50 protein-coding genes, 1 pseudogene and 1 riboswitch (1 of these 52 running past the window's edge) are annotated in these 57,671 nt (G+C 36.3%); of the genes and pseudogenes, 33 read left to right on the top strand and 18 right to left on the bottom strand.

Annotation, left to right across the window (positions count from 1 at the left end; genetic code table 11):
- From MKY81_RS00255 to MKY81_RS00245, 3 genes are all read left to right on the top strand, one after another.
- Window positions 1-499: the 3' portion of an ATP-binding protein gene (locus MKY81_RS00255; RefSeq protein ID WP_341118723.1), read on the top strand. Its footprint begins 296 nt before the window's first position; 499 of the gene's 795 nt are visible here — the last part of the coding sequence; its start codon lies off the left edge, out of view; its stop codon occupies window positions 497-499.
- A 3-nt stretch (window positions 500-502) separates the two neighbouring features.
- Complete coding sequence (gene dprA, locus MKY81_RS00250; protein ID WP_341116128.1) at window positions 503-1,564, top strand: DNA-processing protein DprA; 1,062 nt, start codon at window positions 503-505, stop codon at window positions 1,562-1,564.
- 90 nt (window positions 1,565-1,654) lie between these two features.
- On the top strand, window positions 1,655-2,293 hold the full coding sequence (locus MKY81_RS00245) for a transposase (RefSeq protein ID WP_341116126.1): 639 nt from the start codon (window positions 1,655-1,657) through the stop codon (window positions 2,291-2,293).
- Between the two features lie 7 nt (window positions 2,294-2,300).
- Here the strand turns inward: MKY81_RS00245 and MKY81_RS00240 are convergent, their stop codons facing one another.
- Window positions 2,301-2,711, bottom strand: coding sequence for a helix-turn-helix domain-containing protein (locus MKY81_RS00240; protein WP_341116125.1), 411 nt, complete (start codon window positions 2,709-2,711; stop codon window positions 2,301-2,303).
- Window positions 2,712-2,897: 186 nt separating this feature from the next.
- Between MKY81_RS00240 and MKY81_RS00235 the strand changes: the two genes are divergently transcribed.
- From MKY81_RS00235 to MKY81_RS00215, 5 genes are all read left to right on the top strand, one after another.
- Complete coding sequence (locus MKY81_RS00235) at window positions 2,898-3,341, top strand: hypothetical protein (protein ID WP_107920849.1); 444 nt, start codon at window positions 2,898-2,900, stop codon at window positions 3,339-3,341.
- A gap of 546 nt (window positions 3,342-3,887) precedes the next feature.
- Complete coding sequence (locus MKY81_RS00230) at window positions 3,888-5,111, top strand: MFS transporter (RefSeq protein ID WP_107920848.1); 1,224 nt, start codon at window positions 3,888-3,890, stop codon at window positions 5,109-5,111.
- 723 nt (window positions 5,112-5,834) lie between these two features.
- Complete coding sequence (locus MKY81_RS00225) at window positions 5,835-5,990, top strand: aspartyl-phosphate phosphatase Spo0E family protein (protein ID WP_084347497.1); 156 nt, start codon at window positions 5,835-5,837, stop codon at window positions 5,988-5,990.
- A gap of 406 nt (window positions 5,991-6,396) precedes the next feature.
- Window positions 6,397-7,674 carry an FG-GAP repeat domain-containing protein gene (locus MKY81_RS00220; RefSeq protein ID WP_108070210.1) on the top strand — a complete coding sequence of 426 codons (1,278 nt, stop codon included), beginning with the start codon at window positions 6,397-6,399 and terminating at the stop codon, window positions 7,672-7,674.
- A gap of 45 nt (window positions 7,675-7,719) precedes the next feature.
- On the top strand, window positions 7,720-9,093 hold the full coding sequence (locus tag MKY81_RS00215; RefSeq protein ID WP_341116118.1) for a sensor histidine kinase: 1,374 nt from the start codon (window positions 7,720-7,722) through the stop codon (window positions 9,091-9,093).
- A 63-nt stretch (window positions 9,094-9,156) separates the two neighbouring features.
- On the opposite strand, the gene MKY81_RS00210 is transcribed toward MKY81_RS00215, so the two are convergent.
- Window positions 9,157-10,767 carry an FMN-binding glutamate synthase family protein gene (locus tag MKY81_RS00210; protein WP_108070206.1) on the bottom strand — a complete coding sequence of 537 codons (1,611 nt, stop codon included), beginning with the start codon at window positions 10,765-10,767 and terminating at the stop codon, window positions 9,157-9,159.
- Between the two features lie 282 nt (window positions 10,768-11,049).
- Here MKY81_RS00210 and MKY81_RS00205 point away from each other — a divergent pair, with 282 nt between their 5' ends.
- Window positions 11,050-12,717: a hypothetical protein gene (locus MKY81_RS00205; RefSeq protein WP_108070204.1), complete on the top strand. Its 1,668-nt coding sequence runs from the start codon at window positions 11,050-11,052 to the stop codon at window positions 12,715-12,717.
- Between the two features lie 338 nt (window positions 12,718-13,055).
- Here MKY81_RS00205 and MKY81_RS00200 read toward each other — a convergent pair whose 3' ends face one another.
- Together MKY81_RS00200 and sigX are read right to left on the bottom strand one after the other, a co-directional pair.
- Window positions 13,056-14,213, bottom strand: a complete 1,158-nt coding sequence (locus tag MKY81_RS00200; RefSeq protein ID WP_108070202.1) for a GerMN domain-containing protein — start codon at window positions 14,211-14,213, stop codon at window positions 13,056-13,058.
- The gene (gene sigX, locus MKY81_RS00195) at window positions 14,188-14,739 is read right to left on the bottom strand and encodes an RNA polymerase sigma factor SigX (RefSeq protein WP_066228974.1); all 552 of its coding nucleotides are present in this window, start codon (window positions 14,737-14,739) and stop codon (window positions 14,188-14,190) included. The genes MKY81_RS00200 and sigX overlap by 26 nt, the downstream gene beginning before the upstream one ends.
- A 164-nt stretch (window positions 14,740-14,903) precedes the next feature.
- Between sigX and MKY81_RS00190 the strand changes: the two genes are divergently transcribed.
- Window positions 14,904-15,107: a hypothetical protein gene (locus MKY81_RS00190; protein ID WP_341116116.1), complete on the top strand. Its 204-nt coding sequence runs from the start codon at window positions 14,904-14,906 to the stop codon at window positions 15,105-15,107.
- A gap of 135 nt (window positions 15,108-15,242) precedes the next feature.
- On the opposite strand, the gene MKY81_RS00185 is transcribed toward MKY81_RS00190, so the two are convergent.
- Together MKY81_RS00185 and MKY81_RS00180 are read right to left on the bottom strand one after the other, a co-directional pair.
- Window positions 15,243-15,689 (bottom strand): hypothetical protein, encoded by a 447-nt coding sequence (locus MKY81_RS00185; protein WP_341116115.1) that lies wholly within the window; start codon window positions 15,687-15,689, stop codon window positions 15,243-15,245.
- A gap of 133 nt (window positions 15,690-15,822) precedes the next feature.
- Window positions 15,823-17,082 carry a glycosyl hydrolase family 18 protein gene (locus tag MKY81_RS00180; protein WP_341116113.1) on the bottom strand — a complete coding sequence of 420 codons (1,260 nt, stop codon included), beginning with the start codon at window positions 17,080-17,082 and terminating at the stop codon, window positions 15,823-15,825.
- 308 nt (window positions 17,083-17,390) lie between these two features.
- Between MKY81_RS00180 and MKY81_RS00175 the strand changes: the two genes are divergently transcribed.
- The 5 genes from MKY81_RS00175 to MKY81_RS00155 all read left to right on the top strand — a co-directional run bounded on the left by MKY81_RS00175 (window position 17,391) and on the right by MKY81_RS00155 (window position 23,544).
- Window positions 17,391-19,373, top strand: a complete 1,983-nt coding sequence (locus MKY81_RS00175; RefSeq protein ID WP_341116112.1) for a methyl-accepting chemotaxis protein — start codon at window positions 17,391-17,393, stop codon at window positions 19,371-19,373.
- A gap of 192 nt (window positions 19,374-19,565) precedes the next feature.
- Entirely contained in the window at window positions 19,566-21,401 is a 1,836-nt protein-coding gene (gene glmS / locus MKY81_RS00170; protein WP_107920014.1) for a glutamine--fructose-6-phosphate transaminase (isomerizing), read from the top strand.
- Window positions 21,402-21,562: 161 nt separating this feature from the next.
- Entirely contained in the window at window positions 21,563-22,015 is a 453-nt protein-coding gene (locus MKY81_RS00165; protein WP_066228985.1) for a GNAT family N-acetyltransferase, read from the top strand.
- Window positions 22,016-22,035: 20 nt separating this feature from the next.
- Window positions 22,036-22,938 carry a phosphotransferase family protein gene (locus MKY81_RS00160; protein ID WP_107920016.1) on the top strand — a complete coding sequence of 301 codons (903 nt, stop codon included), beginning with the start codon at window positions 22,036-22,038 and terminating at the stop codon, window positions 22,936-22,938.
- 27 nt (window positions 22,939-22,965) lie between these two features.
- Window positions 22,966-23,544 (top strand): histidine phosphatase family protein, encoded by a 579-nt coding sequence (locus tag MKY81_RS00155; RefSeq protein WP_066228991.1) that lies wholly within the window; start codon window positions 22,966-22,968, stop codon window positions 23,542-23,544.
- Between the two features lie 60 nt (window positions 23,545-23,604).
- On the opposite strand, the gene MKY81_RS00150 is transcribed toward MKY81_RS00155, so the two are convergent.
- Both MKY81_RS00150 and MKY81_RS00145 read right to left on the bottom strand, forming a co-directional pair.
- Complete coding sequence (locus MKY81_RS00150) at window positions 23,605-24,108, bottom strand: DinB family protein (protein ID WP_107920033.1); 504 nt, start codon at window positions 24,106-24,108, stop codon at window positions 23,605-23,607.
- Between the two features lie 70 nt (window positions 24,109-24,178).
- Complete coding sequence (locus tag MKY81_RS00145) at window positions 24,179-24,718, bottom strand: DUF421 domain-containing protein (RefSeq protein WP_341116104.1); 540 nt, start codon at window positions 24,716-24,718, stop codon at window positions 24,179-24,181.
- A 327-nt stretch (window positions 24,719-25,045) separates the two neighbouring features.
- On the opposite strand from MKY81_RS00145, the gene MKY81_RS00140 reads away from it, so the two are divergent.
- From MKY81_RS00140 to MKY81_RS00130, 3 genes are all read left to right on the top strand, one after another.
- The gene (locus tag MKY81_RS00140; protein ID WP_108070192.1) at window positions 25,046-25,552 is read left to right on the top strand and encodes a DinB family protein; all 507 of its coding nucleotides are present in this window, start codon (window positions 25,046-25,048) and stop codon (window positions 25,550-25,552) included.
- 69 nt (window positions 25,553-25,621) lie between these two features.
- A riboswitch (ZMP/ZTP riboswitch) is annotated at window positions 25,622-25,706 on the top strand.
- Between the two features lie 94 nt (window positions 25,707-25,800).
- Entirely contained in the window at window positions 25,801-26,646 is an 846-nt protein-coding gene (locus MKY81_RS00135; RefSeq protein WP_341116102.1) for a bifunctional 5,10-methylenetetrahydrofolate dehydrogenase/5,10-methenyltetrahydrofolate cyclohydrolase, read from the top strand.
- Between the two features lie 171 nt (window positions 26,647-26,817).
- Window positions 26,818-27,606, top strand: a complete 789-nt coding sequence (locus MKY81_RS00130; RefSeq protein ID WP_108070188.1) for a lipid II flippase Amj family protein — start codon at window positions 26,818-26,820, stop codon at window positions 27,604-27,606.
- 374 nt (window positions 27,607-27,980) lie between these two features.
- Here MKY81_RS00130 and MKY81_RS00125 read toward each other — a convergent pair whose 3' ends face one another.
- The 7 genes from MKY81_RS00125 to MKY81_RS00095 form a co-directional block, all read right to left on the bottom strand.
- Window positions 27,981-29,126: an ABC transporter permease gene (locus tag MKY81_RS00125; RefSeq protein ID WP_066229010.1), complete on the bottom strand. Its 1,146-nt coding sequence runs from the start codon at window positions 29,124-29,126 to the stop codon at window positions 27,981-27,983.
- On the bottom strand, window positions 29,126-30,247 hold the full coding sequence (locus tag MKY81_RS00120; RefSeq protein WP_328018681.1) for an ABC transporter permease: 1,122 nt from the start codon (window positions 30,245-30,247) through the stop codon (window positions 29,126-29,128). The genes MKY81_RS00125 and MKY81_RS00120 overlap by 1 nt, the downstream gene beginning before the upstream one ends.
- A 16-nt stretch (window positions 30,248-30,263) precedes the next feature.
- A complete protein-coding gene (locus MKY81_RS00115; RefSeq protein ID WP_341116099.1) occupies window positions 30,264-31,199 on the bottom strand; it encodes an ABC transporter ATP-binding protein in 936 nt (311 codons plus the stop codon).
- Window positions 31,200-31,316: 117 nt separating this feature from the next.
- Entirely contained in the window at window positions 31,317-32,420 is a 1,104-nt protein-coding gene (locus MKY81_RS00110; protein ID WP_341116098.1) for a sensor histidine kinase, read from the bottom strand.
- A gap of 1 nt (window position 32,421) precedes the next feature.
- Window positions 32,422-33,129 (bottom strand): response regulator transcription factor, encoded by a 708-nt coding sequence (locus MKY81_RS00105; protein WP_108070180.1) that lies wholly within the window; start codon window positions 33,127-33,129, stop codon window positions 32,422-32,424.
- 84 nt (window positions 33,130-33,213) lie between these two features.
- Window positions 33,214-33,333 carry a YjcZ family sporulation protein gene (locus MKY81_RS00100; RefSeq protein WP_066229026.1) on the bottom strand — a complete coding sequence of 40 codons (120 nt, stop codon included), beginning with the start codon at window positions 33,331-33,333 and terminating at the stop codon, window positions 33,214-33,216.
- 123 nt (window positions 33,334-33,456) lie between these two features.
- Window positions 33,457-33,630, bottom strand: a complete 174-nt coding sequence (locus MKY81_RS00095; RefSeq protein WP_160331423.1) for a hypothetical protein — start codon at window positions 33,628-33,630, stop codon at window positions 33,457-33,459.
- Window positions 33,631-33,850: 220 nt separating this feature from the next.
- Between MKY81_RS00095 and MKY81_RS00090 the strand changes: the two genes are divergently transcribed.
- From MKY81_RS00090 to MKY81_RS00075, 4 genes are all read left to right on the top strand, one after another.
- Window positions 33,851-35,563 carry a transglycosylase SLT domain-containing protein gene (locus tag MKY81_RS00090; protein ID WP_107920025.1) on the top strand — a complete coding sequence of 571 codons (1,713 nt, stop codon included), beginning with the start codon at window positions 33,851-33,853 and terminating at the stop codon, window positions 35,561-35,563.
- Between the two features lie 116 nt (window positions 35,564-35,679).
- Window positions 35,680-36,825, top strand: coding sequence for a metallophosphoesterase (locus MKY81_RS00085; RefSeq protein ID WP_341116095.1), 1,146 nt, complete (start codon window positions 35,680-35,682; stop codon window positions 36,823-36,825).
- 185 nt (window positions 36,826-37,010) lie between these two features.
- A complete protein-coding gene (locus tag MKY81_RS00080; RefSeq protein ID WP_341116094.1) occupies window positions 37,011-39,125 on the top strand; it encodes a S8 family serine peptidase in 2,115 nt (704 codons plus the stop codon).
- A 154-nt stretch (window positions 39,126-39,279) separates the two neighbouring features.
- The gene (locus MKY81_RS00075; RefSeq protein ID WP_341116093.1) at window positions 39,280-41,175 is read left to right on the top strand and encodes a S8 family serine peptidase; all 1,896 of its coding nucleotides are present in this window, start codon (window positions 39,280-39,282) and stop codon (window positions 41,173-41,175) included.
- A 1-nt stretch (window position 41,176) separates the two neighbouring features.
- Here the strand turns inward: MKY81_RS00075 and MKY81_RS00070 are convergent, their stop codons facing one another.
- Both MKY81_RS00070 and secA2 read right to left on the bottom strand, forming a co-directional pair.
- Entirely contained in the window at window positions 41,177-41,665 is a 489-nt protein-coding gene (locus MKY81_RS00070; RefSeq protein ID WP_066229043.1) for an SLAP domain-containing protein, read from the bottom strand.
- A 25-nt stretch (window positions 41,666-41,690) separates the two neighbouring features.
- Complete coding sequence (gene secA2 / locus MKY81_RS00065; protein ID WP_341116090.1) at window positions 41,691-44,042, bottom strand: accessory Sec system translocase SecA2; 2,352 nt, start codon at window positions 44,040-44,042, stop codon at window positions 41,691-41,693.
- Between the two features lie 266 nt (window positions 44,043-44,308).
- Between secA2 and MKY81_RS00060 the strand changes: the two genes are divergently transcribed.
- Window positions 44,309-45,037, top strand: a complete 729-nt coding sequence (locus tag MKY81_RS00060) for a WecB/TagA/CpsF family glycosyltransferase (RefSeq protein WP_108070168.1) — start codon at window positions 44,309-44,311, stop codon at window positions 45,035-45,037.
- A 303-nt stretch (window positions 45,038-45,340) separates the two neighbouring features.
- Window positions 45,341-46,411: an MraY family glycosyltransferase gene (locus MKY81_RS00055; protein ID WP_066229050.1), complete on the top strand. Its 1,071-nt coding sequence runs from the start codon at window positions 45,341-45,343 to the stop codon at window positions 46,409-46,411.
- 63 nt (window positions 46,412-46,474) lie between these two features.
- On the opposite strand, the gene MKY81_RS00050 is transcribed toward MKY81_RS00055, so the two are convergent.
- Window positions 46,475-47,107: a YigZ family protein gene (locus MKY81_RS00050; RefSeq protein ID WP_341116086.1), complete on the bottom strand. Its 633-nt coding sequence runs from the start codon at window positions 47,105-47,107 to the stop codon at window positions 46,475-46,477.
- Between the two features lie 398 nt (window positions 47,108-47,505).
- Between MKY81_RS00050 and MKY81_RS00045 the strand changes: the two genes are divergently transcribed.
- The 9 genes and pseudogenes from MKY81_RS00045 to MKY81_RS00005 all read left to right on the top strand — a co-directional run.
- A complete protein-coding gene (locus MKY81_RS00045) occupies window positions 47,506-48,648 on the top strand; it encodes a sensor histidine kinase (RefSeq protein ID WP_066229055.1) in 1,143 nt (380 codons plus the stop codon).
- A gap of 294 nt (window positions 48,649-48,942) precedes the next feature.
- Window positions 48,943-49,623, top strand: coding sequence for a response regulator (locus MKY81_RS00040; RefSeq protein ID WP_066229057.1), 681 nt, complete (start codon window positions 48,943-48,945; stop codon window positions 49,621-49,623).
- A 746-nt stretch (window positions 49,624-50,369) separates the two neighbouring features.
- A complete protein-coding gene (treP, locus tag MKY81_RS00035; protein WP_341116083.1) occupies window positions 50,370-51,770 on the top strand; it encodes a PTS system trehalose-specific EIIBC component in 1,401 nt (466 codons plus the stop codon).
- 76 nt (window positions 51,771-51,846) lie between these two features.
- Window positions 51,847-53,520, top strand: coding sequence for an alpha,alpha-phosphotrehalase (gene treC, locus MKY81_RS00030; protein WP_341116081.1), 1,674 nt, complete (start codon window positions 51,847-51,849; stop codon window positions 53,518-53,520).
- A gap of 68 nt (window positions 53,521-53,588) precedes the next feature.
- On the top strand, window positions 53,589-54,305 hold the full coding sequence (gene treR / locus MKY81_RS00025) for a trehalose operon repressor (RefSeq protein ID WP_066229065.1): 717 nt from the start codon (window positions 53,589-53,591) through the stop codon (window positions 54,303-54,305).
- A gap of 228 nt (window positions 54,306-54,533) precedes the next feature.
- Window positions 54,534-55,106, top strand: coding sequence for a hypothetical protein (locus MKY81_RS00020; protein WP_066229069.1), 573 nt, complete (start codon window positions 54,534-54,536; stop codon window positions 55,104-55,106).
- Window positions 55,107-55,291: 185 nt separating this feature from the next.
- On the top strand, window positions 55,292-56,188 hold the full coding sequence (gene gnd, locus MKY81_RS00015) for a phosphogluconate dehydrogenase (NAD(+)-dependent, decarboxylating) (RefSeq protein ID WP_341116077.1): 897 nt from the start codon (window positions 55,292-55,294) through the stop codon (window positions 56,186-56,188).
- 169 nt (window positions 56,189-56,357) lie between these two features.
- Window positions 56,358-57,200, top strand: coding sequence for a DegV family protein (locus MKY81_RS00010; RefSeq protein ID WP_108070158.1), 843 nt, complete (start codon window positions 56,358-56,360; stop codon window positions 57,198-57,200).
- Window positions 57,201-57,251: 51 nt separating this feature from the next.
- Window positions 57,252-57,671, top strand: a pseudogene (locus tag MKY81_RS00005) (DNA/RNA helicase); the annotation flags it as partial.

The following is a 57,671-nucleotide window of genomic DNA, read 5'->3' as shown; positions in this document are numbered from 1 at the left end:
GATGAACCCTTGTCCATGTGGGTATTTTGGTCAAAATCGATGCAAATGTACAGATTATGAAATATTTAAATACCGGCAAAAATTATCCGGTCCAATTTTGGATAGGATGGATATTCAAAAATACGTAGGCATGGTTGATTTTTTTGAAAACAAAACGATAGGGAAAAGTTCTAGTGAACTCCGAAAAATAGTTGAGCAGGCAAGAAAAATCCAACAGGAACGGTATAAAAACATCCCGCTGATTAATTGTAATGCCCAGCTGACCCCTTCTTTAATCCAAACATTTTGTCAGCTTGATAAAGATTCAAAAAACCTACTTCGTCAAGCAGCCAAACGTTATTATTATAGTGGACGTGCCATTCATAAATTTATCAAAATTGCAAGAACCATTGCTGATATAGAGGGGGAAGAGAATATTCGTATTTCACATATAAGAAAAAGCTTACAAAGCCGTGATATGGAAAAAGAGGACCAAACATTTATTGGGGGTAAAATATAGAAAATGGAAATATTTTGGATTTGGTTAAGCTTGTTGAAAAATGTCGGACCTATTACTCAAAAAAAGTTAATCAACCATTTTCAAACACCTAAAAGAATTTATGATGCAACAGAAGAAGAATTAAGAAATATAAAAGGGATAAGAAAAACAGCCATTTCTGCGATTATTAATAGTAAAAGTTTGAACGAATCAGAATTAATAATCAATCGGATGCAACAAAATGATATTAAACTGTTAACCATTCATGATCGTTTTTACCCTATTCTAGCAAAGGAGTGTAAAGAATCTCCTGTCATTTTATACTATAAAGGAAATTTCAAGAAGTATGAAACAGCAATCGCAGTCATTGGTTCTAGACGGTGTACAACATATGGAAGAAATGTGGCTGAGGAGATTGGAGAAAAGCTTGCGTGTTTAAATATCCCAATCGTTAGTGGATTTGCAAAGGGAATAGATAGCTATGTACATGCGGCATGTGTAAAAGAGGGAGGATATCCGATTATCTTTCTAGGGGGTGGAGTGGATGTTTGTTATCCAAAAGAACAACGTAGACTCTATGATAAAATTTTAGAATCCGGAATAATCCTCTCACAATACCCTCCGGGAACATTACCAAAGCCCAAACATTTCCTACAAAGAAATGCATTAATTAGTGCATGGTCAACCGAAGTGATTATAGTAGAAGCAGGTAAAAACAGCGGGGCTCTATGGACAGCGCAGTTTGCAAGAAATCATGGAAGAAGGATTTTGGCTGTTCCTAATCAACTTTATGTGAAAGAAGGAGTTGGAACAAACCAACTACTTGAACAAGGAGCAATCCCCTTTTTAGGAATCGAAAGTCTGGATGCAGTAAAAAATTTGCCAATACTTTATGAGCAAAATCTTATTCAGAAACTACGATCACATCCAATTCTCTCCATTCTCACAACAGCAACCTCGATACCAAAACTTGCATTGCAATTGAATATGAATAACGAAGACCTCATGAATGAACTCTTCGACCTAGAGCTCCAAGGAAAAATTACAATCCGTGGAAACATAGTTAAAAAGACAAATGGCAAATGAATAAATAAGAATAATTATTCAGTAAAATGAATAAATGGTACCTGACACCAGGTGTCAGGTACCATTTTACCAAAAAAAGGAGGGAACTTTATGCCTCGGAAACCGCGAATTTGGTTTGAGGGAGCAAAATATCATATTACTAGTCGCGGAATTAGGAGAAGTAATTTATTTTTTGATGATCAAGATCGTAGTATGTATTTATATCTTTTGCGCGAGGCGATGGGGAAATTTCCGTTTAAACTTTATACTTATTGCTTAATGACCAATCATATCCATCTTCAGATTGAAACGATCAAGCACCCGCCTGGCGAAATAATGAAACAAGTTCATACAAAATACGCTAAATATTTTAATAAACGGTATGATTTTACCGGTCATGTATTTGAAAGTCGTTACGGAGCGGAACAAATTGACAGGCCCGATTATGAACTAGAAGTGAATAAATATATTCACTTAAACCCGATTAGAGCTAATATTGTTCAACGTTTGGAAGATTATCCATGGAGTAGCTACCGAACATATATATTTGGGGAAGAAAACTCTCTAGTTTTTACCACCCAAATCTTTTCCTACTTTAAAGATCCCCTGGTTGTAAATTATGAGAAATACTTACACGAGCCATTTAGTGCTATCTTTATATTACCAACTGGAAAAATAGTGCATCTACCAAGGGAGAAGCCGATTCAACAGAGAATAAAAAAGGGGAGCGTAAAGAAAAATTATAATTGAAATTTTTTCACTCTCTTTCGTTTTTCAAAATGGAAATCATATTATTAATGAGTCTGCGCCGTTGTTTATTTGGATAGTTAGAAATAAGACTGAATTCTTTTCTGAGCTCGGTTTCATTTTTAAATATCTCAATTACACGTTGCATTTCCGCGTCTTCAAACTGTTCCCTTATGATCATTGGTTCAAGGTCCTCTCCGAATTCAGATTCAGATTCTGGTCCTCGCATTAAATAAATCAGATGGTTATTTGATAGATTGGTTACTTTAATAAAATCATCAAGTATCTCTGCACTCAGTGCTTGTTTTCCAGTTTCCCATTTTGATATTTCTGATTGTTTACGTCCCATTCTAGCACCGAGTTCTTCTTGTGTTAGGTTTAATTCTTCGCGAATCAATTTAAATCGTTCATGAATGGACATACAAACACCTGCTATCTCTTTTTAATTTTAAGATAGCGGTTTTACTACTAGAAAAAATACAATATTCCTATTACGAATATTTATTTGTAGTCTTTTTTGGAATAAAATATTAACAATATTCAATTTTATTTTACAATTGTACTAAATGTTGCTATATTCCTAGTATAAAAGTAATAGAAAGGAGACGTGGGGGATATTCTTTTTCACTTTAGAGAAATTTTATCCAATGGACAAGGCATACATGGAGATTATCAATTAATTTGTCATGGCAAAGCGGTTGGTGAGAAACTAGTGAAAGTGTATTCTGAGTTTCAGTTTCATCACGCCCTTCAAAGTATTGCTTTATCATCGAATTCATCATCTTTTGTTCCAATTACACCACTTAAAGAATGGAATTCACTTAAAATTGAAATTCACCACGAAAATTTAGAAAATCATTTGAATATTAAACTAATCGTTGATTTAGTCGAGAAGAGTGTTTCTTTTGAGACAAGAGAAAGTATATCGCCACACTTGCTTTCAGGCCTACTGTCATGTTTCGGGATAAAGAAAGGAAAACAAATTCTTTATTTTACTTCACAAGTCCCGATTAAAAAACGAAGAAAACTAAAAAAACGACATAACCGATAAGAAAGGACAGGTGCGCTTCATACAAATTATGAAGCGCACCTGTCCTTTTCATAGCACTTTGCTCGATAAGTTTAAGTGTCTATCATATGAGCACAAATGTCCATTAACGGTACCTGACACTATGCTCAGTTTTGATCATAGTAAAGGCTAAAAAAAGTGATTGAAATAAATTTATATTTAGGGTAAACTGTTAACACCATTAAACGAAGGAGTGAACCAAAGGGCGATGAAAAACTAATCCTAATTTTTATGAAAACATTCGTTATAGTCACGAAGCATTTTTCAAAAATAGGATTAGTCTATACATTTATAAAGTTGATGATTGTACAGAGGTGGAACATCCGACTGTACAGTGTCCTTTTATGGTTCTAGATGACCCCCTATTTGAGAAATGCATGAATAGGGGGTTTTAATTTTGGAAAAAATAGTTTAGTTAGCTACAACTAGAATGAAATAGGTTATTTCTATATTGGAAATGAGCATCTTTTCTTAGTATTTTGCTCATCATCCAACAACAGAACATTTTAATATGAAGAGGAGAATCCTATGGGACAATTATTTAAAAACAGATTTGTTCAAGCCATTTTTATTTCTGCGTTATTTTTACAGGTGGGTATTTGGGTTAGAAATTTTGCCGTATTATTATACGTCATGGAAAAAACAAATGGGAATCCATTTGCCGTTTCGATGATATCTGTTGCCGAATTTGCTCCAATCTTTATTTTTTCCTTTATCGGTGGAACGTTTGCTGACCGATGGAAACCCAAAAAAACGATGATCTGGTGTGATGTTTTAAGTGCCGTTTCAATCTTTGCAGTTATTTTAGCTCTAGTTTACGGTACTTGGAAAGCAGTTTTCTTTGCTACATTAATTTCATCAATTCTTTCCCAATTTTCACAGCCTTCCGGAATGAAGTTATTCAAAATGCATTTGAAGGAAGAGTTAATTCAATCAGCGATGTCCATTTATCAAACCATTTTTGCAATTTTTATGATTTTAGGTCCAATTCTTGGAACATTTGTATTCCAACAATTTGGCATTGACGTTTCGATTGCTATTACTGGGGTTGCTTTCCTTTTATCAGCCGCTGCTTTAACGTTAATTCCTGCAGACCACTCGATGGAAAGAGAAACAAAAGCAACATCGCTTTGGCAAGAAATGAAAAGTGGTATTCAATATGTATTAGCCAAAAAGGAATTAAAACTACTCGGTATTTGTTTTATGGCAGCGGGTCTTGCGATCGGCTTAATTCAGCCGCTTAATATCTTTTTAGTAACTGAACGATTAGGTTTGCATAAAGAAAATTTACAATGGCTTCTTATGGTAAATGGGGCTGGTATGATTATTGGTGGAGCTTTTTCAATGGTCTTTTCGAAAAGTACACCTCCGCAAAAACTACTTGTTTTAGGAATGCTAGCCAATGCAATCGGGATGAGTATAATTGGTGCTTCCACCGTTTTATGGATCACATTAATAGCAGAGTTTGTATGCGGCTTTTTTATGCCGAGTATCCAAATTGGTATTAATACGATGATTCTTCAAAACACGAAAGCTGATTTCATTGGGAGGGTAAATGGAACATTAAGCCCACTTTTCACAGGATCAATGGTAGTAACTATGAGTGTTGCTGGGGCATTAAAAGCACAGTGGTCCATCGTCCCTATGTACGAAATCGCAGCTGCTCTCTTCATTATCGGATTACTATTTATAGTTCCGCTATACAATAAGAACGTACCAAAAAATATGGAAGTTTCAAAAGATGGAGCATAATCTGTTATAAAAGTGTCAAAACCGTGCACAACTGCACGGTTTTTCCTTGATGAAAAATCGGGTTGTATACTCATAAGACATAATAGATTTCGGGCAAAGGATTATTACGTTCTTGATTTCATTTTTGAGTTTAGACTAATAGCTCTTAAAATAAATAGTTTGTCTTGAATTGTTAGCGACCTCCAACTACGAACTTTGATTTTCACTTTTAAATTCTCCTTTCGTCCTTTTATTAAGGATTGTACATGCAGAGATTTTTTTAAGATGCCATCTAAACCTTCCAATTGATTTGATTCTATTAATATAGTACCGCCATTTTTTTAAAGTGAAACCTTGCAAATATCGACATTCTTTCAAGACTGCATATAACAATTATAGAACGCCTCATCCTTTTTAACGATTTCTTTTTGCCTAAATTGCTTGACCGTTAAATACATAACACGTATATGATAAATGTGAAAAATCATTTGAACTTTGTACTGTGGAAAGGAGTTCATGTATTTTTCATTGAAAATAAAAGGAATTTTCGAAAGCGTAAAAGTAGATGACCTTTTTAAGATTATTTAAATGGTATGAGGAGATTTCTTTGTTTGTATTTTGTCGTGTAAAGGAATTTTTTGTCATTTTGTTAAAACTATTGTCGAATCTATTCCAATTTTACTAAAATTTTTACATAATATTTATAAAAATAGTAAATTTGCTCGAAAGCGGGAGAAAAGGCCCATGCCATATGATGAGTTTAGATTAAAAGAAAAGATTGAAAAACTAAGACAAAAAATGATAGAAGAGGGATTGAATAAAGGATTGAAAAATATGGACACTGTAGCATATAGTCAAAAATTGGATCAGTTGATATACGAATACCAATTAAAAATGTAGCCAACTTGATCCTAATACTATAGCCACCTCTCGTTGGTGGCGATATCTCAATTGAAATGTACACTCAAAATCATAAGAAAAATTCCCTATAAAGTAAAAACAACAATCCATTGAACACCCCTCCCATAGGTGCCTGGCACCATTTATTCATATTTGTGTATAAATAATCTCAAAAATGCATAAACGGTGTCAGGTACCGTTTATGCATTTTTGAGAATAATTATTAAAGTATTTGCATAAATGGTGCCTGACACCATATGTTACTTCTTTGTTACCATTTTTGGTGGTGGGGGCTGTATACTGGTATTATTCTAGTGGGATAGATGTTAAGGGGATTTTGTAGGATACTATTTACGATTCAAAGAATAATGATTTGACTAATTGTTTGTAGAAAGGTAAAGCTGGGATGAAACGTTTAATTATATATCTGATGGTATTTATAAGCATCATCTTGATAACAGGTTGTGATTTGGGTAAATCTCCGACATCGCTGATTCAAATTCCGCAGTTATCAAAGAATAAGCAATTTTTAACGAAAGCAATTAAGAAGGCAATGCCTGCGGGTGCCGTTCTTGTTACTCCTATTAAGAGTTCAACGAAAGAAACAATTCACATGGTCGATATTGACGGAGATCATGTTGATGAAGCGATTGTTTTTTACAGAAATGAAGAATTCGATCGCGAAATATATGTATTAATTTTTAAAAAGAAAAATAATAGCTGGGTAAAAACAATCCATGAACAGGTTGGTGGTTACCAGCTTCATACGCTTTATTTTGCTGATATAAATCAAGATGGCAAGAAGGATATCGCACTTGGAATAGATTCCACATATCCCGGGACTGAAGTTTTGCCAGAAAATATGACGAGGGAATTGCATATTTACACAATGAAAGGCCATACATTAAACAGGTTTTTTACAAAACAATACACTGATGTTGTCGTAGATGATTTTAATAACGATAAAGTTCCAGATATATCGCTTGTTACTTTTAACAGATCTAAAAATGCAAATGTACAATTATTACAATGGAGGCATAAAAAAATAGAGACAATCTCAAAATTGAAATTGCGTGAATATGTAAATGGAATCGAGAATGTCTTCATTGGTCAATTAAGTGATCACCGAAAGGCACTATTTCTAGACTCCGGAACAGGTGCACACTCAGGGTGGACCGATATTATAAAATTATCAAATCAACAATTAGAAAGAATAAAAATAGACGAACGACAATTATTAAAAGCTTACTACCTTGATTCAAGAGATGTAAATGATGACGAGATTACTGAAGTTGGAAATATGTATCAACCTCAAGGATGGGAAGATGCCCCATATTCCGACACGCCATGGATAGTAACATATACACAGTATGATTCAAAAGGGAAAGGCACGAAAGTTGAGGAAAGATATGTAGACGTCACACACGGATTTTACGTTGTCATTCCTAAAAAATGGTGGATGAATGTGACGGTGGAAAGAGGAAAGAATTCATTAAAAATTATTGATTTACCTAAAAAAAATATCGTATTTGATATACAGTGGTATCCAAATCATGAGTCACTAACTTCAACAAATTCCCGTGTAATTACTAAATCCGAAAAGTATACGTTTGTCACTCAGTCACAAGCAAAGATGAGTGAATACCAAGTTTATTTTCATTTATTAGGTGAAGATTTTGAATAAGTTATTTCCCATACAATTATTTTATAGATGGAAGGGCCATGACGTATGAAGAGGAAAGTAATTTTATATTTTATGACAATCATTGTGTTAATGCTCTTTCTTTTCATTGGGCTATTTAGTATTTTTCTTAAGCAATATTATTATGGAGGAATCGCCAACACACTGGAAAACCATGCAGAAACCTCCTCGTCATTTTTTAACAAATATAATACGTTGTCCAATAATAATATCAGGGAAATGAGCGGGGATATTATGGATAATTTCAATTATGAATATGCCGAATTACAGCTACTTAGCCGAAAAGGAGAAATTATTCAATCCTCGTCCGGATTTAAAGTAAAAAATGAAATTATTCCAGTTGACCCGGCTGTGCTTGAAGGTCATTCTAACTATTCGGTTGAAACTACGGAGGATAATAAGGAAAAAGTACTATCTGTGTATACACCTTTAATGTATCAAGGACAAGTTGTTGGTGTATTGAAATATATTTCTTCATTGTCTCAGGTAAATAAAATGATGAATACACTGATGTTCGAAATGCTTGTAATTGGGAGTATTGTGGCAATTATTGTTTTTCTTATTAGTTTAAAATTAGCAAACTCCTTCGTAAATCCTATAAAAAAAATTATTGAGTTTTCAACATCGATGGCAAAGGGACATTTCAAAGCAAGAGTTGATGAAAAATATCAAAATGAACTTGGTGAGCTTGCGCAATCGCTAAATTTTATGGCTGATGAAATTGCACGAACAGATAAAATGAAAAATGAATTTATTTCCTCGATTTCTCATGAGTTAAGGACGCCATTAACGGGTATAAAAGGCTGGTCGGAAACGCTACGTTCCTATGATGATTTGACGAAAGAAGAAGTTGAGCAAGGGATGACAATCATTTCAAATGAGACGAATCGTTTAATTGGATTAGTTGAGGATTTGTTGGATTTTTCGCGTTTAGAAGCGAATCACTTAAAGGTTTACAAAGAGGGAATACAGGTTGACCGAATTATTGAACAAGCAGTATTGCAGCTTGAGAAAAAAGCTGAGGCAAAAAAGATTACCATTATATGTGAGCTACTGCCGGTTATTATCGACGCAGACCCAAATCGCTTAAAACAAGTATTCTTAAACATTATTGATAATGCTATCAAATTTTCACACATAGATGGGGAGATTATCATTCGAATGAAGAAGATGGGAAAAGGCGTCTGTATTTCGATTGAAGATGAGGGGATTGGGATCGAATCAAGTCAAATTTCTAAGCTAATGGATAAATTTTACCAAGTCAACGCAAAAGCAGTCGGAGCGGGATTGGGACTATCCATCTCAAAAGAAATCATTGATTTACACGAAGGAACCATCAAAATTAACAGCAAACCGAACGAAGGTACAACCGTTTCTATCTACTTGCCATTCGGTACCTGACACCATTTATTCATTTTTCTGCATAATTATTGCAGAATTTGCATAAATGGTGCCTGACACCGTTTAGAGGGTGATTTGGTCGATTGATGGTTTGATTAGGCCTTGCATGTATTCCGTTCCGGAGTATAGTTGGCCGTTTGATGTGCGAAACATGAGATGTGTTTCATTGAATTCTGTTGGGGAGGCCAGGCCGGCTGCTCCTGCAAGATTAAATAATCCTTCTCTTGTTGAAATGACATAATTGCAGACACGATACATTTTTTCTTCGATTACTAAAGCTTTTTCGCGATTTGGATCAGTTGTCGCTACTCCGACTGGGCATGTGTTCGAATGACAGGTTTGCGCCATAATGCAACCGACTGAGATCATAAAGGCACGTGCTGTATTTATTAAATCGGCCCCTAAGCAAAGAGCGTAGGCCATCTTTTCGGGAGTAACTAATTTTCCTGAAGCAATAAGTTTCACATGATTACGCAAATCGTATTTCTTTAACATTTCATGTGTAATTGGAAGTGCTGTATATAGAGGCAATCCCGGACCATCCGCTAATTCCTGATAGGTGGCTCCCGTTCCGCCTTCTCCACCATCAACTGTTATAAAATCGGGAACTTTCTCCTCCTGTGCCATTGTTTTGACCAATTCTTCTACTTCATCTCGATTACCGACAACAATTTTTATACCAACAGGTTTGCCGCCAACCTCTCTTAACTGTTGAACAAAGTCTAATAATCCTTTTGTATCGTGGAACTGTCGAAAACGATTGGGACTATCAATCATTGTCCATGGCGGAACACTTCGAATCTCTGCAATTTCAGGTGTTACTTTTTCCGCTTCCACATGTCCGCCACGAATTTTTGCTCCTTGGGCCAACTTTATTTCAAACGCCTTTATTTGTTCGATTTCACTTTTTACCTTAAAACGTTCCCACGAAAATTCTCCATCATCTGTACGGTAACCGAAAAGGGCCGGTCCAATCTGAGCAATGATATCTACATTCCCCTTCAAATGATGCGAGGACAACCCACCTTCACCGGTATTCATCCATGTTCCCCCCGCTAACCCAAGCCCGTTCGAAAGAGCGGTAATTGCGTTTTTGCCAAGAGAACCGTAGCTCATCGCAGATTGTCCAATTAACCCTTTTACATGAAATGGCTTCATACACCGACCTTTTCCAATGATGATTTGATCGTGTTCGGATAAATAATAGGGATCGACATCCGCTTTTTCAGAATGCTCTTTTCTGCTCAACAGTTTTTCATTATCAATTTTATAAAGATATGTAGATATTTTTGGTTGTTGCACAATCCTTAAATCTTCCCGCTGAGTTGGAAACATTGCATTTTTAAGAAAAAATCCTGATCCCTCAAAATTACGTTCAGAACCGAAGGAGGTAATTCTTTCTTTGTACTTGCCCGATTTTACAATACTTTCATACTGATTTCTTGAAAAAGGCTTTCCTTCCTCATTATTTAAAAATAAATATTGCCGTAACTCAGGTCCAATCTTTTCGACAATATACCGAATACGACCTAAAACTGGATAATTTCGTAATACAGCATGCTCTTTCTGACGTGCATCACGGTAAGATATCCAAAAATAAAAGCCAATTGGAACTACAAAAACAGCTACCATTAAAATAAAAATAATAACTAATAAAATTTGTGTCCAATTCATCATTTCTCACCCTTTCGCAAAAGTCTTCTACCTAAACTTACTTCAACATAATATAAAAGATTCCTGAAAGGGGTATTTTTTGAAAGGTAAGAGGGAGTATAATTTTTTTTATGTTTAATGTTTCTAATAAATATCTACTTTGTCTAGCTTCAGCGCCTAGCCCCGTGCATTTGTTCTTGTCTAATAATGAAACTTTTTTCAGGTAAACACGTATTAGTAAGTTAAGTAGTCGAATAGATCGATATTCTTTCTATTCAAGAGACATACAAATGGAGGAATAATATGTACTATCTTATTTCATTATTTGCATTAACATTAAACCCATTTATATGGAAAAACTATTATAAAGTGAAGGCATTTTTGTATTTTCAAGGATTACGTTTAATTGCGGGAATTGTCATTACTTTTGTTCTTACCTATTTCGGTCTTATTGATCATACATGGGAAGCATTTATAAGCTATGGCTTGTATATTATCGGCATCTTTTTCATTCTCGATATCCCATTTATCAAAGTGAAATACGGGGTACTGACACCTTTACTAGGTTTCGCGTTTATCATTGGAGGGCTATATTTTACCTTTATTTATCCGATAACGATCACAAATGACAAATACGAGTTTGTTAAACAAAAGGTAACGGTTGCGAAGAAAGATGTCTCCGCTATTGATGAAAAACATATCCCTGTTGTACCGGAAAAATATGCAAGATACCGTAGCGAAAAGCTTATAGGTGAACTTAAGCATTCCTCTTATTATGATCTAGGGGAATCAACCATTCAAAAAATCGACAATCATCTTTACTGGGTGACCCCGATTGAATATACAGGTTTCTTTAAATGGCTCAAAGGAGATAAAGTCCCTGGATATATTAAAATGAGTGCTGAAGATGAGCGTGCCGAAGCAGAGCTTGTCAAAGTTGAAATGGCCTATGTACCTTCAGCATTTTTTAATAAAGATGTGAAAAGGCATGTACGCTTGATTCATAAAGATATGATTCTATTAGACGTTAGTTTTGAACCGGATGATAATGATCATCCATACTATGTTATCCCCTATGGAAAATATGAAAAGTTTCGTAATATTATTGATGTCAAAGGAATTTATTTAGTTGATCCGGTAACCGGAAGCACAAAAGATTATCCGATCGACAAATTACCAGACTTTATTGATCATGCAATCCCGACAACCGTAGCCGAAGATTGGAATGAATGGTACGGAAAATATGTTCATGGATTCTGGAATTCCCTCTTTTCTCAGGAGGATGTAATGGTTCCGACGGAATGGGAAGATATAGATGAAGTGAATGGAGTGTTTAACGAAGATTTGCAATTGCATTGGTTCACTGATTTCACTCGTCCAAAATCAGGGAGCGGCTCGATGGTGAGTTACTCTATATTAAATGCGAGAACAGGGAAATTTACATTTTATACAGAAGGAAATGGACTATTAAATGGGAAATCAGCAATGAATGTCGCTGAAAAAACATTTAGAGCCAATAAATATGAAGCCGGGACACCAATTCTTTATACAATTTATGGTCAATTTACATGGGTGGTTCCACTAATGGATTCAAATCATGTGTTCCGCCAAATGATGCTCATCAATGCAAAGGATGAAAAGGTTTATAGTACAGGGGACACAAAACGCTCCTTATTTGATGATTATAAATACGCAATCGCCACGAAGCTCGGGAAGGATGAAACAACTCCTACCGATAAAGCTTTGCTAAAATCACAAAAAGGAATTATTTCACATGTATATAAGGCAGAAACCGATCGTGGAACAGCTGTGAAATTTATGCTTAAAGGCAATGACAAAATCTTTGTCGTACAATCAACCGATTTTCCGTACTCAATTTTTATTGAAAAAGGAATATCCGTTGAGTTTAATTATATAGACACGGAGGAAACGATTGCTTCGGTAAATGGTGAGTTCAAAATAAATGAATAAATGATGAAAGGACAGCAATCTGCTGTCCTTTTTACGTAATATTAAAAATGGAAAACAGCATAAAGAATGGATGAACAGATTAGTTTGTATTAATTCTTTTTAACAGATACCTGGTTAGAAAATGTGCAGAAAAGGATGAAAGATAAAGAGCCGAGGACTTCCATTATAAATAGGGTATTTAATATATTTTCCATGAAAAGCACCTCCGATAAATTAGGTCTTTCATATTTTATTATAACTAGTAATTGCTAAGAAATAATGTACGGAATATTAATATTTCTTAAAGGTATGCTTTTTATTAGTAGAAAAATGCAGACGGATCCAACCGCCTGCAATATTTATTTTATAACAACTGGATTTGGCGCAACGGGAACGGGAATTTTGGTATTGAATTGGATTTTTCCTATTTGACTGATGTTTGCCTCTTCAGCACCAGTAAAGGTGACTGTTTTATAACCAAAATCTCGAGCTGTAAGGAGTAAACTGTCAATCATCCTAGTAAATGTACGATTATTCATAAGCTCAGAGTCTTTCGAAAATTGAACGGTCACATGCTTTGTGTCCTCTTCGGTCTTCACTTTCTGGATGTCGACACCCCTTGGAATCGGAGCATGTAATGGTGGATTTGAACTGAAATGCTCACTTTCCATATTAGTTATTGCTTCAGGCAATGTCTTATACTTTTTCGAAGACGGAGCTAAAAATACCGGATAATCTTGATCATACATATATTCGAAATACGCCTTCTGCCCAGTTGATTCAATAGGAAGAATGGTCTGTTTATTGTTCTCTATTATTGCCCCAGGTTTTCCTTCTGTTTGAAACTCAACCTCGTCAACGTTTTGATAACGGAGGGATTCCTTTACTGTTTCAATAAAAGCTCCGCCCCTTGAAGAAGAACTTAAGGAACGATTATCTTGCAAATCGATAATGACCTTCTTTCCGTTTTTTTCACTTTTTGCAGTGGAAAGTTTATTTATATTTTCAAAGTCTGCGGGTTGAAGCCCCCATGATTCACTAGGAATATTATCAAGATTTTCTTTAAATTCTTGAATAGATGTTTTTTCTTTTTTATCAATTATGATACTGATTGGCACGACAATATTTTCGCCCTTTGAAGCAGGAAGCCCAAGTGTAATGAAATTTTGATCTTTCTGCACCACGTAGCGTTGATCCGTTTCGGAAAATACATTCGGTACCTCAGGTGCACTTAATGCCTTCATGGCAACATCTCTTTTAACATTTTCAACACTGCTTTTTTCTTCTATAGAACCTGATGAAAAATGAAATAAGGATGCTACGATAAGGAAGGCGACGGAAACCGTACCAAGGGATGCAACGGTTGGAAAAAACCATGAGTGATTCTTTTTCGTTTTTACTTTAGGTGCTATTGCTTGATAGATCTCTTCCGGCGTCCTGTGGTCTTTTACGACCGGAAGTTGCTTGAATAGTTTTTCAATATCGTAGGATTTATCGTTCCAACCGTATTTTTCCACAATTCTCCTCTCCTTTCTCTATTTCATTTTGCATCAGCGTTCTTATCGTTTTTAAGGCCCGATGCTGTGTTGTTTTGACTTTTCCTTCAGACCAACCTAATACAGAAGCCGTTTCCTGAATGGATAGGGATTGTATATATCTTAAAATGAGGACCAACCGTTGGTCCAGCTTGCATTTATCTAAACAGCGATACATCATTTGGATGGATTCATTTTGTAGTGCAATCTCTTCAGGGAGTGGAGCAGGGTCACTAATAAGATTTGTTTCACCATCAAAACTATCGGATATTCGGTGTTTCCATCTTTTTTGCTTCCGAAAAAAATCAAACGCAACATGTTTGGCAATGGAGAAAATCCATGTTTTTTCACTGCTTCTATTTTCAAATTGATGATACGATTTTAGGATACGAATATATACTTCTTGAATTAAATCTTCAGCATGTTCACGGCTTTTAACCATATAAAACAGAAATTGAAATAAATTTTGATGATACTTTTCATAAATGTCATAAAATTGTTTTTCCATCACTACTCCCCCCTAAATACATTAGTCGAATGGAACAAAAAAAGGTTACAAAAAATTTAAAAATTTAATTTAAATGTAATAGAGGGAGAACAAATTGTACACAGTTAATGTGTAATGAGTGATGAAAAGGGTAAATGGATAAAAACTAACGAGGAGTGTTTATCGTGGATAAAAAATCAAGTACTAAAACATTCGATCACCCAGAACAATATAAAACAGAAAAGGAAAGTCTATTTGATAAATATGAAAGCGAGCAAAATGTGGACCCAATTCCGATGGAGGATTTAAACGAAAACATGCAAGATGAAAAAGATAAGCATAAAAGTAAAGATACCTCATCTAGTGAAAAAAAATATAAAAATGAATAGATAAGCAGAAAAGAACTGCGGAAGAATGTACATCAAATTCATCCTTCTGCAGTTCTTTTTAAAAAAGGTAAGAAAACTTTCATTTCTGTCTAGCCCAGTGCCTAGCCCCTCGAGGTCAAATAACCTAATATGTAATTAATACGAAACTCGGATATTTTCTAATTCCCTCTGTTCTAAATTTTTCAATGTAAACCCGAGGTCCTTACAAAATTTGGCGATAGACTTAATTTGTTGAAGGGTTGTTATGATAAATGTTCGATCCCTTTGTATCGTATCTTTAATAGATGACAGCATATCCAACAAAGCAGCAGACTTTAATTCAGGGATTGCTTGTTGATACGCTAACGTTTTTTCAGTAACTGGAAGAATCCAAAGATTACATTCAAATGGAACCTTCAATAATTGAGAAAACGCATCTGCCTTCTCTAAAGGAGTTCGTAATGTATAATCAAACATTTCAAAAACAATCTTATTTGAAAAATCTAAAGATCGAAAAGGATAACTTCCTTGTTCATCAAAAACTTGAATCATTAATTTAGATTGAATTTCTTCCTTATTTGTTTTTGTAGCTAGATTGTCCATCATCGATACTCCTTTCAAATTAGTTTTATAACTTAATACCCTAAAATAAAAAAAGGAAAACCTACGAACCTCTTTAACACAATTTCCGGAAAATAAAAGGAGGGAACTAATGATTTTGTTCCCTCCAATAGATTCAAGTTTTTTTTATATGGAAAAACTTTGTTAGAAGCCACGGACCTTCAGGGAAGCCTAGTGATAACTGCCACGCCCCGACACCGCCAATTTGGAACTCACGGATAAGCTGCATTTTTTTGCTTATACTTCTCGCATCTTCAAATCCAACTACATGACGATTTCCTTGACCGTCAACATAATAGAAATAGGGAGATTCATATTCCTTTGAATAGTGGATCTCCGCTTGGTGCTGCATGGCAAGCCGTACAGCATTTTGATTAGAAATTCCCGGAGCAATCGTTTTTGGATTATAAGGCAGTGTCCAATCATAACCATATAGAGGAAGACCTAATAGTATTTTCTTCCGCGGAACTCGATCAATTGCAAATTGAATCGTCCGTCTTACTTCATTAATAGGAGCCACTGGTCCAGGCTCACTAGCACTATGATGCCAGTCGTATGCCATAATAAACATCAAGTCGACGACGGAGCCTATTCCGCCATAATCGTAGCCCTTCAGCCAAGGGATATTGTCACTTGTTTTCGGTGGGACAGCAATCGTTAATAAATGACCGGCAGGCTTTAACCGATCACGAAGTTCTCGCAAAAATCCAGTGAAAAGATCTCTATCCTTCTCAAGAATCATCTCGAAATCAATGTTTACGCCATCGTATCCTTTCGTCGATACTTCTTGTAAGATTCGGTTAATGAGTGTATTTCTTGCTGTAGAATTATTCAGCATTTGACTAGTCAATTGTGAACTAAATCCCGATTTAGTTAAGTTAGTGATTGTCATCAATGGTTTTACCCTATGTGACCATGCACTTTTAATTCCTGTAAGATCATTAAGTGCACTTAAACCACCTTCACTTGAAAAATGATATTCAAAAAGTGCGATATAAGTAATATAAGGAGAGAAATCAGTGATTAAGCGTTGATCAGCTTCTGGCGTTCGAACAGAATAATACCCCAAGCTTGTCACGTTGTAATTTGAAATATTAGGGATTCTAACTATCATTCCTACTTGTAATCGAGCAGGGTTAATGGAAGGATTTGCTCTTCTAAGACTTTCAACGGATACAGAAGCCATTTGTGCAATTGTATAAAAACTATCCCCGGGCTGGACAATGTATGTGTACGAAGGAATAAGTAATGCCTGCCCGGGAACGATATTCACTTGATTTAAGCCATTCGCAAGTCGAATCTGTTCAACAGGAACCGAATACTTCGAACCAATTCGATATAAAGAATCGCCTTGTTGAACGGTATAAATAAACATGATGATCGACTCCTTTCCATACAACATTGTATGAAATACATACCTGTCTATATGCTTATCGAATGAATAAGGACAAGTCGAAAATAAATATAAAATGGGAAATTTTAACGAGAAAATAAATCTAAAAATGTTAAAAAAATTGTCGATAAAAAAAGAGATTAATAATAATCTAAATCAATTGTTGATTTTTTAACTACAATGATCAGAGCAGACCAACAGCGAAAAATCAACAGTGATGGATAATAAAGCTTTTAAGTGAGAAGATACATAAATTTTCTTTCTTATAACGAACCAAGGAGACTAGCAACGTGAAAATCAAATTAAATAAATTCTTCAAGATGACGATTCGAAAAAAATTATCTGTATCTTTTGTGATTATGTTAATTGTACCAACAGTAATTATCGGTGCATCGTCTTATTTCAGCTCGAAAAATAGCCTTGAAAAGGAAATGATGAGAGCAGCAAGTGAAAATGTAGATACTTTAAATAATATTATTGATGATACAATATCCCCTTATTTATCGGATGCTGATTTTTTTGCAGAAACAATAACATCAAAAGATTACAAAGGGTTAGAAAGTCCAAAGATACGTACGAAACTCGATCAGTATATAAAGCTTCATAAATATGTGCAATTAGCTTATATTGGTACAGAAACAGGATTAATGATTAAATCTCCGAAAAGTAATGTTCCAAAAGGATATGTACCTAGTCAAAGACCATGGTATCAAGAAGCGATGAAACAGCCGGGTAAGACAATTATTACTGAGCCATATATATCCTCAACTTCAGGTGATATGGTTATTACCATTGCAAAAACATTGAATGACCATTCCGGAGTAATAGGAATAGATATTTCTTTGGAAAATATTAATAGTATCGCTAAGAAAATTAATATTGGTGCTAAAGGGTATACCATGATATTGGACAAGAGCGAAAAGTTTATCGCCCATCCGCACGAAAAAGGTGGAAAAGCAGCAACACAATCTTTTTACAATAAGCTTTACAAAAAAGACGCCGGACAATTTACTTATCATTTAGATGGTGCCGCGAAACAAATGGTGTTTAACACGAATAAGCTAACCGGTTGGAAGATAGCGGGAACGATGTATTTGTCAGAAACAACTGATGCAGCAAGACCGATTATGTTGAACACGGGACTCATTAACCTAATAGCGTTCATTATTGGTGGAATCGCAATATTCCTTATCATTCGTTCTATAATTACACCACTGCATAAATTAAAAAATGCAGCTAATCAGGTGAGTGAAGGGGATTTATCCTTAAATATAGACGTACAAACTTCCGACGAAATCAATGATTTAGCCCAATCCTTTAATTCGATGACAAGAAATTTAAGGGAGTTAATTCAGCAAATAGATGAAAGTGCCTTTCAGCTTTCCGCATCTTCGGAACAATTGAATGCAAGTGCGGAAGAAACGACAAGTGCTACAGAACATGTCGCGGCAGCGATTGAACAAATTTCGAAAGGAGCAGAAAATCAAACGGTTGGTATTGAAAATAACGCAAATGCAATGGATGAAATTGCCCTCGGCATTGGAAGGGTAGCAGATAACACGACACAGGTAACAGAATTGACAAGAAGTACAACCAAATTGGCAGATGAAGGTGGAGCGTTTGTTAATCGTACAGTCGAGCAGATGAAGGAAATCTATCAATCGGTGGAACAGTCCAATGTAAAAATTACTGCTCTATCTGATCGTTCCAAGGAAATTAGTACGATCATTGAATTGATTACGGGAATCGCCGATCAAACGAATTTGCTGGCATTAAATGCAGCGATTGAAGCTGAAAGAGCTGGAGAGTCCGGAAAAGGCTTTGCAGTAGTAGCTGACGAAATTAGAAAACTCGCCGAACAATCAAGACAATCAGCACAGCAAATATCAACACTCATTACGGAAATACAAAAGGAAACCGACAGTTCTGTACAGACAATGCATGACGCGACTCAGAAAGTGGAGTTGGGGCTTTCAATTTCAAAAGAAACAATTGCAAAATTCAATCAAATTTTACATGGAATGAAAGAAATTGCTCCACAAATGGAGGACGTTGCAGCGATTTCACAACAAATTACTGCCGGTGTTGAAGAGGTTACATCTATAGCGAACGAACTTGCGTCGATTGCAAAAGAAAACTCATCGGCAGCAGATGAAATTGCCTCAACAACAGAAGAAACAGTTGCATCAATGCAAGAAATTACTTCTTCATCGAAAGCATTGTCGAAACTTGCGGAAGATCTTCAATTACTTTTGAAAAAATTTAAACTGTAACAACTCCCCCTCTTCCAAATTGGAACGAGGGGTTTTCTATTTGGTGGCATGTATTTTCTAAAATACATCACCTAGTTCAGCCAATTGAACAATGAACCAATGGATATCTATACCAGTTCCGCAACTTTATCGTATATAATACTTATAATGAAATTTACATAAGTTTAAGTATCAAATCGAGGTGAAAAGATCGTGAGTGGAATTGTTGGATATATAGGGAAATCTTCGGCTCATACTGTCATATTAAATTGTTTAACCCATTTGGATTACCGTGGCTACGATTCAGCTGGAATTGCCATTTCGAATATGAAAACGATTGAAGTACGTAAAGAAAAAGGACGTGTCGAGGATTTAGAAGCATTATTGGAAATTGAGCCGATGACGAATGGAAAGCTTGGTATCGGCCATACAAGATGGGCCTCACACGGTGCACCTACAGTATTGAATGCACATCCATTAAGCGATGAGAATGAACAATTTTTTGTCGTTCATAATGGGATTATCGAAAACAATCGCCAGCTTAAAAATATGTTAATAGAAAATGGTCACCATTTTACTACCGAGACCGATACAGAAGTGATTCCACATCTACTTGCACATTTTGATACAGGCAATTTTGCGGATACGGTAAAAAAAGTTTTGCCATATTTAAAAGGTTCATTTGCGTTAGCAATTATGTCAAAATCTGATCCCGATACCATCATCGCCATATCACAAGAGAATCCTTTAATTATCGGTTTTGGTCAGGATGAGGCATTTTTATCATCGGATATCTCTGCGATTCTTTCCTATACGAAAGAAATATATCCTATTAAAAACGGTGAAATTGCAGTCCTTTCTCCTAAAGGAATAAAAGTAGAGACGGTTGAAGGAATGTCCATTCAACCAGAGAAAAAAATTGTCGAGTGGGATCAGGCTGATTTTAGCAGGCAAGAACATGAGCATTATATGTTAAAAGAGATTATTGAACAACCGAAAGAAATTAAGAAAACATTAGAAGGCAGACTAATCGATGATCGTGTTCATATTCCGGAACTTGAGTCTTTTTTAGCAGAAAAAACAATCGATCAATATCAAAAAATTGATATCGTCGCAACAGGTACAGCTTACCATGCTGGAATGGTAGGAAAAAAAGTTATGGAATCGATGCTCAATCTACCTGTCGAAGTGTCGATTTCTTCCGAATTTCGCTATGAGCATGGACCGCTTAATGAGAAAAATCTCGTCATCTTCATTAGTCAATCGGGAGAAACAGCTGATACATTATCCGCTTTAAAAGAAGCGAAATTACATGGCAGTTCAACAATAGCAATTACAAATAGACAGCGCAGTAATCTTGCACGGAAAGCGGATTGTACGATATGTACAAATGCTGGACCGGAATTATCCGTTCCTGCAACAAAGGCTTATACTACCCAAATTACAGTCTTACTGCTGCTCGCAATCGTGTTAACAGAAAAAACAAATGGTCCGGGTATGGATCGGATTCCGGAAATGATAAAAGAATTATATAATCTTCCTGAAGAAGTTGAGAAAACGTTAATTATGACACAAGATGCAATTGATCAGTTCGCACAAGTGACAGAAGATCAAGATAACCTGTTTCTTATTGGGAGGGGGCTCGATTATGTGCTTGCATTGGAAGGAGCACTTAAGCTGCAAGAAGTCGCCTATTTACATGCAGATGCCTATGCAGCGGGTGAAATGAAACACGGAACAATGGCCTTAATCACTCCGGGAGTTCCGGTCATTGCCCTCTCTACGCAGATACATTTACGTGATAAAACAATCAATAACATTAAAGAAATTAAGGCGAGAGATGCGTTTGTTGTAGGAGTAACAACAATTGGGGACGATGACATTAGTGAAATTGTCGACGAAGTTATGTATATTCCAGAAGTCCATCCTTTTTTAATGCCGATCATTGCCGCCATCCCGCTGCAATTATTAGCCTATTATGCGGGAACGGTGAGAGGCTATGATGTTGATCGACCAAGAAATTTAGCGAAGAGCTTAACTGTTGAATAAGAATGGGTATCAAGAGGGGATGTCGATTCTACAGACACTAGTTCCTTTATTTGTGAAAAAGTGGAGTAATTTCTTATGTTTGCGGGCATAGGTTCCATAATTTTGATAAAAAGCAATAGTTTTACCATATTTTTTCGTAAAAAAATAAAAGGGAGAATAAGATGGAGATTAGGAAATTATATTTGAATGAAGATCCACCTATGGATCTATTATTACTAGCTGATCCCTCTAAAAAACTAGTTGAAGAATATTTAAAAAGGGGACAATGCTTTATCGCTGAACAAAGTGGCAAGATGGTTGGCGAATATGTGTTGCTTCCAACAAGGCCTGAGACAGTTGAATTAGTGAATATAGCCGTTGATGAAGCACAACAAGGGAAAGGCATTGGAAAACAATTAGTCTTCCATGCCATTCAACAGGCAAAAACACAAGGTTTCAAAACGATTGAAGTAGGGACAGGGAATTCAAGTATTTCACAAATTGCCCTATACCAAAAATGTGGATTTCGCATGATTGGTATTGATCGCGATTTTTTCCTCCGGCACTATGACGAGGAAATCTATGAAAATGGAATACAAACGATTGATATGGTACGCCTATCTCAAGATCTTTAAATAGTTTTGGAGGAACAAAAATGAAATCAGCATTATCTGATCAAGTGCTGGATTGGGTGCGAAAGTCTGTCGGTTCCGAAACAGAGATTCGTTCAATTAAAAGACTGCATGGTGGAATCTCGTCGGCTGTTCATCACATTTCACTTACAACGGGGGATGTCGTCCTACGTCAATTTGATAACGATGAATGGCTGAAGGAAGAACCGGACTTAGCCAGACACGAAGCGGAAAGCTTGCGTTTGGCGAGAAAAGCCCCTATCCCAACACCTGAAATCATTGCATTTGATGAAACGGGGGACCGATGTGGGATGCCCGCCGTTCTTATGACAAAACTGGAAGGCACAGTTCTATTAAAACCGCAACACATGGAAAGGTGGTTAGATGGGCTGGCTGAATCACTTGTTCGGATTCATTCGGTTCAAGCGGATAATTTTCCGTGGACCTATTTTACATATAAAGATGTAAAAGAGTTAGAGATTCCCGATTGGTCGAGTTATCCGGAACTATGGGGGGCTGTTTTCGATTTTGTGAGAGAACCGCGTCCACAGGTGAAACCATGCTTTATTCATAGAGATTACCATCCAACGAACATATTATGGGTAGATGATAAAGTCAGTGGTGTCGTCGATTGGGTGAATGCTTGTCGTGGTCCTGCAGGGATAGATATTGGACATTGCCGATTAAATTTAGCGATGCTATTTGGTGTATCCACCGCTGATGAGTTTCTTTCAGCATATGAAAAACTAGCTGGTTATTCATTCAGTTATCATCCGTATTGGGATTTGTTGTCTCTGATTGATATTCTTTTTGGCTCTCCAGAGGTATATCCGGGATGGATCGCATTCGGAGTTACCAATCTCACGGACCAAATGATGGTTGACCGCTTGGACCAATATATGAAAAGTTTGTTAAAAAAAATATAGATATTTTTATAGGGAGATGAGGAGAATATGACACGGATCGGTTTTATTCGCCATGGGAGTACGGCGTGGAATAAAGAAAGAAGAGCACAAGGAAATTCTAATATACCACTTGATGAAGAAGGACTCTTACAGGCTAGGAAACTAGCTGAACGAATCAGTCAAGAAAAATGGGATGTGATTTATTCTAGTGATTTATCAAGGGCAAGGCAAACCGCTGAAATCATTGGAGAAAAATTGCAGCATATACCTCTTCATTTAGACGAAAGGCTACGTGAAGTAAGTGGTGGTCAAATCGAAGGGACTACTGAATCGGAGAGAATTTCAAAATGGGGTTCTAGTTGGAGAGAACTGGATTTAGGAATCGAAAAGGTGGATAGTGTGATAAAAAGGGGGCGCCCATTAATAGAAGAGATTATTACTAAGCATCACTCAAAAAATATTTTAATTGTTAGCCACGGTGGGTTTATTCAATGTCTATTATCTGATCTTGTTCCCCATTTAAAACAAGAACAATCGTTGAGAAACACGTCATTAACTAAGATTCTTCATAAAGAAAATGGATGGGAATGTGAATTATTTAATTGTTCGATTCATTTAAATGAGTAATAAAAATGCTATCTTGTAGATAATTCATATCTAAAAGATAGCATTTTTGGCTTTGAACTTTTACATTTTCGGTGCTTCCATTCCCATTTTCGCCCATTCTTCTTTAGATGGTCCATAAATTCCCGGCACAGACAATCCAGCTTGACGCATTAAGATAGTCATTTGGCCGCGATGGTGAATTTGATGATGAATGACAAACATCAATAATGCGCCATTAGACATGTCCCTTCCGAAAATATTGTGAACTTCTTGCAATTTTTCATCAGTCCATTGCGTTTTAACAGTTTCTTGATAGGCTTCAGTCATTTTTTTATACTGCTCGGCAATATATTGTGCAGAATCAGGAACAGGAAAATCTTTATCCGGTCCATCGAATGTGAGACCGGATTGTGAGCCAATTACTTTAATAGCAGTCGTCACATGCCATGCGGTGCGCCCAAGTGTCCAATGGCCCGGCGCCGTTTCCTGTTGCAGTGATTCGTCAGTTAGTTGGTCTAATACCTTTTGAGTTTGCATTGCTTCATACTTCCACATTTGTAAAAATCCATCAATTGTTTGAAACATAAAAACTCCTCCTCTACATTTTATAATAGTACTATTCTTCATTAACATTCATTTACCTTTTTCAAAATCATTATAGCTTAATTTTTGCATCCACGTAAATTGTTCCGTCTGTTTGCAGTTCTGCATAAAAAATATCCTCTACTTGTTGAAACCCTTTTAAATGTAATTCATTAGTTAACCAGTTTTCGTTAATATTTAATTCTGTTAAATTTTTGCTTACAATTTTACCGTCGACTATCAGTTCGGTTGGAATATAGGGTCTTCGTTTGACTAGAATGTTGGAATCTTTTTTTGTGACAGGTTCGAATTCTTCTTTTTTTAGAACGCTAAGCTGTCCATTTGGTTCTAAAATGGCATACTCTACTTCAGATACAGCAAACACGTTTTTTATACGTAAAAGCATAGTTAAATCATCCATATTTAATTTATTGGAGGAAAGTGCTTTCTCAATAATTTTTCCATGCTTGATAAGAATGGTAGGCTCTCCGTCTAAAAGGCCTCTTGCTTTTGATGATTTAAAGACGATAAACTCAATCGCAGCGGTTAGGAAAACCCATAAGGCAATCCCTGTAATCCCATCAATAATTTTAATATCTTTATGGATCACCATTTCCCCTGCTATATTCCCAAGGGCAAGCCCGGTTATGTAAGAAAAAAAGACATTTGGCTAATTTGCTTTTTTCCGAGAAGGCGAATCAAAATAAATAAAACGAAAAAGCCTATAAAAGTCCGAATAATAGTACTAGAAATCGAATCCATCTCTTCCCCCACTCAATCATATAGCAAATATAAACAACCTTATTCAATAATATGGCACAAACACTGACAACATATGTAAAAAGGGTGCCTGACACCTAAGTTTTTAAAAAATAAAAAAGGAAAATTGCCTTCTTTTAATGAATTAGTATAAAAGAAAACGGTTGAAGGAGGATTTTCATTGGATCATTCACTACAGCTTTATCAATATCATCTCTGGGCAAACAAAGCAATTTTTACCCACCTGAAAGAAATACCGAAATCATACTCAAAGGAAGTAAACAGTGTTTTTTCATCGGTAAAAGAGGTGCTCTATCATTTGTATCAAGTCGATTATATCTGGTTGCGAACCATTTCAGGAGACCCATTCGAAGACATCGCTGCCTCCATTCCACAATTGAAGGAAGAAAACGCTGATAATACGATCGAAGAAATGGAAGATGCGTTTGTTAATTTAGGTGAGAAGTATAAAGCGTTCATCAATAATCAAGAAGATATGAATCGTCGTATCTCTATTCACCATCCTAAATACGGGACACTACATACAACTTATGCCGAGTTAATCCAGCATGTCGTCAACCATGGAACCTATCATCGTGGAAATATTACTGCAATCTTAAGACAGCTAGGGCATACAGGAGTTCCAACAGATTATGTATCCTATTTATTCATTTTGAATCAATCTTAATTCACGATATTTCACTAGTTATACATTTACGATAAAAAATCAATATGCTACTATTAGCATATAATAAATAAACAGCATGGTAACTGACGACATTTGTGGAATTAACCACAAGGGAGCTATGCTTTTATAGAGTCGGGTCGTCTGGGCAGAGATAAGGAAGGGAATATGACCATCTTTATCTTTTTTTATTTTTTAAATTACTTTTCCATAATAGTAGTGGAAAAGCCATTTTCTAAGGAGGATCTTCAATGGAAAACCTTATTTTAGATGGAAGAAAAGTTGCTCAGAGTATTAAAAATCAATTAGTGGAACGAGTACAAGTCCTAAAGGAGAAGGGAGTTACGCCTTGCTTAGCAACGATTTTAGTCGGTGATGACCCATCTTCAGCAACCTATGTAAAAATGAAAGGAAATGAATGCGAAAAAATCGGCATAAAATCATTGCGTATCCATCTCCCGAAAGAAACAGAAACAATAGAATTACTTGAAACCATTCAAAAGTTAAATGAAGATGCATTCGTACATGGTATTTTGCTGCAGCATCCCGTCCCATCCCATATTGATGAGCGAAAAGCATTTGAAACCATTTCGATTGAAAAAGACGTCGATGGTGTAACAAGCTTTGGATATGGGCAAACCGCACTTGGTTTTGGAAAATATCCTTCCTGCACTCCAGCAGCAATTATGAGTATTCTACATTTCTATCAAATTCCGATTGAAGGAAAACATGCAGTCGTTATTGGAAGAAGCCCGATATTAGGAAAACCAGTTTCCGCTTTGCTACTAAACGAAAATGCTACAGTAACAACCTGTCATTCGAGAACGACCAATTTATCGGAAGTGGTTCAATTAGGAGATATTGTCGTAGCCGCTGTAGGCAAACCGAAATTTATTCAAGGCGATTGGATTAAACAAGGCGCCGTTGTCCTTGATGCAGGGTACAACAAAGGAAATATCGGCGATGTTGATTATGAAGCCTGCAGTGAAAAGGCAAGCGCCATTACTCCCGTTCCCGGCGGTGTCGGTCCTGTAACCATCTCGATGCTGCTAAAACATACCGTAGATGCAGCTGAAGAAACAATAAGCAAACATTGACCTATTCATCATTGAATAGGTTTTCTTATGGTTGCATGCGATATTCTTCCTTTTCCAAAATTGCACCCATAGTCGTTTTATTTTTAATTCTAAAAGAAGGATAATAATTGATAAACAAAGAATGTTTGATGGTAGAATTAAAAAGGTGATTTTATAAATAGGGGGACCACCATGGATCTTCGTTTAATCGAATTGATTGGATTAACTATCATCATTCATTTAATTGATACACTTGCGTATTCTGTCAGACTAAACTCCGTAAAGAGCGGAAAATATGCATTATCTCTATCATTATTCAATATATTTGTACTTATTTCCAGGACGGCAAATATGTTCCAAGCACCATTGCTTGGATTAATCATTGGTTTAAGTATTGAAAAGGGACTAAACCCTAAATGGGATTTACATCTCGTTATTTTTGCGGCAACGACCGGAACAATATTGGGCATCGTGCTCATTCCAACATTTTTAAAGATTTTTTCAAAAGCGGTCGATAAACTTGATATAAAAGGTTCGGTACCATCAATCGTTGTAGAGGCTCTTCATATTAACAATATTAAACGAATGGTAAAAAGTACGACGAAACCGCGTAAATCGATGTGGGCAAAGTTACGTTATAAAGAAATTCCGAAAAGGCTATTAATCTTAAATACAATTATTACAGCAGTCTATACAATCGGGGTGCTATCGGCTTTTTATGCATCTACCTTCGTTGATGAAAAGTATCGACTCGCTACTTCGGCCTCATCAGGGATGATTAATGGGGTTGCATCGATCTTATTAACATTGCTTGTCGACCCAAAGTCCGCCATTATTACTGATCAAGCATTGAGAGGAAAGCGGCCGTATGGCGATGTAAAAGCACTCGTCATTTTGTTAATCGGGTCCAAGTTATTAGGAACACTACTTGGACAAGTATTACTGGAACCAGCAGCAAGGATTATTGCATTTTTTAATTGAGCAAATGGGAAAAGCGTGGAGCGCCTTGTTCAGCCCTGACAATAAGCGGAGATTTTCCGGTTAGTCTGCTGGATAGAGCTTAGTTCGGGGGATATAAGCGGAAATTTTCCGATTAAGCAAAGCAAAATTACCCATTTTTACGTTTTTTGAGTCAATAGCCGGAATTTTTACGTCTATTTAAGCCATTTTTAATGCGATTTCTAAATTAAGCGGAATTTCTCCGCTTATCAAACTCACTTTAGCATCTAATGAACTGGTTGGTTTCTAAAAAAAGTCCGATCATTTCCTTTTACTCCGAAGATTATTTGACCTCCCCGAGGGGCTAGACAGAAAACCCTGTTCCGAACTATGCGGAACAGGGTTTGTCAATGAAATTAAACAAAATTTCTTGTATCTTGATTGCGACTAAACTTATAAATGGCTATTAAGAAAAAGGCAGCTGCAAAAGCAAGGAGAATCATAATGTTTAAATAAAGGCTCCCTAATGTATTTCCGTCTTGCAATTTCGTTAATGTATCTAATGTCCATCTCTGTGGCAGGAAATTCGCTACCTTTTGAATGGAAGCCGGCATCACCTCAACCGGCCAAAAACAACCAGATAACATAACAGTTGGTAAGACGATTAAATTTTGCAGTGCACCTGCAGCACTTCGATTGTTAGCAAAGGAAGTTGTTAGTAACGATATTCCTACAGATATTAAAGCAAAGAGGAACATCACAGCCATTGCTTCCCAATAAGGAATATTAAGATCAATATGAAATATCGTTGTCATAACGGTTAAAGTGATAAGAACCTGGACAATCATCACAATCATATTCACAATAACATTGGAAAGTATATATGTTCTCGCATTGATCGGCGTTGAGAGCAATCGGAAATACGTACGATTTTCTTTTTCCGAAAGAATAATCTCCGACATATTCCCAGCTGACATTAGCATAATCATGATTAAAAATCCGACTGTTTGATAGGTCATATCATTATTTTTTGATGTATCCGCTAATGATTTTGTTGTTAGTGTATAATCCGTTTTTTGATAGTTTTTATACATGGAATCAAAATTTTGTTGATTTCCATTTGCGACCTTACCAAGCGTTGAAATATTATCGATATATTGATATAAATAGGACTTAATAAACCCAGTAACTTCTGCCCCTTTAATAGATGTAATCTGAATATCATTTGGTTCACCACGTAACACACTTTCTGAATAGCCGCGATCAAAAGTAATCACGCTATCGAGTGACCCCGATGTTATTTTTTCTTGTACATTTGATTCCTCAATCTTTGTAACTTCCACATTTTCTAAGTCTTCTAGAAACTTGATGGTATCGGCTGTAATCCTGCTTTCGTCATGATTAACAACGCCAACATGAAGGATCATCTTTTGATCACCGCCATAAGCAATTAAAGAAATGAAGATTCCGATGAGTGGCATGAAAAGGTACATAATGATATTTTTCTTTTGTTTAAATGTTACACTTAATGTGTTTTGGACTAACCAAAGGATATCCTTCATTATAATCCCTCCCGTCTACGCATTGAAATCACCGCTATGAGTAGGAATAAAACGGCAATTCCAATATTTAAGCTGATGGCTGGGATCGCAGCCGATAGATCATTTGTATAAATAATTTTCGTTACCGCTCGATTAATCCATGTGAGCGGAGAAAGTTCTGTAATAAATTTAAAAATTCCTTCAGGATTTTCAATTTTAAAATAGGCCCCTCCGAAAAATGATGCTAATTGGATTACTAACATAAGAATCACACTTGTTGATGCGTTTGATTTTGTCAAATAACTAATTCCGAGACCAAGACTGACTGCGAAGATCACCTCGGTAAATAAAACAAGAAATACGGTTCCAAAATGGTCACCCCAATTAGCATGAAAGAGAATTTTGCTAAAAAGAACAACAAGGAGAACACAAAGCGTATTTAAAACGATATTTCCTGCTACTTTCCCGATAAAAATTTCACTTTTCCGAACGGGAGCGACAATTAGTCGATCACCGGTTTTTCGTGCCCTTTCACCCGCAATAAGGGAGCTTGCAGACATTGCTCCATATAACGCAATCATCGTTGTCATGACAATCGCGTAATAATCCATTGAGCTTGGTGATTTTTTTGGTAAAAGAGAGGTATTTGTAATGTAATCATGATGCTTTTCTGTTGAAAAAACGGTTCCAATTTGATCAGGAGCAATCTTTACGACTTCCTGGGCAACATTATATTTATCGACGAAAGAAGTGAGCATTCCTTGTAAAATGCTTCCTTCAATACTATTCCGTTCATTGAGATACAGCCGGATTCCCTTTTGATTCACTTCAAGATAACCATCATATTTGTTTTGCTTCACAGCCTCTTTTCCGGAAAACTCTTCCGAAGCTTTCTTAAAGTGAATTCCTGATTGTTTTGCCTCAACGACAAACCGAGAGAAATACTGAGAAAATTCTCCGTTTGTTTGATCTTTATATAAAACGTTCATATCGTCTATTTGGATACTTGTTGTAAATGTGTTCGACAATGCGGTGCCGAGTACAAGCATTAGTACAATCGGTAAAGCGAGCATAAATACTGCCGTGCGAATGTCGCGGAAATCACTCTTAATTTCCTTCCATGCAATATTGATGATATTCAACGAAATCACCTCCTTATTAGTCCCTTAAATTTCTACCTGTTAATGTTAAAAATACCGTTTCTAAATTTGGTGCTTTTTCTTGTAAGGAGCGAATTTCGATATGGTTAGTAATAAAGTGCTCAATAATTTTGTTTAAGTTATTCACGCCTGTATCGGAATTGATTTTAATAAGATTTTCATCAAGTTGAACAGCCTCGACACCATTAATTTCTTTAATGCGATCAATCATTATATTTTCGGTAGACTTCACTTCAATCCATATATCTTTCGTATTCGTAATAATTGATTTCAATTGTTCCTTCGTTCCTTCGGCAATAATTTTACCGTGATCAATAATGGCGATGCGTGAGCAAATTTCCTCTACTTCCTCCATATAGTGACTTGTGTAAATAATCGTACAACCCATTTCATTTAACTTCCGAACCGATGTCAAAATATAATTACGGGAGTGCGGATCAATCCCAACAGTAGGTTCATCCATAATGATCAATTTAGGACGATGGGCAATCGCACAGGCGATATTTAAGCGCCGTTTCATACCGCCGGAAAAATTTTTCGGATAGCTTTTATGCTTATCATGTAACCCAACAAATTCAAGTGCTTCCTCCACTCGATCCTTTAGTTCATCACCACGTAAGCCATATAAGCCGGCAAAAAATTTCACGTTTTCATATGCTGTCAAATCTTCATAAATCGCTAAATCTTGAGGAACCATACCGATATTCATTTTGGCAAATCGACTGTTTTTTGTGATGTTTTTCCCGAGAATATTAATTGTTCCTTCATTACTCCGAAGTAAACCTGCAATCATATTTATTGTCGTGCTTTTGCCTGCACCATTTGCACCAAGAAATCCAAATATTTCTCCTTCTGCAATCGAAAGGGACATATTATCAACTGCGATAAAATCGCTAAATTTTTTCGTTAAGTTTTTAATTTCTAATACGTTCATCTTTTCACCCCTAATGTTTTGTATATCGTAAGTATAAAAAAAAGAATGAAGCGATATAAGTGGAATCGTTCATTCTTTTTACATGAAGATATTCATATTTTTCATATGAGAATTTCATTATTGGATAGGCAGCAATGTAGTTACGGAAAAACCGTGGGTGCTGTCAACGATAATTTTTCCATTGATTGCGGCTGTCCGTTCTTCCATGCCAATAATACCAAGCCCTTTTTTAATTTTCTCTGCCCCTTTTCCGTTATCCTTCACTTCAACTCTGATTAGCTTGTTGAGCACTTTAATATCAACGGATACATGGGAGGCATCCGAGTACTTCATCGTATTTGTTAAAGCCTCCGTCACATTCTCATGAATAATTTTCCATTGGATAGGGGATATCGTATCCAAATTCCCATTATGGGTTAGTGTCGTGTTTAAATCATGTTTTGCTGAAAATTCATCGATGAAAAGCTTCATTCGATGTATTCCAACTTGTTCAGTAGGAGGCTTCATATTTTTTAATGTCATTCGGATATTTTCAATGCCTTCTTTTGAAATATTGATTGCATTCTGCAGCAATTCCTCAGCTTTCTCTTTATCAAGTTCCATTAACCGTTTGGCTGCTTCCATTTGGATTAATGCACCTGTCATCGAATGGCCGATTTTATCATGAATTTCTTGAGAAATTCGATTTCTTTCTTCTAATTTAACGGTGTACTCCGATTGTCTTATATATTCTTTATTTTCATTCAAATGCTTGGTCAGCTTTTGAATATTCTTTCTCATTTGGTCCATTTGGACTTCGTTTTTGTTCATTAGAAAAAGATGTCTAGTAGCGATAATGTAGATCATGAAGCTTGATACTCCGACTAATCCATAAATTGGCTGCGTATCAAACTGTATGTATATGATTGGAATAAATGTGAGCAGTAAAATAATAAATTTGCTATTAGTAAAACGAGAAATTAGTTCAATGACTGACAATGGTAAAAGAATAATAAATAACGAATAGACGAAAATATAGGACCAAATCGTTAAAATAATGGATAATAAAAGTAGCGATTTTTTGATGCCATCATGTTTAAAAATATATAATGTAATATTGATGCAAAAATAAATAAGGGAGGCCAAAACAACCCACGAAATGTTCTCGGAATCGGCTCGAATGCAATTGACGGCTATAAAGACAATCAATGCAACCTTATTGAGGATGATCCAAATCTCCATATTAATCTACTTTTCCTGTAATATAATAAATGGCGATTTGTGTCCGATGCTCAAGGCCGGTTTTCCCTAGTATCGAGGTGATATAGTTGGCAACCGTTCCTTCCGAAATAAATAATTGCTTTGAGATTTCTTTATTCGAATAGCCTTTTGCAATTAAAGACATAATGTCTCGTTCTCTTTCTGTAAATAACTTTGCATCAATTTTTGTCCCTGATTCCTTCTTTTCTAATAAGTTGGATTTAATTTTTTCCAAAACGACATCTTGCATAATGCTATTTCCGTTAAATACTGTTTTGATCGCATCACGAATTCGTTCCGGGTCATTATTTTTCAATAAATAACCTTTTGCTCCATTTTTTACCGCATCTAATATGTATTCGTCATCGTCGAATGTCGTCAAAATGATCGGTCTCGTCCTCGTTTGTTCAGTAAGAATTTTTGTTGCTTCAACACCGTTCATATTTGGCATTCGCACATCTAATAATGCGATGTCCACTTTATGTTTTTTACAATAATCGACCGCTTCTTGTCCATCATTGACGGTGTCAACAACTTCAAATTCGTCATACGTATTTAAAATTATTTTTAAACCTTCACGGATAAATGAATTATCGTCTGCAATAATTACTTTAATTTTTGTCAAATAAGGGTCACTTCCTTCAATGCACGGCAAATATTTTTGCGTTTTATATAGCCTTATTATATGCATAATTTGTAATGAAAAAATACTAAAAAAATGTAAGACACTAAAAAAAAGAAGCGTTGTAAAAAACGCTTCCTTTCGTCGATCTTATTAGTAATAAGAAGCACCGACAATGATTAAAAGGATGAACAAGACAACAATTAAAACAAATGTTGAACCGCCGCCGTAGCCGCCACCGGCATAGCCGTATCCACCATAGCCGTAACCCATTATAACACCCCCCTATGCAAGGATAATTTACTTTATGTAAGGGGGGTGGTTTTTGAAATGGACAACAGTTTAGTGGTTGAAATTTAGAGGAATTTGGCGAATACACTAGTTCTTATTAATCTTTTACTGTTTTTGCAGATAAACGGTTAACTGAGTTAAATCCAGCGTTAATTTTTGATATTCATATAAGTTAGGAAAGATGGCCGCGCTACCTGTATTCAATAGATCGGTAATGGTTTCTTTATAGTTTGGTACCTGCAATGTTTCTTCATTATCCATAAAAACAACCTGAACCATAGAATCCTCCTAGCATAATTGTTTTTACTCTAATTTTACTAAAATATTGAATAGTTTTCCAGAAGAAAACTAGCGAAAAAGATGTTGGATGAATGTATTTCCTTGGAAATAAAATAGGGTTTTTGTCGAATTTCCTATAAAAAGAGTAGATTATCAATCTTCGTTTTTCGGAAAGAATAATAGTATAATAGATTGTAATACAAATTAGGGGTGTGGATAATTGAAATTTTATCGATTATTTATAGCGGCAATAGTAATCTTAGCTATTTCTGGATTTGGTCATACAAATACATTCGCTGCAGATAAAGCGGATGCACTTGTTAACTCTGCGGTGAAAGCTGGAAAAACCCTAGATAATATGACAACGGTTGGGAAAAAGGCAACAGGGAAAAATATCCCGACCAAGGAGTACAATGCAGCGGTAAAAAAATATAAAAGTGCTAAATCAGCGGTAAATAAACAGTCAGGAAAAAAGAAGAAAGCCAATCTTTCCAAATTAAAAACAGTAAATACGCAAATATCTCGAGGGAAAAAGTACATCAATGCTGTTTCAAACGGGAAGAAAATTGCTTCAAAAAAAGCAAAGTTAGATAAAGATATAAAAATGGGTGTCATCAATTCTAAAACGCTAGTGGCTTATTCGAATCTATCAAAGGATCTTAACAAATACGCATCAACATTTGATGCCGTATATGATAAAAAAACGCGTGATACGGTAAAAAAACTGTATAAAACACCGGCAGAAAAGATTAAAAAGGATCTTAATTACGCAATTATCGTAAAGAAAGCAATTGATGAAACAAGTAAACTTATGAAATCCAACACTTCATCTAATAAACTTGCTGTACCATACTATAAAATTCTATTGAATATTGACTCTATTCCTCAGCAAAAAATGAAACAGCAACTGATGAAGGAAGTAAAAAAAATAAATTCAACCATTCCGAGTAAATTGAAAACAGGAAAATTTGCCGAATATGTAAATTTGGAAATGAACTTTGAACGACTGGATTCGTATATTTCTAAAGGAAAATCAAATGCGAAAGTTCCCGGTTTATACAACCAATTAAAGAAAAATATAACATCGATCAGTTCTAAAACAGATAAGGCACGCTTACAAAAAAGATTCGCAGGCATCATGAATCGACAAAAGGTGAGCATAAAAGAATTAAAAGGAATGCTAACGAAGTCGGCGATTGCTAAAGGGATTCCACCGGAAGTAGTTAAATCAATTGCGGTCACGGAAAACGGCAATCTTACACAGTTTTTACCAAATGGAGAAGTGTTCAAAAGTCATGATAATGGGTATGGAATCATGCAAGTGACACCTATGTCAGATTCGGATAAAAGCTATGATTGGAATCGAGTAAAATATGATCTATCTTACAATATTCAAGCGGGGGTAGAAATTTTAGCAAAAAAGTGGACCTACGCCTTCTTATCATCTCCAGTTATGCCTAAAATCAATAATGGGGAAAAGAACCTTTTAGAAAATTGGTATTTTGCGATAATGGCCTATAATGGATTATCAACGAAAAATGATCCAAATAAAGTAACCAAACCGTATCAGTTAAAGGTATATGAAAATATGAAAAACCGTACACTAATGAACCCGGAAATTGTAAAAAAACAAGATGTTATTTTTACTGGTAATCCAGTCAAATTGAAAACAACACCAATCAAGACAAAACTAAAAACAAAAAGCACGCAATTTTATAAAAAGAATGATCGTGTAACAATCTCGGCCAGTGCAAACTTTCGGACAAAACCAACAACAAAGAGTACGCGCAAATCATTTCCGAAAGGCACGAAAGTAACAATTCTCGGCGGAGCGATTGAAGATGATAGCCCAGCGAATCTCTTTACTTGGTACAAAGTATCTGTTTCCGGAGCAAAAGGGACTTGGTATGTGGCGTCATCGAATTTAAAATGAAGAAAGTTTTCAGTCGGGTAGTTATTGCCTGGCTTTTTATTATGAAGGAATGATTTTACGAAAAATGCACAACATATAAATCCACGAAATTCCTTTTGAAGGGATGAATATGCCCGATGTGTAAGAAATTCATATCATTCTTTTCCATATTTATAATCTTATTCTTTTCATTTCCGGTTTATGGATACGAAAGTGAACCATTATCTGGAATCGTTGATTTGCGATTAATGGAAACAACAGATTTACATGGAAACATTGTTGATTACGATTATATAAAAAATAAGAAAATAGTTGAATTTGGTTTAGCTCGAACAGCAACGTTAATTAAACAAGCGAGAAAGGAAGTTCCGAATTCACTTCTCTTCGATGATGGAGATCTGCTTCAGGGAAATCTTTTAGCAGATTATATCGCATATATTGATCGATTCAAGACCGAACCGATTCATCCGATGATAAACGTCATGAATTATCTTAAATATGACGCGGCTACATTTGGTAATCACGATTTTCATTATGGTTTAGACTTTTTACATCGGACGATTACAGGTGCAAAATTCCCTTTTATTAATGCAAATATGTATGTGAATGATCACAAACCGTATAATTTTAATGAAATCAATATGTTTAAACCATATGTCATTTTAAATAAAAAGGTAAAGGATCGAAGTGGAAAGAAGCACACGATAAAGGTAGGAGTCATTGGCTTTGTCACACCATCTGTCATGATATGGGAGAAAAAAGCGTTAGCGGGTAAAGTAAAGGTAATGGATATTGTAAAATCTGCGGAAGCCTTTGTTCCACGAATGAAAGAGGAAGGAGCAGACATCGTTGTTGCACTTGCCCATTCGGGATTTGATGAAAAAGCAAAACCGTATGAAAAAGCCGAAAATGCGGTGTACCCATTAAGCCTTGCCCCTGGAATAGACGTTATTTTATTTGGACATCAGCATAGAGTTTTCCCCGATAAATCCAAGTTAAAAGGGATATCAGGGGTGGATACAAGTATGGGGACGATCAACGGAGTCTCTGCAGTTGAAGCTGGCAGTTGGGGAAATTATTTAGGAATTGTAGACTTAATTTTACAAAAAAATAATGGGAAATGGGCCATCCTTCATTCAAAATCAAAAGCTGTTCCTATATTCAAAGTAGAGAAGAAAAAAGCAAAACCATTAATAAAATCTGATCCAAAAATCTTACAAATAGTAAAAGAAATACATGAAAAGGCAATTCAATATAGTAGACGGATAAGTAATAAAAAGTGACTCATGACTTTGGTTCTATTTCGAATGATAATCATGAGTCTTTTGTTATGCATTCTATAGAAGATTAGGAATATTCGCTAAGTCCTTTTTACCAATTTCATGGTTTGTAATTAAAATATATCATAATTGTAATTTAATGGTGATACGATAGATGTTGGATGGAAAAATAGAAATGGGGGATTATGATGGGGAAAAAATTTTTAAAAACGATTACTGCCATTGCTGCCACGGTGGTAATTAGCTGTGTATTACCAAATGTTGCAAATGCAGAGGACAACTTTGGTAGAATTAAGGCATCCTATGAGCAAACACATAAAAATAGTAGAACATTATCAGCGACTATTAATCTATCAAATGTCTTTGATCGCCAAATTATGATTAAAACGAAATCTTCGAAGTCAATATTATCAAAGAACTTTGGGCTAACATTTGTTGATAATCAAGATATTCTAACCTTAAAAGATGTGTATATTGCAAGAGTTCCAGAAAAGTTAAACTATGCAAGCACACTAAGTAAACTGAAAAATTCTTCACTAATTGAGATTGCAGAACCAAATTACATACAAGAAAAAGTGAGCGGCAATCCTAATGACCCGTATTTTTCAGCCCAATGGCATTTACCAAAGGTTGGGGCACCAGCGACATGGGGAAAAATTGAAAAAAGTAAGAAACATGTAGTTGTCGCTGTTTTGGATTCCGGTGTGGACATTAAACATCCTGATTTGTCAGGACAATTATTACCTGGATATAATGTTATGACCAAGACAAATAATGTTACTGATTCGGTTGGTCATGGGACGGCAGTTGCAGGTACGATTGCTGCGAAAATAAATAATAGAATTGGAACGATCGGGGTAAATCCGTATGCAAAAATTCTCCCAATAAAAGTGGGCAACGATCGGATTGCTGTATCGGATTCAATTAAGGGTATTTATTACGCGATTTCTAAAGGTGCTGATATTATAAATATGAGCTATGGTGGAACATCGTATAGCGAATTGGAATTTGATGCATTGCTTAGTGCAGCATCGAAGGGGATTACTGTTGTGGCTGCTTCGGGGAATGATGGAAGATATGTCAATTTCCCAGCAGCATACCCAACGGTATTAAGCGTTGGATCTACTAATCAAAAAAATCAGGTTTCAGGTTTTTCAAGCAGTGGACCGTTACTTGATGTTGTTGCACCAGGAGAGAAAATTATTACACTAGGTACAAATAATCGATATGTTGAAGCTAATGGAACATCCTTTGCTGCACCAATAGTTAGTGGTCTGGCGTCGTTCATTAAATCGGTATCTCCAAATATGCCACCACATGGCATTGAATATTTACTTGAAAAAGGGGCTACAAATTTAGCAGCTAAGCCAAATATATGGAGTTCAAAAGCAGGTTATGGACTCGTGAATAGTGTCAAAACTTTTCAAACCGAATTACCTAATCTCAAAGGAGATATAGGTGATATCCGTAGTAAAGCGAAGTCAATTTCTGTAAATAAGAAATATACGAATAAATACGATCTGCCGTTAGACAGTGATTGGTATAAGCTAAAAGTAACGAAAACAACGAAAGTAAAGGTGGAATTAAGTGGTGTCCCTAATATGGATGGGATTATTTGGTTCGATAAGTTTTCCAATGGTAAAGCGACGATGGAAACACTATATAATAAAGGCGGATTAGGAAAAGGAGAAAGCTTTACGAAAACATTGAAAGCAGGTACTTATTACTTCCAAGTAATGGAGATCAATAATCACTGGTCAACATCATCTTATTCCTTTAAAGTTACTAAATTAGATACAACCCCACCTGCGGCACCGAAAGTAAATAGTATTAATAATAAATCTACGAAACTAACAGGAAAAGCAGAAAAAGGTGCAAAGCTTACGCTCAAAAAAGGTTCAAAAGTGATTGCGACAGGAAAAGCAACATCAAAATCAACCTTTTCACTAAAAATACCAAAGCAAAAGGCGGGAACAGTCCTTTATTTAACAGCTACCGATGCGGCAGGAAATAAGAGTAAAGCAACGAAAATTACTGTGAAAAAAGCGGATACAACCCCTCCAAAGCCACCGAAGGTAAATGCGATTACCAGTAAGTCTACAAAACTAACAGGGAAAGCCGAAAAAGGAGCAAAACTTACACTTAAAAAAGGTTCAAAAGTGATTGCAACAGGAAAAGCAACATCAAAATCAACCTTTTCACTAAAAATACCAAAACAAAAAAAGGGCACAATCCTTTACCTAACAGCAACCGATGCGGCAGGAAACAAAAGTAAAGCAACAAAAATCACCGTAAAAAAATAAAGAATACGGTGCCTGACACCAGTGTCTTGACACTGGTGTCAGGCACCATTTTTCATTTTTATGGAAATATTTTTTCGTTAGTCAGTACATATGATTTCCGTGTTAAAATAAGATAGAATAGAGGTTATATTTTATTTTAAGCGGAGGATTTAATATGGGAAATAAGATGTTTAATATTGTGGCATCAGTTGCAATGGCAGCGTTACTATGCAGTGCTCTGCCGAATGATACAAAAGCACAGGAAACTCAGGAACAGATAAGTATTAAAAGGATTAAAGAAAACTATATTCGACACTCGAATAGTAGAAAACTATCCTCCACTATTAATCTTTCAAAGGTAAAAGATCGACAAATCATTATTAAAACAAAAGAAATCAACAAAATTCTTTCCAAAATAAGCGGAATTAAATTGCTGCAAAGCCATGAAATTCTTATTTCAAAAGATATATATATTATTAGAGTTCCTGAACGGTTAAATTATTCCGGGGTATTAAAAGCATTAAAAAAGAATCCGCTAATTGATACAGTTGAACCTAATTATTTACAAGAACGAACTGTAAAAGCGGCACCCTTACCGGAACCAAATGATAGCTTATACAAAGATCAATGGTATTTAAACAAGATTGGTGTACAAGCAATTTGGCCATTAATTAAACCAAATTCTAAACCAGTAACAGTGGCGGTTCTTGATACAGGGGTAGATACAACCCATCCGGACTTAAAAGGGCAATTAGTAAATGGTTATGATATTCCCCGTCATACAACAAAACAAACTGACAAAAATGGTCATGGGACAGCGGTTGCGGGAACAATTGCCGCGAAAATGAATAATAAAATTGGGATCGTCGGAGTGAATCCCTACGCGAAAATTCTTCCAATCAAAATTGGTGGAGAAGAAATTGCGGATGCAGATTCAATTGCTGGAATTTATTATGCGATAAAACATCATGCCGATATCATTAATCTAAGTTACGGCGGTCCGGAAAGTAGTGAAACAGAATTTGATGCAATCCTTAGTGCCGCACAACATGGAATTACGGTAGTAGCTGCTTCTGGGAATGAATACGGTGAAGCTGTTGAGTATCCCGCTGCCTATCCAACAGTCATCAGCGTCGGCTCGGTCAATAGCAAAAATAAAGTCTCGGATTTCTCAAATGTAGGACCACAGCTAGATTTAGTTGCACCCGGAGAGAAAATAAAAATATTAGCGTTGAAAAATAAATATGATATAGAGGATGGCACATCCTTCTCAACACCGATTGTCAGTGGCCTTGCCTCAATCATCAAATCAATTAAACCTGAGATGACACCAAGTAAGATTGAGTATATCCTTGAAAAAGGAGCCACACCTTTAGCAAAGTCGCCAAATATTTGGAGTCCAACCGGTGGATATGGAGCGGTAAAGGCAGCCAATCCATTAACCATCAAGCTCCCGGATTTAAAAGATGATGTAGGTAATGACCGTGGCAAAGCGAAAACGATCGCCTTAAATAAATCATACACTAATAAATATGATCTTCCGTTGGACAGTGACTGGTACAAGCTGAAAGTAACTAAAAATATGACTTTAAAAGCGGAACTAAGTGGTGTAACGAATATGGATGGCGTTGTTTGGGTCGATAAATATTCGAAAGGGAAAGCCACGAAAGAAGAGATGCATAATAAAGGTAAGCTAGGCGGAAAGGAAAGCTTTATCTTTAAAGTTACACCTGGCACATATTATTTTGAAATTTTAGAAGGAAATAATCATTGGTCAACAAAACCTTATCACTTTATCGTAAAAAAGGTAGACGTCACACCACCTGCACCGCCGAAGGTCAACTCGTTTAACAGTAAAGATAGGAAGTTAACGGGAAAAGCGGAAAAAGGAGCTAATCTTGTCTTAAAAAATGGTTCAAAAATTATCGCAAAGGGAAAGGTGACGTCTAAATCTACTTTTTCACTATCACTTAAAGCTCAAAAAGCAGGAACAAAGCTTTATTTAACCGCGACAGATGCGGCAGGGAATAAAAGTAAAGCAACGAAGATTATTGTAAAAAAAGCAAAATAAATCATCTATTATTCTTTTGTATTTCAAATGCAAGCCTCCAACCATTCTTCGGAATGGATGATGAATAAATGTCAAAAGGTGAAAAAAAGAAATGCCAAGGACGGCTCGTTCTTGGCGGAATTTCACCAAGTTCACTTAAATCAAACACCTTGCTTGCCAAACGTTCCCCTTCAGGACCAATTAAAATAATTGGTAAAGACTCCAATGTTACTGCTTTTTTTAAACTGCTTCGGACAAATGCTGTAACAATGATTCCCCCATCCTCATCCTCATTTATTTCAATCCCGGACAAAGAAATTTTATTTTGTTTCATTGGTTCGTTTTCATTATTTAGAAAGCGAAGCACATACTCCTGTTCAATGGAATCTGTCCAGTTAGGTAAAATCGAGAGTTCAGTATCAACGAGTTCATCCTCGTTAAAATCGCGTTCTTTTTCTTCAAGTACAAATGCCCTCTCACTTCTAAGCTGCTTATTTTTAGAAAATAGCATGAAAGATCCTCCTATCCCTTATGACTTATTCATTCACTTCTCCTAACAATAGGAATGTTTTAACATGATCACTTACAATGGTGCAAATTTCCTCTTCAATCAGATAGAAAGTCTGTGTAAATATTTTTAAACTCTCTTTTTGATAAATTTGTATAGGATCCTCTTGGCTATAGCCTCTTAATCCTATTCCTTCTTTTAATCTTGTCATCGATTCTAAATGCTGCGTCCAATACATGTCCATCGCGTGAAGAATATCGTATTTAACATCTAGCAAAAAGTTTGGTTCACTTTGATAAATTTCTTTAAGTTTTTCAATCGATTCTTCTAAATGAAGTAAAAAAACGTTAATAAATTCATTAGGTTCGATTATTTCAGCTGTATCAAATTCTTTTATCGAAATTAATTGTGCCTTATGCATCAGCTCTTCTATCTTTTCGTTAGTCAAACCATCATTACTAGTGTATTTTTGTTTATAATATTCAGCTAAACTTCGATAAGTTTTTATGATAAAGTCAAAAACATCCGTCGATTCTAAAATCATATCCCGATTTTTATATATAATGTTTCGCTGTTCATTAACAACATCATCCAGTTTTAATGTGTATTCGCGTGCTGAATAATTGCTTCCTTCACATAATCGTTGTGCTCGATTAACTATTTCATGAATTTTTCGATTCAAAATTAAGCCGTCAGAATTAGTTTTTAATGACTTCTTCATTTTTTTTAACTGTTCTGCTGCAAATCGCTCAGTAATGACATCTTCGATCGAGATGAAAAATTGGCTAACCCCCGGATCGCCTTGTCTTCCGGCACGACCTTTTAGCTGGTCATCTACACGCCTGCTTTCATGTCGTTCGGTCCCCAATACACATAGCCCGCCAAGTTCCGCAACGCCCGGACCTAAAACGATGTCAGTTCCTCTACCTGCCATATTTGTTGCAATAGTAATTTGATTTTTTTGTCCAGCTTTAGAGATTAAATCGACCTCTTGTTCCACACTTTTCGCATTTAATAAATTATAAGGTAGTTTCGCGTGTTCTAAATACTTGGCAACCATCTCGGATTGTTCGATGGAGGTTGTTCCGATTAATATAGGTTGACCCGTCGCATGACGCTTCAATACTTCTTTTGTTAATGCTTCATATTTTTGCGGGATTGTGGCAAAAATAAGGTCTTCCAAATCAATTCTTTGCTTCGGCTTATTCGTAGGGATTTGAACAACATCCATGCCATACACTTGCTGGAATTCCTTTTCCTCTAATTTGGCTGTTCCAGTCATCCCCGACAAGATCGGATACATTCTAAAATAATTTTGAATCGTAATCGTTGCCTGCATCTTATTTTCTTCTGTCAGTTCCAATCCTTCTTTTGCTTCAATAGCTTGGTGAAGCCCGTCACTTAAACTTCTGCCTTCCATTACACGTCCAGTGAATGAGTCAATGAGTTCAATTTTCCCCTCATGAACGATGTAATCCACATCTTTTTTAAAGATGACTTCAGCATATAACGATTGAATCATGTAATGGTATAAAACTTGATGTTTTAAGTCGTATAAATTATTGATGGAAAAGGCTTTTTCTATTTTATTAATGCCTTCCTCTGAAAAAAACGCCGTTCTCGTTTCAAGGTCTATCGTATAATCTACATCGTTTTCCATTCGTCTCACTACTTTAGAGCAAACGGAAAATAATTTTGAGTATAAGGAAGCTTTATTTGCAATAATTAATGGTGTTTTCGCTTCATCAATTAAAATGCTATCCACTTCATCGATAATAGCGAAGTGATAAGGTCTTTGTACCTTTAATTCTTCATCTAATATCATATGGTCGCGTAAATAATCGAAGCCAAATTCAGTTCCGATCCCATATGTTATATCTGCCTGATAGGCCTCTTGTTTTTCATCAGGTGACATCTCTGTCAAGTTAATACCGACCGTTAGTCCTAGAAATTCATGAATTTGGCCAATTTGTTCTTTATCTCTCATGGCAAGATATTCATTCACAGTAATGACATGTACACCTTTTCCTTCAAGTGCCCTTAAATAACTTGGCAAAGAAGCAACAAGTGATTTTCCTTCACCTGTTGGCATTTCAGAAATATTTCCTTCCAATAGAGCAAGCCCACCGATTAACTGGACATCAAAATGACGCATTCCTAGCGTTCTTTTCGAAGCTTCACGGACTGTTGCGAAAGCCTCCACTTTAATGTCTTCAATTGTTTTACCATTGCTTAATAATTCTTTGAAGTAAGTTGTTTTTTGCTTCAATTCTTGATCAGAAAGTTGTTCAAATTCTATTTCTAACCGATTGATCTCGGTAACGAATTTTTGATATTTTTTTATTTTGCGTTCTTGAGTCCTACTTAGTAAGGTGATCATCGTTTAACTCTCCTTGCAGACTTGTAGCATAATAATATCATATTAAGATAGGAGAATATAAATGGAATGAGATAGAATTAGTTGGAAGAAAATATTAAGCTAGTTTCTTACTATGAATTTTGGTATTTTAGTAGGTAAGATTATTAAGGAAAAAAACAAAAAGAACACATGCAATAAAGTTTAAGAAATGAACCTTAAGCAAATATTAAGAAAAAAGTTGTAATCTTGTTAGAAGCCTTTGTTAAGATTTTGTTAGGAGAATGATTATGAATCATGTTGAAATATTAGGTGTTCCATTTATTCATTCCACGAGAAATGAATTTATCGATATCCTCCATCAAAGAATTAAACAACAAAATAAGACATTTGTCGTCACAGCTAATCCGGAAATTGTGATGATGGCAAATGAAAATAAAGTATTCATGGAATATTTACAAACGGCTGATTTTATTACTCCGGATGGAATTGGGATTGTTAAAGCTGCCGGGTGGCTAAACAAACCGTTACCTGAAAGAGTTCCCGGTTTCGATACGATGAAAGATTTACTGTCGCTCGCAAATGAAAATCAATATCGTGTTTACTTTTTAGGTGCCAAACAAGAAGTGTTAGAACAATGCATACATAATGTAAGTAATGACTTCCCCAAAATGGAAATTGCGGGCTATCATAATGGCTTTTTTGATTTGGACAATCCGCAAATTGCTGAAGAAATCCGAGAGTTGAAACCCGATCTTATTTTCGTTGCACTAGGAGCACCTCGGCAAGAACAATGGATTTATCAAAACATTGCCAAGTTTGACAAAGGGATTTTTATGGGGGTAGGAGGAAGTTTCGATGGAATCGCCGGTGTAGTCCCGCGTGCTCCGGAAATTTGGCAAAAGTTAAACATCGAGTGGCTTTATCGTCTCATTCAACAGCCAACAAGGTGGAAACGAATGCTGGCTATCCCTCGATTTGTATTCAAAGTACTACTGCAAAAAACGAACAAAAGATAGATGCATTTATTAGCAATAAACGAGTATAACGTGAATACAATAAGAAATTAGGGAAATCTTATTAGATTGTTCGGTCTTGTTATTTTTTCTACCTCTTTATCATAGGACTATGGTATAATTCATTTGACCTGCAAAAATTGACGATATGTATAGAAAATTAGAATAAAATTTTGCTAGAGAAAGATGAAAATGAAACTAAACTAAAAATAAATCTTTGTACAAAAATGAAAATAACAACTAGGTGTTTTCTTCCTGTTTTTATTAGCTGTACATTTGGGCATTATAGTGCTAAGGAGGATTTGAATGATATACTTGACGTTGTTGTTCTGCTTTATATTATCGGTATTGGTAACTCCTTTAATCGGAAGACTCGCCATTAAATTAGGAATAACAGATAAACCAAATAATAGAAAAGTCCACAAAAAAAATATGCCCCTTATTGGTGGGGTTGCAATATTTATAAGTTTTCTTGTAGGGTATTTTATCTTAAGACCTGTACCACAGGAAAGTGATGCGGTAGTACATGTTTCGGGGATTTTTATAGGAAGTTTCATTATTTTAATTACTGGAATTCTTGATGATAAATATGAACTTTCACCAAAATTAAAACTCCTTGGTCAAATTCTTGCCGCATTAGCTGTTGTGGTTTGGGGCGGAGTGGAACTTACAAAAATTAATCTTCCCTTCGGTGGAATTCTTTATTTCGGTTATTTCAGTATTCCATTAACGATTTTTTGGATTGTCGCGATTACGAATGCAATTAATTTAATTGATGGCTTGGACGGCTTGGCTGCGGGTGTTTCATCCATTGCATTAATTACGATTAGCGGCATGGCGATTATTATGGGCGATATGTTCGTTGCGATTGTCGGCGGGATATTATTAGCTAGTACATTAGGATTTTTAATCTATAATTTCCATCCGGCGAAAATATTTATGGGTGATACAGGGGCACTGTTTTTAGGATATATGATTGCCGTTTTATCCTTGCTCGGTTTCAAGAACATTACCTTTATCTCTTTAGTCATTCCTGTCATTATATTAGGAGTACCGTTATCGGATACATTCTTTGCAATCATACGTAGATTTTTAAATAAACAACCATTTTCAAGTGCTGATAAGTCACATCTACATCATTGTTTATTACGAGTAGGTTTTTCTCATCGACAAACCGTTTTAGTCATTTATGCGATTGCTGCACTATTTGGTTTAGCGGCAATCATCTTTTCCATGTCGACGATGTGGGGATCATTAATCATAGTTGCCGTTTTGCTTCTGGCAATTGAAATTTTCGTGGAAAGCATCAATTTAGTCGGCGAGGATTACAAACCACTTTTAAAATATGTAAGACCGAAAAAATCACCAAATCAGTAATAGACAAACAAAAGGGCCAGTACAGTTCACGAACTATACTGGCCTTTTTTTTTCTCTTCGCTTTTATACATCAATTTCAAGATATAATGATTCCCCAATGGTTATTTTCGCTTGTCCGTTCGTTAACTCGGTCATCCACTGTGTAAAGGTTTCTGTTTGTTCTTCCTTCACATACGTCTCGATTTCCACTTGATCTAGGTAATGTATATCTTTAATCGAATAGGTGGAGGAACGCAGTTCATTTTCAACTTTCCCAAGCCATGTATAATCGATTTTTGTTCGGACTGTACACATTAGTGTTCGTTCAACAACACCGGTAGCATTAATTCCTTCCGATGTTGATTTTCCATATGCACGAATGAGGCCACCGGTTCCTAGCTTAATACCGCCAAAATATCTTGTCACTACGACAACCGTATCTTTTAAATCACGTTTTTTCAATACTTCAAGCATCGGCACACCGGCTGTACCACTCGGCTCGCCATCATCATTTGCCTTTTGAATTTGATTTTGCTGCCCAATCATATACGCAGAACAATTATGTGTCGCATTCCAATGTTTTTTCTTTATATCTTGAATAAACGTCAGCGCTTCCTCTTCGGTTGTTGCACGATTCACGTGGGCAATAAACCTTGATTTTTGAATAATGATTTCGTGTTCGCCCGCACCTTTTACCGTATAATACTGCCTTAACATCTATGTCACTCCTAAATGAACACTTAACTATACTTTCTACTATACATAATTTATGAAATAAATTAAATCCTTCCATCTTCAACGTCAGATGAAAATATATTTGGTATAGTGATATAATTAAAGAGATAAAGGAAATTAAGCAGTGTTTATTGAATACATAATAGTATTAATAAAATCTTTATTTCATTTTTTTTAACTAACGGTGCACATACGCTTTTCCATTCATACAAAACGTGTCAATAGAACTGGATTTCGTAGAAGGAACTATATAATTTCCAACTTATGGTTTAGGGACATTTTCCTAACTTTTATATTGACAAACATTTCAAATAGTATCTTTTCGCAAAAAGAGGTAAAATGACCCTAATATATACTGAGTGTACGCTGGAGGAATGAGGATGGCATTAAAAAAAATTGATGCAAAGACACTTGATCAAATATTGGAAAAAATGATTGATACCGTTGACTCTAGCAAAAATGAAATCTTCCATATTGGTGAACAATGCCGTCAAGACTATGAAACTCTCTCCGATGAACTACATGAAGTTAAGATCATGGTATCCAAGGCAATCGAAGAGGGCGATGATCTAGAAATTAAAACTCGGCAGTCACGAAGGCGATTATCAGTCGTCAGCCAACATTTCCGTGATTATACAGAAGAACAAGTTCGTGAAGCATATGAGATCGCTCATAATTATCAAATGAAACTTTCAATGAATCGTGAGCTTGAAAAGCAGCTGCGCAGAAGAAGGGATGAATTAGAAAGAAGACTAATTACCCTCGAGCAAACAATTGATCGCGCTAATCATTTAGTATCACAAACGAGTGTCGTTCTAAACTATTTAACAAGTGACTTAAAGGAAATAGGTAATGCATTAGAAGATGCGATAGAAAAGCAAGATTTTGGTCTTCGTGTCATTGAAGCACAAGAAGAAGAAAGAAAGCGGCTATCACGTGAAATCCACGATGGACCGGCCCAAATGCTTGCCAATATGCTCCTTAGATCTGATTTAGTCGAGAAAGTCTATCGTGAACAAGGAATTTTAAATGCACTTGAAGAAGTACGAAGTTTAAAGAAAATGGTCCGTTCATCACTTTCAGAGGTTCGTCGTATCATCTATGATCTTCGCCCAATGGCATTAGATGATTTAGGTTTAGTTCCTACCCTCAGAAAATACTTGGAACGAACCGAAGAGTATAACAATGGGATTGTTTTCCGGTTTACCAATTTAGGTGATGAATATCGACTACCATCAAAATATGAAGTAGCCTTGTTTCGCTTAGTTCAAGAATCCGTTCAAAACGCAATCAAACACGCGGATGCTACCGAAATTCAAGTGAAAATAGAAATGAGTAGAAATCGAGTATTTGTCGTAATCAAAGATAATGGAAAAGGCTTTGACGTAAGGGCAAAGAAAGAAGGATCCTTTGGTCTTATGGGAATGAGAGAACGTGTCGATATCATTGATGGTCAGATCACGATTGATTCAAAAATTGGTTCAGGAACTATCGTAACCATTCAAGTGATGTTTGACCAATAAAGAATGATTAATTTTGAAATAAGCCAATGGGAATGTAGTGTTATCCATGGGAAATGTAATGAATAGTAAGAAATTGTTTTTTATATAGGCAATGTTAAAGCTAATTGTTGATTTTGACACTTTGTTGATTGGAGCGGAAGGTACGAGACTCCTGCGGGAAAAACGGTAGTCGGGAGACCCCGCAGGCGCGTTTAGCGCCGAGGAGGCTCCCGGACCGCCCGCGGAAAGCGAGTACCTGGAGCGGAAATCAACAGCCTAATTTAGCAGAGCCTTTAAATAAAGGAGGAGTAAGCTTTGTCTACTAAAATAGCAATCATTGATGATCATCAATTGTTTCGTGAAGGGGTAAAACGTATTTTAGAATTTGAAAAAACATTCGAAATCGTTGCCGAAGGTGAAGATGGGGCAAATGCTCTTCAATTAATCGAACAAACTAAGCCCGATGTTGTTTTAATGGATATTAATATGCCAAATAAAAACGGCATTGAAGCGACACGTCAATTAGTAGAAACCTATCCAGATACAAGGGTTATCATTTTATCGATTCACGATGATGAAAACTATGTTACCCATGCATTAAAAACAGGCGCCACTGGCTATCTGCTGAAAGAAATGGATTCCGATGCCCTAATTGAAGCAGTAAAAGTCGTTGCTGATGGAGGCTCTTATTTACATCCAAAGATTACTCGTAATCTAGTAGAGGAATTTCGCCGCTTAGCAAACAGACAAAGTACAGGGACAGGCTATCAACAACCTGAAGTCGTTCGACCACTACATCTACTTACACCACGTGAATGTGAAGTACTACAATTACTTGCTGATGGAAAAAGCAACCGTGTCATCGGAGAAACTTTATATATAAGCGAAAAAACGGTCAAAAATCACGTCAGCAACATTTTGCAAAAAATGGGTGCGAATGACCGCACACAAGCGGTCGTTTCAGCAATCAAAAACGGCTGGGTTGAAGTACGATAATAAGATTGAAAACACTCTTCTATTAGTTTAGTAGAGTGTTTTTTTTATTCGAGTCTAAAAGTTTGTTAGCACTTTATGACCATATGCTTTTTTTAGAATAGTATTTTAGGTTTTAGTGGGAAGGATAGGGCGGTATAAAGCCCAAGATGAATTGAGAAAGTAGATCTTGGGCTTTAAAGAGTGAGAATGAAGCCCAAGATAGTTTGGAAAAGTAGAACTTGGTCGTCAAAGAGTGAGAATGAAGCCCAAGATAGTTTGGAAAAGCGGAACTTGATCGTCAAAGAGTGAGAATGAAGCCCAAGATGGTTAGAGAAAGCGGAACTTGATCGTCAAAGAGTGGGAATGAGTCCCAAGATGGTTAGCGAAAGTAGAACTTGGTCGTCAAAGAGTGAGAATGAAGCCCAAGATGGTTAGCGAAAGAGGAACTTGGTCGTCAAAGAGTGGGAATGAAGCCCAAGACGGTTAGCGAAAGCGAATCTTTGTCATCAAAGACAAGGAATGATAACCAGGTAGCTACTATTGAACACCCTCCCTTTCTAACATTTTATAATTTTTTATTGACCAACTTGTATATACAGGTTATTATAAAACTATAAATTTTATCTTGTATATACAGGTAATGGAATTTCATGTAAGCGGTATAAAATAGAATGCTATTATCCTATTTTATAAAATTGTAACCGCCTACAAATTATAAGAAAATCGTATTGTTTTCCTGTGAAAACAATAACTGGAGGATGGAACAAATGAGTGTAAAAACGTCTGCAGAGCAAATCGTGACGGCGATTGGTGGAAAAGAAAATATTGCCGCGGCAACGCATTGTGTCACACGCCTACGTTTTGCTTTGAAAGATGAAAGCGTTGTAGATAAAGAAACTCTTGAAAAAATCGATCTAGTAAAAGGCTCATTTTCAGCAAATGGCCAGTACCAAGTGGTCATCGGTCAAGGAACCGTTGATAAAGTTTATCATGAAATGGTGAAAATTACTGGAATTGGTGAATCCTCAAAGGAAGAGATAAAAGACGCGGCTGCACAGAAGTTAAATCCAATTCAGAGGGCGGTTAAAACACTTGCTGATATTTTCATCCCAATCCTTCCGGCAATTGTAACAGCCGGTCTTCTAATGGGAATCAACAATATTTTGACAGGCCAGGATATTTTCTTTGATAAAAAATCACTTGTTGATGTGTATCCACAGTGGAAAGATTTTGCTGGCATCATTAACTTAATTGCTAATACTGCTTTTACCTTTTTACCAGGCTTAATTGGTTGGTCGGCAGTGAAAAAATTTGGTGGGAATCCGTTATTGGGGATCGTTCTTGGCTTAATGCTTGTCCATCCAGACTTACTTAATGCCTGGGCGTACGGATCTACAAAAGAGATTCCAACATGGAATTTATTTGGTTTAGACATTCAAAAAGTTGGTTATCAAGGCCAAGTATTACCAGTGTTAGTCGCATCCTATTTACTTGCAAAACTAGAACTATTTTTGAAAAAGCGAATTCCGGATGCTTTTCAACTTTTACTTGTCGCGCCAATTGTTTTATTAGTTACTGGATTCCTTTCGTTCATCGTCATTGGACCAGTCACATTTGCGATTGCGAATGTCATTACGGATGCAGTTGTTGGCATTTTCCATGCTGCACCGGCATTAGGTGGACTAATCTACGGTTTGCTTTATGCGCCATTAGTCATTACAGGAATGCACCATACATTTTTAGCAGTTGACTTACAATTAATCGGATCAACAGGTTCTACCTTCCTTTGGCCAATGTTGGCATTATCAAATATCGCGCAAGGATCTGCAGCACTAGGAATGCTGTTTGTGACAAGAGATGAAAAACTAAAAGGACTATCACTAACATCAGCGATTTCCGCTTACTTAGGTATTACGGAACCAGCGATGTTTGGAGTGAACTTACGCTTCCGTTTTGCCTTTATCGCAGCGATTGTCGGTTCAGCCATTGGCGGCATGTTTATTACACTAAATGGCGTAAAAGCAGCATCTGTAGGTGTTGGTGGATTACCGGGATTCCTATCGATTTTCCCGCAAAACTGGGGAGCATTCTTTATCGGTATGGGAATCTCCATCGTCATCCCATTCATCCTTACAATCGTATTCGCGAAATTAAGAAAAACAAAGTGATTTTTTATAGAGGGGGTCTCATTAGTTATAGAGACACCCTCGACTTATTTATTTTATGAAAAAGTGGTGATATAACATGAAGCAACCTTGGTGGAAGAAAGCAACAGTGTATCAGATCTATCCGAAAAGTTTTTATGATACTACTGGGAATGGAGTTGGTGATCTACAAGGGATTATTAAGAAGCTAGATTACTTGAAAGAACTAGGGATTGATGTCATTTGGCTAACTCCGATTTATAGCTCCCCGCAAAATGATAATGGGTATGACATTAGCGATTACTATGAAATTCATGAACCATATGGAACGATGGAGGATTTTGAATCACTCCTTGAAGAAGCACATTCACGTGAAATAAAAGTCATCATGGACATCGTTGTCAATCACACGTCAACAGAGCACAAATGGTTTAAGGAAGCATGTTCAGCAAAAGACAATCCATATCGTGATTTTTATATTTGGAAGGATGCTAATCGCGATGGCAGTGAGCCGAATAATTGGGAGTCAAAGTTCGGAGGCTCTGCATGGAAGCTGGATGAGAAAACAGGGCAATATTATTTGCATTTATTTGATGTCACTCAAGCAGATTTAAACTGGGAAAACGAGAAAGTACGCAGAGAAGTTTATAAGATGATGAACTATTGGTTTGAAAAAGGAGTAGATGGTTTTCGATTAGATGTAATCAATCTCATTTCGAAAAATCAAGATTTTCCTAATGATTCAACAGGTGACGGACGAAAATTTTATACGGATGGACCTCGTGTACATGAATTTTTATATGAGGCGAATCGTGAAGTTTTTGCAAAACATAATGCGATGACAGTGGGCGAAATGTCATCAACAACAATTGACCATTGTATTAACTATTCGAACCCAGAACGAAACGAATTAAGTATGACTTTTAATTTTCATCATTTGAAAGTGGATTACGCAAATGGGGACAAATGGACAGTAGCCGATTTTGATTTTATTAAACTAAAACAAATCCTCTCTGAATGGCAAACAGAAATGTATAAGGGTGGCGGATGGAATGCATTATTCTGGTGTAATCATGACCAACCGCGAATTGTCTCACGCTACGGGGATGATGGTGCGTATTGGAAAGAATCAGCAAAAATGCTAGCAACGACGATTCATCTAATGCAAGGGACCCCGTATATTTATCAAGGGGAAGAGATCGGGATGACCAATCCAAAGTTTCAGCGGATTGAGGATTACCGGGATGTGGAAACCTTGAATGCCTATAAAAAAATGCATGAAGAGGGATTATCTGAAGAAATGATTATTTCTATTTTACAAGAAAAATCTCGTGATAATTCTCGTACCCCAGTTCAATGGACAAGTGATTTAAATGCGGGATTTACGGAAGGAATCCCTTGGATAAATGTGGCATCAAATTATAAGGAAATAAACGTGGAACGAGCATTGCAAGATAAAGATTCTGTCTTTTATCATTATCAAAAACTGATTCAATTGCGAAAACAATACGATCTCATTACTTATGGTGAATATGAACTCATTTTAAATAATCACCCGCGTATTTTTGCTTATTTGCGAAATGGCGATAATGAGAAGCTGCTCGTCGTTAATAATTTTTATGGAAAAGAGACAAGCTTTGAATTACCGGAAGAAATTCAGTTAGAAGGTTTTACAAGTGAGATTTTGATATCCAATTATCCAGATTCGACGTCCCACTTTCACCATGTACGATTACGCCCTTATGAATCTATCGTGTACTACCTGAAAAAATAAGCATTGTTTAAATAGACAAATATTTGTACAATATCCTTGAATGTTTGCAATCATAGTGGGTGATAATGATGCGTGAAAATAAATTTTTAGCTATATACGATGATTTAGTTGACCAAATCCAGTCAGGAGAAATCAAGCCAAGTACGAAGCTGCCTTCAGAAAATGAGATGGTCGAGCAATATGGAACTTCTCGTGAAACTGTACGGAAAGCATTAAACCTTTTGTCGCAAAATGGATTCATTCAAAAAATAAAAGGCAAAGGTTCATTTACGCTTGATGTTAGAAAATTTGATTTCCCTGTTTCCGGTTTGGTAAGTTTTAAAGAATTGGTAGACAAAATGGGTAAACCATGGAAAACAATCGTTTATGAAATGGCTTTGGAAAATGCAAACTCATACATTCAAAAACAATTGAATGTTAAGGGCAATGAACAAGTTTGGAAAATCGCCCGTGCACGGGAATTAGACGGGGAACGAATTATTCTTGATAAAGACTATGTTCGCCAAGCATTTGTCCCTACCTTATCAAAGGAAACATGTGAAGGATCGCTATTTTCCTATTTTGAAGGTGAGCTCGGACTAAAAATCAGCTTTGCCAAAAAAGAAATATCGGTAGACGAACCGACAGAAGAAGACTATAGATACCTAGACTTAAAAGACTACAAACATATCGTCGTCGTCAAAAACTACATCTACCTAGAAGACGCCAGCCTCTTCCAATACACCGAATCCCGCCACAGACTCGACAAATTCCGCTTCGTCGACTTCGCCCGAAGAGGCCACTAAGCATCTGCCCAACCAGCAGATGCCTTTTTGCATACCTCCAATAAAGTGTCAGGCACCATTTATACATAAATTCGCATAAATATTTACCATTCTGCATAAATGGTGCCTGACACTTTAAACTAAATTTGTAGTATTTTCTACATATGGCTGTAGTTTGTTGTAGGTTGGGGTGATTTTCTTTAAAATAGGGGAATAGTGAACTATATTTATTTTTGGAAGGTGTGTATTATGAAAAGGTTAAATAAATGGATGTTATTTCTTGTGATCATGTTGGTTGGTTCGATTATGCTTGCTGCATGTGGGAAGGATGAAAAAACGGAGAAGAAAAGCGAAACGAACACAGCGACGGAAAGTAAGAAACAAAATCAACAAACACCGCCTAATGAATCAACTGTTTCTGATGCTGCACCACCAATAAAGGAAGCGGAAAATCTTCCGGCAAAAGAAAAAAAAGCACTGCTGGCCGTTTTGGATCAACATATTTCCACATTCAATAAAAAAGATTTATCAGGATATATGGATACCGTTTCAAAAAATCCAACCTCGTTTAAATATGATGAAGAAAAAGCTTATATGAAAAACATTTTTGATACGATGAATATCCAAATTAAACCGGAGAATGTTGTTATCATCGACTATAAAAAAACAGAAGCTAATATTTTCACCCAAATGAAAACGATAGTTTCCGAAGCAGGAAAAAAGAAAAAAAAGATAGAGAAAGTTAGTCGTCAAATCAACACTTTCCGAAAAGAAGAGGGAAAATGGAAACTTATCGCAACGTACGCAATGGAAACGAAGTAAGAACTTCGAGCATATTTTCGTAAAAAAATCGTTAACCCGAAAGTTGCTGAATGACCAGACTTATTAGTTTTTCGAGTTGAAAACAACAAATTTTTCAAAAAGAGCAAACTAAAAAACTTGCATGGAATTTTTTTTCTTTTATAATGAAGGTATTGTGAAATAAAGTTTGAAAGGCGGCATATGACATGCAAATCGGTATGGTTGGTTTAGGAAAAATGGGCTATCAACTCTCATTAAACCTAATTGAAAAAGGATATAAAGTATCTGCGTATGATGTTAATAAAGAATCGGTCGATAATATTTCTAAAGATGGTGGACAAGGAGCTTACACATTAGAAGAACTTGTGCAACAACTTGAAAGCCCACGTAAACTTTGGATGATGGTTCCAGCCGGCGACATTACAGAACAGGTTTTCAACCAGTTACTCCCATTATTAGATGAAGGCGATATTCTCATTGATGGCGGAAACGCTCATTATAAAGATTCACTTCGACGTCACGCTACTTCAAAAGAAAAAGGTATTTACTACCTTGACTGTGGGACAAGCGGTGGTGTAGAAGGTGCACGCTACGGCGCATGTACAATGATTGGTGGAGATAAAGAAGCTTTTGCACAAGTTGAAAAAGTATTCGAAGACATCTCTGTTGAAAAAGGTTATCTTTACACAGGTGAAGCAGGAAGCGGACATTTCCTTAAAATGATCCATAATGGTATCGAATACGGTATGATGCAAGCAATCGCTGAAGGCTTTGATATTTTAGAAAAAAGTCCATTCGATTATGATTATGAAAAAGTATCAACCGTTTGGAACCACGGTTCTGTTATCCGTTCATGGTTAATGGAATTAATGGAAAATGCCTTCTCTAAAGACAGCAAACTAGATAAAATCAAAGGTGTTATGCAATCATCTGGTGAGGGTAAATGGACTGTTGAAACAGCTCTTGACTTCCAAACTGCTGCACCAGTTATCGCTTTATCATTAATGATGCGCTATCGCTCCCTAGAAGATGATACATTTACTGGAAAAGTTGTCGCTGCACTCCGCAACGAATTCGGCGGCCACGCAGTTGTTGAAAAATAAGTCATCGAATTTGACAAGGCACTTAGGAATAAACCTAGGTGTCTTTTGTTTTAACGGACCAAACACGGAAGAAATTCCTGCATAATAATAATTCTCCCCAAATCCCTTTCCAAATCGTCCAATCTTTTATAAAATGAAAGCAAACGAAATTGAGGATGATAAATAAACAATGAAAATTGCCATAGTGACAGACAGTACAGCTTACATTCCGAAGGACGTTCGTGACAAGCTGAATATACATATGATCCCTCTTAGCGTCGTCATCGGCGGCGAAACGTACGAGGAAGAAATTGACTTAAACGCCGAACAGTTTTATGAAGAGTTAAAAAGAAAAGACCGCTTTCCTACCTCATCACAACCACCATCTGGAAAATTCGTTGCCCTTTTTGAATCGTTGGCGAAAGATTATGACGCAATTATTAGTATCCACCTTTCAAGTGGCATTAGTGGTACCTATCAAGGAGCAATCACAGCGGGAACAATGGTTGAAGGTGTCAAGGTGTATGCGTACGATTCAGAAATAAGTTGCATGGCCCAAGGCTTTTATGCGATAGAAGCAGCAAAGATGGCTGCAGAAGGGAAATCACCGGAAGAAATCATCGCCCGTTTAGACGTAATGAAAGCCTCACTAAGAGCGTATTTCATGGTTGATGACCTCTCCAATCTCCAAAGAGGTGGACGTCTCACAAGTGCCCAAGCCATCATCGGAAGCTTGCTAAAAGTAAAACCACTGCTTCATTTTGTTGATAAAGTAATTGTGCCATTTGAAAAAATCCGCACACGCAAAAAGGCGATGAATCGGATTGCCGAATTAATTGGCGAGGACGCGTCGAAAGGCATACCACTGCAAGCATCCATCATTCATGCAAATCGTGAAGAAGATGCTAAAGAATGGAAAGCTGAACTTGAACAGCTTTATCCAAATGTCGACTTTTCAATCAGCTATTTCGGTCCCGTTATTGCTACTCACCTCGGTGAAGGAGCAATGGGATTAACTTGGACAATTAAATAACAGTTGACGCCATTCGTAAAAGAATGGCGTCCTTTAAAAGGAGTGAATCATTTGTCAGCCGAATTTCCCTCCGAATTACAAACCTTTCTCACTGGCCGCAAACTTCTCCAAAACGAAATCCCTTTCCCGCAAAAACTAATCACACTACACGAAAAAAATGGCTATATCTCATCAACCCCAGGAATAACGACACAAAAATGTGAACGCTGCGGCAACACAGCCACCCATCTTTTTGCCAAGTTCCCCTGTGCAAAATGCCAAAAAGAATGCACCTATTGCCGAAACTGCATCATGATGGGACGAGTCTCAACTTGTACGCCTTTATATCAATGGACAGGCCCAGCGCCGACCATCAAAATAGAAGAATCCCCACTACAATGGGACGGCACACTTTCACCGGGTCAACGAACTGCCTCGGAAAAAGTTCAATCAGCCATCCAAACAAAATCCGAGCTCCTCGTCTGGGCGGTA

Source organism: Heyndrickxia sp. FSL W8-0423 (assembly GCF_038009395.1).
Classification (GTDB): Bacteria; Bacillota; Bacilli; order Bacillales; family Bacillaceae_C; genus Heyndrickxia; species Heyndrickxia sporothermodurans.
The sequence above is the reverse complement of the archived record's forward strand: the minus strand, read 5'-3'. Positions and strand labels throughout refer to the sequence as shown.

Bases quoted from the DNA above. Each gene is read 5' to 3' on its own strand.
- dprA (WP_341116128.1), top strand. From the start codon at position 503: ATGGAAATATTTTGGATTTGGTTAAGCTTGTTGAAAAATGTCGGACCT.
- MKY81_RS00245 (WP_341116126.1), top strand. From the start codon at position 1,655: ATGCCTCGGAAACCGCGAATTTGGTTTGAGGGAGCAAAATATCATATT.
- MKY81_RS00240 (WP_341116125.1), bottom strand. From the start codon at position 2,711: ATGTCCATTCATGAACGATTTAAATTGATTCGCGAAGAATTAAACCTA.
- MKY81_RS00230 (WP_107920848.1), top strand. From the start codon at position 3,888: ATGGGACAATTATTTAAAAACAGATTTGTTCAAGCCATTTTTATTTCT.
- MKY81_RS00225 (WP_084347497.1), top strand. From the start codon at position 5,835: ATGCCATATGATGAGTTTAGATTAAAAGAAAAGATTGAAAAACTAAGA.
- MKY81_RS00220 (WP_108070210.1), top strand. From the start codon at position 6,397: ATGAAACGTTTAATTATATATCTGATGGTATTTATAAGCATCATCTTG.
- MKY81_RS00215 (WP_341116118.1), top strand. From the start codon at position 7,720: ATGAAGAGGAAAGTAATTTTATATTTTATGACAATCATTGTGTTAATG.
- MKY81_RS00210 (WP_108070206.1), bottom strand. From the start codon at position 10,767: ATGAATTGGACACAAATTTTATTAGTTATTATTTTTATTTTAATGGTA.
- MKY81_RS00205 (WP_108070204.1), top strand. From the start codon at position 11,050: ATGTACTATCTTATTTCATTATTTGCATTAACATTAAACCCATTTATA.
- sigX (WP_066228974.1), bottom strand. From the start codon at position 14,739: ATGGAAAAACAATTTTATGACATTTATGAAAAGTATCATCAAAATTTA.
- MKY81_RS00185 (WP_341116115.1), bottom strand. From the start codon at position 15,689: ATGGACAATCTAGCTACAAAAACAAATAAGGAAGAAATTCAATCTAAA.
- MKY81_RS00180 (WP_341116113.1), bottom strand. From the start codon at position 17,082: ATGTTTATTTATACCGTTCAACAAGGCGATTCTTTATATCGAATTGGT.
- MKY81_RS00165 (WP_066228985.1), top strand. From the start codon at position 21,563: ATGGAGATTAGGAAATTATATTTGAATGAAGATCCACCTATGGATCTA.
- MKY81_RS00160 (WP_107920016.1), top strand. From the start codon at position 22,036: ATGAAATCAGCATTATCTGATCAAGTGCTGGATTGGGTGCGAAAGTCT.
- MKY81_RS00155 (WP_066228991.1), top strand. From the start codon at position 22,966: ATGACACGGATCGGTTTTATTCGCCATGGGAGTACGGCGTGGAATAAA.
- MKY81_RS00150 (WP_107920033.1), bottom strand. From the start codon at position 24,108: ATGTTTCAAACAATTGATGGATTTTTACAAATGTGGAAGTATGAAGCA.
- MKY81_RS00145 (WP_341116104.1), bottom strand. From the start codon at position 24,718: ATGGTGATCCATAAAGATATTAAAATTATTGATGGGATTACAGGGATT.
- MKY81_RS00135 (WP_341116102.1), top strand. From the start codon at position 25,801: ATGGAAAACCTTATTTTAGATGGAAGAAAAGTTGCTCAGAGTATTAAA.
- MKY81_RS00130 (WP_108070188.1), top strand. From the start codon at position 26,818: ATGGATCTTCGTTTAATCGAATTGATTGGATTAACTATCATCATTCAT.
- MKY81_RS00125 (WP_066229010.1), bottom strand. From the start codon at position 29,126: ATGAAGGATATCCTTTGGTTAGTCCAAAACACATTAAGTGTAACATTT.
- MKY81_RS00115 (WP_341116099.1), bottom strand. From the start codon at position 31,199: ATGAACGTATTAGAAATTAAAAACTTAACGAAAAAATTTAGCGATTTT.
- MKY81_RS00110 (WP_341116098.1), bottom strand. From the start codon at position 32,420: ATGGAGATTTGGATCATCCTCAATAAGGTTGCATTGATTGTCTTTATA.
- MKY81_RS00105 (WP_108070180.1), bottom strand. From the start codon at position 33,129: ATGCATATAATAAGGCTATATAAAACGCAAAAATATTTGCCGTGCATT.
- MKY81_RS00100 (WP_066229026.1), bottom strand. From the start codon at position 33,333: ATGGGTTACGGCTATGGTGGATACGGCTATGCCGGTGGCGGCTACGGC.
- MKY81_RS00095 (WP_160331423.1), bottom strand. From the start codon at position 33,630: ATGGTTCAGGTTGTTTTTATGGATAATGAAGAAACATTGCAGGTACCA.
- MKY81_RS00085 (WP_341116095.1), top strand. From the start codon at position 35,680: ATGTGTAAGAAATTCATATCATTCTTTTCCATATTTATAATCTTATTC.
- MKY81_RS00080 (WP_341116094.1), top strand. From the start codon at position 37,011: ATGGGGAAAAAATTTTTAAAAACGATTACTGCCATTGCTGCCACGGTG.
- MKY81_RS00075 (WP_341116093.1), top strand. From the start codon at position 39,280: ATGGGAAATAAGATGTTTAATATTGTGGCATCAGTTGCAATGGCAGCG.
- MKY81_RS00070 (WP_066229043.1), bottom strand. From the start codon at position 41,665: ATGCTATTTTCTAAAAATAAGCAGCTTAGAAGTGAGAGGGCATTTGTA.
- secA2 (WP_341116090.1), bottom strand. From the start codon at position 44,042: ATGATCACCTTACTAAGTAGGACTCAAGAACGCAAAATAAAAAAATAT.
- MKY81_RS00060 (WP_108070168.1), top strand. From the start codon at position 44,309: ATGAATCATGTTGAAATATTAGGTGTTCCATTTATTCATTCCACGAGA.
- MKY81_RS00055 (WP_066229050.1), top strand. From the start codon at position 45,341: ATGATATACTTGACGTTGTTGTTCTGCTTTATATTATCGGTATTGGTA.
- MKY81_RS00050 (WP_341116086.1), bottom strand. From the start codon at position 47,107: ATGTTAAGGCAGTATTATACGGTAAAAGGTGCGGGCGAACACGAAATC.
- MKY81_RS00045 (WP_066229055.1), top strand. From the start codon at position 47,506: ATGGCATTAAAAAAAATTGATGCAAAGACACTTGATCAAATATTGGAA.
- treP (WP_341116083.1), top strand. From the start codon at position 50,370: ATGAGTGTAAAAACGTCTGCAGAGCAAATCGTGACGGCGATTGGTGGA.
- treC (WP_341116081.1), top strand. From the start codon at position 51,847: ATGAAGCAACCTTGGTGGAAGAAAGCAACAGTGTATCAGATCTATCCG.
- treR (WP_066229065.1), top strand. From the start codon at position 53,589: ATGCGTGAAAATAAATTTTTAGCTATATACGATGATTTAGTTGACCAA.
- MKY81_RS00020 (WP_066229069.1), top strand. From the start codon at position 54,534: ATGAAAAGGTTAAATAAATGGATGTTATTTCTTGTGATCATGTTGGTT.
- gnd (WP_341116077.1), top strand. From the start codon at position 55,292: ATGCAAATCGGTATGGTTGGTTTAGGAAAAATGGGCTATCAACTCTCA.
- MKY81_RS00010 (WP_108070158.1), top strand. From the start codon at position 56,358: ATGAAAATTGCCATAGTGACAGACAGTACAGCTTACATTCCGAAGGAC.